A 57,671-nucleotide genomic window follows, 5' to 3' on the forward strand; every position below is an offset into this window, starting at 1 on the left:
TTAGAAGATGAAATTAAGCTATTAAAAAGTAAAATTTTACAGTTAGAACAGCAATTAACAGAGTCATCAGCTCAAGTAAATGAAGTTGCTCCTCAAGATGTTTTTGCATTTGAATATCAAATTCAAGCATTTCAGGATGGCAATTTTAAAGAGCTGAAACGACAAAGACAAATGACTTGGTCGCAGTTGTTAAGTATATTGGCAAAGCAGTTTGAAACAGCGACACCAGAAGAGAATTTTGGGACATGTTTAAATGAATATTTAAATCAGGCTGGCCTAGAAGATGCTCGTCAGGAGTTACCTCGTGCTCATGCGGTCGCCTGCGCTCAGATTAACCATAAGGCATTGTTTCGGATAAAAAAGCAAATGCAGTCACAGGGCTGGATTGTTCCAACTCAGACTGAACAATCCTATAGCTTATGGAAAGTCACAGCTAAAGCTCAAAAGTTATTACTTAGCTATAAATGGAGCCATCGGGGCATTCGATTAAAAGCTTAGAGCGATTCAATTTATATATGACAATAAAAGCTGTTACATTAGTGACATAAGATGAATTGAAAGGCATTTACACATGTCGTTTGAACAAAAACCGAAAGTTACTGTCATTTTAGCGAATTTAGGTACACCGGATGAGGCCACTGTTCCTGCGGTTCGCCGTTTTCTAAAGCAGTTTTTATCTGATTCACGTGTAATTGAAATACCGAAATTCATTTGGTGGATTATTTTAAATCTGTTTGTTTTACCTTTTCGCCCAAAAAGGGTAGCACATGCCTATGCTTCGGTATGGTCAAAAGATTCGCCCATGCGTGAAATTGTGTTTGAGCAAACTCAACGTATTCAGGCTTATTTGCAGCGAGAAAATAATCAGTTTGATTTAACCGTGATACCGGCGATGACCTACGGTAATCCAGGTATTGACGCAGTTTTAGAAAAACTGGCCGCTAACCCGCAAGAGCATGTCATTTTATTGCCTTTATTTCCTCAATATTCAGCCACCTCTACAGCACCGTTATATGATGCTTTTGCCAAATGGATTCCAGCCCAGCGAAACTTGCCGGGTCTAACGATTATTAAAGACTACTATCAGCATCCAATGTTTATTCAGGCATTGGCAGAAAGTATTCTAGTTTACCAAGAGCAGCATGGTAAGCCTGAAAAACTGTTGATGTCATTTCATGGTATTCCACAGCCTTATGCAGACAAAGGCGATCCTTATGCAGACCGTTGTCGCATTACTGCAAAGTTAGTCGCTGAAGCCTTACATTTGAAAGATGATGAATGGGCGATTAGCTTCCAGTCACGTTTTGGGAAACAAGAGTGGGTTAAACCTTATACAGACCAACTTTTGCAAGATTGGGCGAAGCAAGGCGTTAACTCAGTACAGGTATTAAGCCCAGCTTTTTCTGCTGACTGTTTAGAGACACTTGAAGAATTAGCCATCCAAAATGCTGAGTTGTTTCAAGAGGCGGGTGGTGGTAGCTATGCTTATATTCCTGCTTTAAATAGCGATCAAGCTCATATTGATTTGCTTGCAGGGTTAGTTCAGGCTAATCTTGATGCCCTTACTTATACCTTAGCCCACCGTTAATTGCGTTTTAGCCAGAGGTTCTTATGCTGCAAGTCAAAATTGTTCCAGTTACTGCATTTGCCCAAAATTGTTCTCTTGTTTGGGACAGTGAAACCAAAGAAGCAGTTTTGATTGATGCGGGTGGTGACGCTTCGGTTTTGAAAAAAGAAGTAGAAGCCTTAGGTTTAAAAGTGAAAGCTCTTTGGCTCACTCACGGACATTTAGACCATGCTGGAGCGGTGGGTGAACTTGCCAAAGAATGGAGCGTTCCAGTTATTGGTCCCCATAAAGAAGATCAGTTCTGGCTAGATATGATTCAGGAAGTTTCAGCACGTTATGGCTTTCCAATTCCACAGCCTGTTAAAGTTGATCAATGGCTTGAAGGCGGTGAAGTGCTAAAACTGGGTGAAGATGAGTTTGAGGTACGTTTTGCCCCAGGCCATACACCAGGGCATGTTATTTTCTATAATAAAAATCATGGCTTGCTTTGGACTGGTGATGTCTTGTTTAAAGGCTCGATTGGCAGAACAGACTTCCCGCGTGGAAACCATGATCAGTTGATTGAATCGATTAAACGAGAGTGTTTTAGTTTGCCAGATGATACTCAGTTTATTTCTGGGCATGGTCCAATGAGTACCATTGGCTATGAAAAACAATTTAACCCGTTTGTTGCAGGTAAAGCAGGTTAATCCTCGTAATCATCTTCATTTTGACTACCCTTGTTATGCTGAGGCGCATCTTGGGTAGGCAGTCTATATTCATCATTTGCCCAAGCACCTAAATCAATTAATTTACAGCGTTCAGAGCAAAATGGACGAAATTCATTACCTTCCCAAACACTTGGTTCACCACAACGTGGGCAGGGGAATGTACGTGGCATAAAGCGATATCCTCAAAGTGAAGAGAAATAGATTAGGCAAAAGTCAGGTGACTTGTTAGACTTATGCCGATTTTTATTTAGTTTGATGTGATTATGCAGATTCGTCAATTTCAAGCACAACGTATGCAAGCGCCTCGCGATTTTACCCCAATTGAAAATACCCCGATTTGTGTAGAAATTGGAGCGGGCAAGGGTAAACATGCTTTGCTTTTTAGCGGGCAACAGCCGCAGCACACATTGTATGCAATTGAACGAACCCGAGAAAAATTCTTGGCAATGCAAAAACAGCATGGTCTGGAACCAAGAGATAATTTAATTCCTGTACATGCAGATGCTTTACCGTGGGTGGTACATGCACTACATCCTGCTCAAGTTGAACATTTCTTTATTCTCTATCCAAACCCAGAACCCCATAATCCAGCACAGCGCTGGTTGAATATGCCATTTTTTGAGTTCTTAATCTCTCGTCTGCAAACAGGTGGAACCATTACTTTGGCAAGTAATATTCCTGAATATATTGAAGAAGCTGAACAACAATTAATTAATGTCTGGAAGCTGCCTTACCAAAAAGAAAAAATTGCTCAAACATCTGCACGTACTCATTTTGAAATTAAGTATTTAGAACGTGGAGAACTTTGCCAACAGCTTGTGATCACTAAACCTGAAGGTTACAGCACACGTTTTGATGAGTTTGCCCCATTACAAGGTCATGTGCATGGCGAATAAGCGGGTTGCCATTATTGGTGCGGGTCCGGCTGGTTTAATGGCAGCTGATGTACTGAGCCAGTATGCTTATGAAATTGATTTGTATGAGCAGAAACCTTCAGCTGCGCGTAAGTTTTTGATGGCAGGTAAAACAGGGTTAAATATCTCGCATGCTGAACCTTTAGTGCAGTTTATTGAGCGCTATGACCGTGTAGAATGGCTCAAACCGTGGGTGGAAAAATGGGATGCAATCTGGATTCAAAATTGGATGAAAAGCCTGGGAATAGAATCCTACGTTGGCACCTCAGGTCGCATTTTTCCTGTCGAAATGAAAGCGGCCCCTCTGTTACGTGCTTGGCTAAAACGCTTAGCAGAACAGCAAGTTAAATTCTTTTATCGTCATCGTTGTATTAATTTGCAAGGCACAACGGTAACTTTAGAAAATCAAAATAATCAAAAATTTGAAATTTTTACCCAGCAATACGATGCGGTAATATTGGCTTGTGGTGCTGTGTCTTGGTCACAATTGGGCAGTGATGGTGCTTGGCAGCAATGGGTTGATCAATCCAATATTGAACCTTTTCAAGCGAGTAATGCAGGCGTATTGCACGCTTGGTCAGGTTTTATGGAAAGCTGTTTTGGTGAACCTTTAAAACGTATCAATGCATGGGTTGATCCTAGCCAGATTACTCATGGCGATATTGTGATTACTCACTATGGTTTAGAAAGTGGTGTTATTTATAAACTTGGACGAGCTTTAAGAGAACAACAAAAACAAGGGCAAAGCTTAAATTTGTTTTTAGATTTATTGCCTGATGTAGAGTTGTCACAGTTAGTTAAAAAATTACAGGCTAGCAAAAAACAATCGCTCACCAATATCTGGCGTAAAGCAGGCTTAGACACAGCAAAGATTAACTTAATTCGAGAAGTGGTTGATAAAGCACTATGGAACCAACCAGAGGCTATGGCTCAGCGAATCAAAGCGCTTCAAATTAAGCTAGAAGGGTTTAGACCCATTGAAGAAGCGATTAGCTGTGCTGGTGGCGTTAAGCAGAATGCACTAACTGAAAGCTTAGAGCTTAAACAAACTTCAGGTGTATTCTGTTGTGGTGAAATGCTGGATTGGGATGCTCCTACAGGTGGATATTTACTTACAGCATGCTTTGCTACAGGACGAGCGGCTGGTGAAGGCGCGCATTCATTCTTAGAGAAATAACAGGATAATTTGGTGCTATGCTTGATATGTGAAAAGTGTTATTTTTGAGCGATCAATAATAATAGGATTTACGAGAGCATGTCTCAAGCATCACCAGTTTATCAAGGAAGTTGTTTATGTCAGGGTATTCGCTATGAAATTAAGGGCGATATCGGAGATATTATTCAATGTCACTGTCAACGCTGCCGAAAAGCCAATGGAACAGCATTTGCCACGAATGCTCCTGTTAAAAGTACAGATTTTAAAATTACCCAAGGTGAAGACCTTGTCAAAAAATTTGCTGTGAACGGGGTATATCGTTGGTTTTGTAGCGAATGTGGTTCACCTTTGATTAGTTCTCGTGATGCGCAGCCTGAATTATATCGCTTAAGAATTGGGACACTTGATACACCACTAGACCAAAAGCCGACAATGCATATTTTTGCTGCTTCTAAGGCGGAATGGGAATGTATTCAGGATGATTTACCACAATTTGCTGAACGTCCATGATTTTAAAAAGTATGTTTAAATCAAATTCAAGATGATCTAATATACTTAAAACAGGGAGATGGCATTCCTCCCTTGAAAAACCGCCGTATTGGCTAATGATGCCTACGTTACCCTCATGTATTTATATCGCTGGGTACGTAGGTTATTGCGTACTCTGCTTATTTTTGGAGTACGCTGTGTCATATTTCCCTTCATTATTTTTTGCTCTTTTAGCGTCTATCTAAAGGGGTGGTCCTATGTATTACTCTCTACTTTCAATTGCTTTAGGCTCAGTTCTAGGGGCATGGCTGCGTTGGTTTTTAGGCCTAAAACTCAACCCGATTTACCCGCAGATTCCACTTGGTACTGTCACTGTTAATTTGGTCGGTGGTTTTATTATTGGTTTTGCAATTGCCTATTTTGCTCAAAGTGATTTAAGTCCGAACTATAAGCTTTTTGTGATTACTGGTTTTTGTGGTGCTTTAACTACCTTTTCAACGTTCTCGATTGAGATCGTCACTTTATTACAAAGTGGTAAGTTGGGAATGGCGATGTTGGGGATTTCCATCCATTTAATTGGATCGTTAATTTTTACGTGTTTGGGTTTGGCGGCTTATCATTGGGTAGCGGGGCATTGAGTTTTTATATTTAAGAATTGACCATGATTTCAAGTTGTGAGAGCTCATCGAAGTTGAGTGTTGGGTAGAATTTTCACGACGGAGTCTTATCGTTGAGTTATCTAATGGAAGCAGCTAATTAAGTTACTTTGGTTGTGCCCAAAGTAACCAAAGGCATCTGTCATTCGCAGAACCTGTTCACTGAATCCATTTATCTTATGCTTTGCAAAAACGATCTTTTATTGACACCACGCAGGCTGCGAATGACGTTATCGCGTATCGAATGTAAGAGGCTAATAAAATAATTATGAAAAATAAGGCATTTACTATCGTGACAGACGGCATGGATGCCGTCGTTTCGCTGTGCTACATGGACTTAGCATCAGCGTAACAAAGGATTTTTGTTACTTTTCATCCTTGAAAAGTAAGCTTAGCCTATACAATCCATCATTTGGATATCACTTCCATTTAAGGCAATGCTCATAATAAAAATTAAGTCGTTTCTATTATTTATTTAAATCTATTACTTTTCAGTTAAAGCTTGACCTTCAAACTTCACACCATCCCAACCATTTTGCATAAACTGACGAATATTTTGATGATCAGTTCCTTCTGGTGTAGCCAATACAGATGCGTAGTGTTCTGCAAATAAACTTAAAGTTTGTGCTTGGTCTAACCCTTGTAACTTGGCAAAAGAGAAAACTTTTGCACTGCCTTGATTTTCAGTAGCAGCGTTTTGCTGTGCACCATTTTGAAAAGCTGTTGGAGTATGTTGGTAACGTGCTTCAATATGAGCTAAAACGTCTGAAAATTTTGCTGTGTCTGCTTGTAATTGGGCAAGTAACTCTTGTGCCATTATCTTAAACTTCCTAACAAATGAGGGCTTAAGCATAGCATCGAATAGGCGCTTTGGAAGCTTGGCAATTATAAAAATTGAGGGGTTATTGAAAAAAAACAGAAGAGTTTTTAGACAACTTGTGGATAAGTTTTCTTTTATACACAGTTTAGAAATGATGAAAAAATACACATAAAAAAAGAAGCCTAAGTGGAGGAGATAGTCTTAGGCTTCCAATGTTTTAAGTGTATTGGTCAAATCTTAACGCAAGATTAACTCTTACGATTAAAGCGAGCGAAACGTTTATTGAAGCTTGCTACACGGCCTTCGTTACTTGCTTGACGTACTTCACCTGTGTAGAAAGGGTGTGAGGCACTTGAAATATCAAGAGTGACATAAGGGTAGACTTTCCCTTGATATTCTTTGGTTTGTTTAGACTGAAGAGTACTACCAATTAAGAAGTACACGTCTGCATTGGTGTCATGAAATAACACTTGTTGATAAGCAGGATGAATATCTTTACGCATGAGAGATTGTCCTAAATTATTTTTGAATAAAGAAATGTTATAACATAACAATTAAAAAGTCAATGTACCCCATAAAGGGCTACATTGATCAGTAAATTAAGTTAGTTAGAAGGCGGTACAAGCTCTTCAAATAGATCGTTTAGATTGTCATGAACTTTTAAGTGAATCAGGTTCCAGTAATGCCCTGAAATGGTTCTGTTGACCATTAAAGTATCTGGTGATGGTTTAAAGACATCCCAATACTTCAAAGATTTTTTCACAAGTAACATGCCATCATGATGTGATGAGTTCTCTGCAAAATTATAAGTGGTGGTAAGCGGACGTAATAATACTTCAATCCAGAGTTTATATAGATCACTCGGGAATTTGCCTTTTTCAGCAAGTGAATGTAGTTCAAATAATTCTGTTTCGATTAGCTCAATATTTTCATGGCGAGCTGCATTTACTAAGCATTTAAAGTGCTGCACGATTTCATTTGAGAGCGTTTTAACACTGCCATAGTCATAAATAATGACACTGCCATCTTGGCGAAAAGCAAAGTTACCCGGATGAGGGTCACAGTGAAAACGTTTTAAAAAGAACATTTCCTGACCTAAAGCACGAATCAAGCGGCGTCCAATGGTATTTCGAATTTCGATAGGCCAAGCGCTGGCAGTTTCAATGCTGTCACCTTGTTCGAGACTCAAGGTTAAAATACGTCTTGAAGAGTAATCTTTATAAACGGTCGGGATGATAATTTTGTCATCTAACTTACTATGAAAAGTTTTAAAGACCTCAAGGTTTTGAGCCTCGATTTCGTAGTTAAGTTCTGCTGATAGACTATCTTGAATCTCTGCAAAAAGCTGATCTTGTAGCTTTTTATCAATTTTAAGTACGCCCATTAAACGAAGTGCCAAACGTACTTGTTTTAAGTCACTTTCACAGGCTTCATCAACACCCGGATATTGCACCTTAACCACGACTTGTTCACCACTTGGCAAGACAGCTTTGTGAACTTGTCCAATTGAAGCAGCTGCAAAAGGTTCTTGATCAAAAGATTTAAAGGCAACATTCAGCGGCTTTCCAAGCTCACGTTCAACTTGTTGCTGAATAGAAGCAAAGGGCATAGGGGGAGCTTGGCGTTGTAACTTAGAAATTGCTTTAGCGACCTCGGGTGGGAAGATATCTTTATATTGTGATGCAATTTGGCCAACCTTCATGACGGCACCTTTCATTTCGCCTAAGGTGTCGGCAATTTGCAAACCAATATCCTGAAATAGCTTAGTTTTTGAAGCTAGCTTTTGCTCTTCATCTGCGGTCAAGTTTCGAATCGAGTTAGAAACGGTTTTCGTTGCAATGCTCGCGGTCATTCCTGCAAGTTTCATAAATCGTTTGCCGGGTGAACTTGCATTCTTTGCCATATCTTCGATACCTCATTGACTACAACATAATATTGCCTAGTTTTGATCATAGGTGACAAAGCTTAAAAAGCCTATATGAAATTGTTTATCTCATGTAAGAAATTTTTCGAAAAACAAAATGTTATTTTTATAGTAAAAAATATGAAAAGCTTGTGAAAATCCATTTCATAAACAAAGCTTTAATATCTATAAAGTGCCTGTTTTTTTGGTGGTAATGTGAATGGCAGGTTAAATAAAAATAGAGATAACAAAAGTTATGACAAGTTTAAGTTCGGCCCATGGGCGGTCTCAGGCGGTTCCTTTATCTGTGTTTGAGCAGACAAAAGATGCGCATATTATTCGTTCTGATGAAGAAGCAATTGAGCTTGCCAAACAACTTGCTCAAGAGTTTGCACAAGAAGCATCTGAGCGAGACAGAGAGCGCCGTTTACCTCTAAACGAAATTCAACAGTTCTCACAAAGTGGCTTATGGGCTATTACGGTTCCCAAGCAATTTGGTGGTGCCCAAGTTAAATATCGAACCTTGGCTGAGGTCATCAAAACAATTGCGAGTGTTGATCCATCTCTTGCACAGCTTCCTCAAAACCATTTAGCTTTTATTGAACATTTACGCCTTGATGCAGGCCCAGAACAACAACAGTTTTTCTTTAACTTAGTGTTGAGGGGAATTCGTTTTGGCAATGCCTTTTCAGAAAAGCATAGCAAAACGGTGGCTGACCTCACTACCACATTACGAAAGACCGAGCACGGTTATGAAATTAATGGCAAGAAGTTTTTTGCAACTGGTGCATTGCTTGCGCATTGGGTTCCAATTGTTGCTGTAAATGAACAGGGGCAGCCTTATGCGGCGCTAGTTCCTCGGGAAACTTCAGGAGTTAATATTATTAATGACTGGTCTGGCTTTGGACAACGAACTACGGCCAGTGGAACTGTTGAACTTAATCAGGTTCCAGTACGTGAAGAATATCTAATTCCGATTTATCAGGCTTTCGAACGTCCTACTCCAGCAGGTGCAATTTCACAATTTATTCAAGCTGCTGTCGATGCCGGTATTGCACGCGGCGCAATTGAAGAAACAATTCACTATGTCAAAAATTATAGTCGCGCATGGGTCGACTCAGGTTTGGAAAAAGCCAGCGATGACCCTTACACAATTGCAAATATTGGTGATTTAAAAATTAAGCTGCGTGCAGCAGAAGCGGTATTAGATGTAGCAGGAGATGCGATCGATCAGGCGATTGCCGACACGACAGAAGAGCATGTAAACCAAGCGACATTACTGGTTGCTGAAGCAAAAGTACTCACTACAGAAGTTGCGATTTTAGCAGCGAATAAGCTTTTTGAGTTGTCTGGAACACGGTCAACCTTGTCAGAGCTTAATTTGGACCGCCATTGGCGTAATGCTCGCACTCATACCTTGCATGATCCAGTGCGTTGGAAATATCACATTGTCGGTAATTACTACCTCAATGGCATCCATCCACCTCGTCATGCATGGAGCTAAAGTGAAGAAAAAATAAGATTAGGAGAATAAAGATGACGATTACCCAAATTGAATTAGAAGAACTGTCTGTAGGCGCCGATTATGAAAAGGTCGCAAGTAGATTTCGCCCAGTTTTTGAAAAAATTGCCCAAGGTGCAATTCAGCGAGAAAAAGAACGAATCTTGCCTTTTGAACCGATTCAGTGGTTAAAAGAACTCAAGTTAGGTGCGGTACGTGTTCCGGTTAAATATGGTGGAGATGGGGTGTCATTACCGCAACTTTTCCAGCTTTTAGCAGAGTTAGCACAAGCAGACTCGAATATTGTGCAAGCTTTGCGTGGACACTTCGCTTTTGTCGAAGACCGCTTAGTTGCCCATAAAGAGCACTCACAAGAGGTCTGGTTTCAGCGTTTTGTGCAGGGTGATTTAGTCGGGAATGCATGGACCGAAGTTGGAAATGTACAGATTGGTGATGTCGTTACACGAGTAACCAAAGATGCTTCGGGTAACTTGGTGGTAAATGGAGAAAAGTACTATTCAACGGGAAGTATCTTTGCTGACTGGATCGATTTATTTGCTTATGATGAAGTAAATGACCGCCATGTGATTGCTGCTATTTATCGCCATGAAACAGGCGTGAGTGTGATTGATGATTGGGATGGCTTTGGTCAAAAGACGACGGGTAGCGGTACTTTAAAAGTACATCAGGTTCACTTGCCGGCTTCGCACCTTATTCCATTTGACCAGCGTTTTAAATATCAAACTGCTTTTTATCAAGTCGTCCATCTTGCAACTTTAACGGGTATTGCACATGCGGCAGTAGAAACTTTTAGTCAGGAGATTCGTGAGAGAAAACGTATTTTTAGTCATGGTAATGGAGACATTGTTCGTCATGACCCACAAGTTTTACAGGTGGTGGGTAAAGCCTCTGCTCAAGCTTACGGAAGTCTAGCAATTACGATTAAAACAGCTGAAGCATTGCAGAAGGCTTATGAAAGTCACTTTAGTGAGTTAGAGGTGAAAGAACATCAGTTTAATGTAGATGCAGAGCTTGAGTCGGCGCAAGGACAGGTGGTGATTTCTAATTTGGTACTCGATTTAACCAGCCAATTATTTAATGCTTTGGGCGCGTCAGCAAGTAGTCAGGTCAAACAACTCGACCGTTTCTGGCGTAATGCTCGAACGGTGTCTTCACATAATCCGCTCATCTATAAAGAAAAGGTGATTGGAGATTGGGAAGTAAACCGTACCGATTTGCCCTTTGTCTGGCAAATTGGAGCAAGCCCGCGAGCCAAGTCTGCATAAAATAAAAAAGCCGATGAATAATCGGCTTTTTTATTAGGTTTTGCTTAAACGTTTGGTATTTAAATAAAGCCTTGAAAGTAATAAAACACAAGCAATGCTTAAACCAATAATTAAGCCTAACCATACGCCAGCTACACCCCAATGGGTATAACGTGCTAAATAAAGTCCGATAGGAAAAGCAATCACCCAATATGCCATGAGTGTAATCCACATCGGTGCTTGCGTATCTTGCATCCCTCTTAAACAGCCTGCGGCACTCACTTGCAATGCATCCATCAGCTGATAACCCATTGCAAACCAGAGTAAATACATGGCAACAGGAACTACATCTATATCTTGAGTATAAACCGAGACAATTTGTTCACGACCTAGAGCAATAAAAGACATGGTCAATAAGGCAAAAAATATTGCCGTGCTTAGACCAATCTTTTGGACTTGGTACATCGAAGCCCAGTTCTTTTCACCATAATAGGTTCCCACACGAATGGTCAGGGCAATCGCAAGTGAAAGCGGGATCATAAACAGCACAGAGGTAACTGAAATTGCAACTTGATGCGCTGCAATAAAGACTTCACCTAGTGGGCTAAGTACCAATGCACCTGTACTAAAAATACTGACTTCAAAGAACACGGCTAAACCGATGGGTAGGCCAAGCTGTAAGATTCTTTTTACCCAAGTCAGGTTAATTTTATCGAATCTGCTAAAAATAGACGTGTTACGGTAAGCCGAAGCTTTATAAATATAGCCAGCTAAAGTAATTAGCATGAGCCACTGTAAAATTGAGGTTGCAAAACCACAGCCTGCGCTACCTAATGCAGGTATTGGCCCTAATCCATGCATAAAAATCATGTTTAAAGGGATTAAAACCACTAAGGCCAGTAAGCTAATGACCGTTACAGGACGTGGATGGCCTAAAGCCTCAGAATAACCGCGTAGGGCTGCGTACATGGTCACAGCTGGCATGCCTAAACCAATCGCATGTAAAAATAAACTTGCTTTAGGCTGTAAGCTTTTTGGTACGCCAAACACATGTAAGAAAAACGGCATAAGCTGCAAAATGAGCATAGCCATTACGCCTAAAATGATGGCGACCCATAAGGATTGACGAACAATGACAGGAATTTGTTCTGTATTTCTTGCGCCCTTTGCTTCAGCGACCAAAGGTGTAGTTGCAATCATAATGCCACTGAACAGGAGCATGACTGGGATCCATAAGCCCACACCTACCGCAATTGCTGCTAAATCGGTTGCAGATAAATGCCCAGCCATAATAGTGTCAATTAACCCAAATCCCGCTTGAGCAAACTGGGTAATTAAAATCGGTAGCATTAAGTGGAAGAGTTGTTTTAATTCAGACCGAAAAGATGTGACATTCGACACAAAAGGTACTCTTTTTAAATATAAAAATGAAGCTAACGTTGCAAAGTGAGTAACACACCGACAAAGATGATCACGCCACCCAGAAACCGTTGCCATGTAACAGGTGTCTTTTCTGTACCTAACCAACCAAAATGGTCAAGCAACATTGAAATGAGCAATTGCCCAAAAACGACTAGCCCTGTAAAGGTTAAAAAACCAAGTTTAGGTGCAGTATAAATGCTCATGCTAATTGCATAAACCCCAAGGAATCCTCCTGTCCAAAGAAGCCATGGAATATTTGATATTTCACTTAAAGAGGGCTTTTCGGCACTTTGGAAAAAAACCATAACGGCTAAAACAATAGTACCTATGAAAAATGATAATAAAGCTGCTTGCAACGGTGAGTGTAGTTGCTCGCGCAGTTGAGCATTGATTGCAGTCTGAAAAGCCATGGCAACACCGATTCCCATAGCTAGAGGTAAGACCAGGAAAAGTTGACTAGAGAATTTCATCATTTTTATCAATATTTAAGTATGTTTAAAAACAGTCTAAAGCAATTAAGGTATGTTTTCATAAGCCCATTGATGCAGTCATGTTAAAATAGAAATATTGTGTAAATTGGACCTGCTCCTTGGCCGTATTAAATCCTGCTTCTGTTCCTTTATCTTTATATATCCATATGCCTTGGTGCGTGCGTAAATGTCCATATTGTGACTTTAACTCGCATGCCGTACCAGATGGAGCGCTTTCGGCAGAACTCGAGCAAACCTATTTAAAGGCGTTGGTGGCCGACTTTGAAACTCAAGTTGAGATGGCTCAGGGACGTTCAATTCATAGTGTATTTATTGGTGGTGGAACGCCTTCACTTATTTCTGCTAAAGGCTATGCGTGGCTGTTTGAACAGCTTAAGTCATTGCTCAAATTTGAAGATGGCTGTGAAATCACCCTAGAGGCAAATCCCGGAACACTAGAACATGATCCGTTTGCAGGCTATTTAGAAGCAGGTATTAACCGTTTATCGATTGGTGTGCAGACTTTTAATACAGAGCACTTGCAAAAGCTTGGGCGTATTCATTCAGTCAACAATGCTATGGATGCAATTGAGCAGGCACGACAAGCAGGCTTTAAGCGAGTTAATGTCGATTTAATGCATGGCCTACCTGAGCAAACGCTAGAGCAAGCACTTTATGATTTAAAGATGGCTGTAGAGCATGGCGCGACACATATCAGTTGGTATCAACTGACTATTGAGCCAAACACCGTATTCTTCCGTACGCAGCCCGTTTTACCTCAAGATGAGGTGTTAGAAGATATTCAAGAGCAGGGTGAAGCTTATCTAAAAGCCAATGGTTTTATAAATTATGAAGTGTCGGCTTGGCGTAAAGAGCAGCCTTCAGCTCATAATTTAAATTATTGGGAATTTGGTGATTACCTTGCGATTGGTGCAGGGGCACATGGCAAAGTAACCCGACCAGATGGTGTATATCGTTTCCAAAAGACTCGTTTGCCAAAAGACTATTTGGCTAAGGTTCCAGCCGAACATTTGCAAATGAAAAAGATTGAGGCAGAAGAGCTACCTTTTGAGTTTATGATGAATGCTTTACGTCTAAATGATGGTGTAAAAGCTGAGTTATATGAGCAGCGTACAGGTTTAAGCCTGGGTCACTTAAATGAAGTACTCACTTCTCTACGAGCTAGAAAACTACTGGTAGATGATGTTTCCCGTTTAGCCTGTACGGAGCAAGGCCATATTTTCTTAAACTCAGTGCTTGAAGAGTTTTTATAATTAAACAAACTAAAAGCCGCGTCATCAGATGCGGCTTTTTTTATTTTAGCGAGTGGTATAGCCGCCGTTTGCAAAAATAGTCTGTCCTGTAATCCACCAACCATCAGTTACCAAAAAGCGAACTAGAGGTTCAATATCTTCAATTTTGGTGAGTCCACCTAAAGCTGAAGCTGATTTATGGTAAGCCACTGCTTCGGCAGATTCCTGACCATAAAAGAAAGGTGTATCCATAGGCCCAGGTGCAACAGCAGTCACAGAAATCTGACGATCACCAAATTCTTTTGATGCAGCACGTGTGTAATGCTCAACAGGTGCTTTTAAACCTTCATAGGTTGAATAGAGTCCAGTGTAGGCTGCAAGAAGAGAAGTCACGATTGAACAAATCTTGCCGCCGTCATTTAAATGACGACCTGCCGATTGAATAAAGAAATAGGCAATTTTTGAGTTGATATCGCTCATGCTATCAAACTCTTGTTCTGTGGTATCTAAAAAAGATTTCTTTAAAACCTTTCCAACTGTATTAATGGCAATATCAATTCCGCCAAAATGCTGCTTAGTGTCTAAGAATAGCTTTTCGATATTATCAATATCCGTTAGGTCTGCCTGAATTAAAACGGCATCTACACCGAATGCTGTTACATCTGCAAGTGTCTGTTCTGCATCTGCTTGAGTTTCAGCGCTATTGTAGTGAATTGCAATTTTTGCGCCTTGTTCTGCAAACCTGCGGCTAATCAGTCCACCTAAGTTTTTTGCACCGCCCGTAATCAGTACAACTTTATCTTTCAGAGTATGAGTTGTCATGATGGTTGTTCCTATGATGACTTGTTTTAATGTGTTTTTAGTCTAGATTGGCGGTAATTTTTGATCAATTATGCTAGTTTGGTTTAACTATTCAAAAAATACGAACAATTAAATGGATCGGTTGCAGCAATTTTTTATTTTTACAGAAGTCGCTAAACGACAAAGCTTTAGTGAAGTGGCAAATCAGCTTGATTTACCTCGCTCGACAGTAACGAGTGCTATTCAACAGTTAGAAACTCACTATGGGGTACGCTTATTTCATCGAACTACGCGTAAAGTTAGCCTTACCCAAGATGGACAACGAATATTACCTGAGTGTCAAAATCTGTTATTTGATTATGAACAGCTCGAACAGCTTATACAGGCACAAAAGCAGCATTATCGTGGCACGCTAAAAATTTCAATGCCCAGCCGAATCGTGCATCAAGTGATTATTCCTGAACTGCCCGATTTTTATAGCCGCTATCCAGATATCCATTTACAACTTCATAGCTCAGATGACATTACTGATTTAATCGAGAAAGGAATTGATTGTGTTGTTCGGGTAGGGCATTTAGAGAGTAGTAGTTTAATTGCGAAATTTGTTGGCAACTTGATTATGGTGAACTGTGCAAGTGCTGACTATTTAGAACAGTACGGTATTCCTGAACAATTAGAAGATCTATCTCAACACAAACTTATTAACTATGGAGGGGCTGTAGGAGAGAAACAGGGCGTATTCTTATATCAAGATGGAGCTGTGATGATGGATAGTGCTTTAAGCGTAAATAATACGGAAGCCTATATTGCAGCGGCTATTGCAGGTTTGGGAATTATTCAACTTCCATACTACGATGTTCAGGATAAAATTGAGCAGGGAACTTTAGTTGAAGTACTAAGTGCCTATACCGCTCAATCACTTCCACTTAATATTTTATATCCGAATAGAAGTTATATTCCTAAACGTTTAGAAATCTTTATGGAATGGACTAGGGATGTTCTATATAAGAAGTGCATCGTCATCTTTTAGTCATAAAACTAAAATACATTAACAATAAAAAAAAGCCTCTCGCAGTGAGAGGCTTTTTAGAATTTGGTGGGTCGTCCGCGACTCGAACGCGGGACCAACGGATTAAAAGTCCGCTGCTCTACCAACTGAGCTAACGACCCAAATAGGTTCAAAACAGATAAGTGGTGGGTCGTCCGCGACTCGAACGCGGGACCAACGGATTAAAAGTCCGCTGCTCTACCAACTGAGCTAACGACCCTGAACAAACATTCAAATATTATTTGAATGTGAAGTGCAAGATAACTAAAAGTTTTCTAACACCACCTTTGTTTTGATGTCGCGTATTTTAGCAAGTTATTCAACTAACACAAGAGGAAATTTAAAAACATTTGCATGATTGCCTATAAAAAGCACGATTTCCTCTTGTTTAGCTAAAAAATGAACTAAAAACGGTATTTATATGCCTGAATGTTGTCAAAAATTTCAGTTGTGATGTCACAGTAACTGCTTGCACCAGGCAATAAAGCGAGTAAACGTTCAGAAGTTTTGCTTGGATTAAACGCATCTTCCTTCAATTTATTCTTTTGGTACTTAAAAGTACCTGTAGTTTCAACTTTAGCTTGTATACGTAAAAACACTGGTACCGCATAAGCAGGTAAGCATTTTTTAAATACAGTCACCATTTCTGTTAAATCAGCGTCATTTAACTCGGCACCATCAGCAAGTGTGATTGCTGCCATACCTGCACGACCATTGGTATTTGGAATTTCTACACCATAAACGACAGCTTCAGCGATCTTGTCATATTCACACACCATGTTTTCAACTTCGGTGGTAGATACATTTTCGCCTTTCCAGCGGAAGGTATCGCCTAAGCGGTCAACAAACTGGGCATGACGGAAACCAATATTGCGGACAAGATCACCTGTGTTGAAATATGAGTCACCTTTTTTGAAGACATCTTGCATAATCACAGATTTATTCTTTTCTGGGTCGGTATAGCCATCAAATGGAGAGCGACTGGTAATTTTGCCTACCAGTAAACCGACTTCACCTGCTTTAACTTTTTTGCACCAACCATTTTTATCGCGTACAGGCTCATTCTTTTCTTTATCAAATTGAATGACTGCATACGGCATAGGGGAGAAGCCTACCGTATTGTCAAAGTTGAAAATATTACTAAAGCCAACGTTACCTTCACTTGAGGCATAAAGCTCAAGAACTTCTTGAACACCAAAACGTTGTTTGAATTTATCCCAGATGTTTGGACGCATGCCGTTACCAATCATTTTGGTTACACGGTGAGCACGGTCAAGCTCTGTAGTCGGAGCATCCATCAAGTAGCGGCAAAGTTCACCTACATAACCGATTGCAGAGGCATTAAACTTCTGTACATCTTTCCAGAAAGCACTGGTTGAATATTTACGTCGAATGGCAAGGGTAGAGCTTCCTGCAATCACACCACACCAGCAAACAACCACGCCTGTTGCATGATACAGCGGCAAAGTTACATACATCACATCATCTGGACCAAGGTTTAAAATGTGGCCATAAGTGCCATATGCGAGTGTCCAGCGACTATGTTTAAAAATAACTGCTTTTGGTAATCCTGTTGTTCCCGAAGTATAAATATAAAACAGACCATCATTACCATGAACAGAGTGTGTGGTCGATGGATTGAATTTCGGGAATTGATCAATTTCTATTGCAAGATTGGCATAACCTTGAGGTGCTGTTCCGGCATTTTGACGAGTAGCCTGATCTGCAAACCAATGGAAACGGTCTTTAGGAACATCTAAGTCTTGACGAATTTCATCGATTGCAGCACGGACTTCTTCGCCCGCAATGACTGCAATTGGTTTTACAAGGTTGACACTATGAGCGAGAACTTTACCGACTTGAGATGTATTTACAAGCGCAATAGTTACCCCAATTTTAGCTAAGCCTACAATAGTGGCAATAAGCTCAGAACGGTTCTCAACCATTACGGCAATCACATCACCTTTACGTGCGCCGAGAGATAAATAATAGTGAGAAATCTGGTTAGCCCATTCATTTAAAGCTTCGTATGAGTAACTTTGATCTTCAAATAATAAAGCAATACCTTTCGGATTTCGCTTAACAGCTTTCTCAAAAGCTACACCTAAACCAGTTGGTGTATTTGCTGTTCTTAAATAAGCCTGTTTAAGACCATTCAGGATATGGGGTACTTTGGGAATGAAGCTAGGAAGTCTGGTGGCAACATCCCCAAGCGTAATGATATCGGTCTGTGTTGTCTGGCTCATATCAATCCTATTTATTTTTCGATCAATCCAAAAAGGTTGTGTTGGCAAAAGTACAGTATTTTCATGGTTCACCATGCTTTTAAAACGTTTCTTCTAGTGCAATCAACCTAATTGGCTAAAAATAACAAAAAAAACCTAGTCATCGAAATGACTAGGTTTGTTTAAATTAGCTGCAATTGAGCAAATGATTTACTCAGCTACAGGATTTGCTTTCTTTGGTGGACGACCGCGAGGGCGACGAGGACGACTTGGTTTGTCCTTATCAGCTTTAGAATCTTCTGATTCACTCTCGGCAGGAGCTTCAGTTGGCTCTACAGCTTGTTCTGTAGCTGCTTTGGCTTTTGCAGCTGCTTTTGGCTGTTTTGCAACTGGAGCTTCAACTACAGTTTCAGTTGGTGTTTCTACGCTAGCTGCTACTTCAGTTTCCTGATCAAGCTCAAGCGGTTGCTGTTTTGATTCAGCAGGTACTTGTGCTTCAGCAGTAGGAACAACAACAGTTTGTTCTACAGACTCAGCTACAGGTGCAGCTTCTTCTGTTGCAGAATGTTGTTGTTTGACTTGCTCAAAAGCTTGTTCAGCAGCAAGTTTCGCTAGACGACGACGTTCACGTGGGTCATTAGCAACACGTGGTGTCGCTTCTTTTGGTGGCGTCAACGCAAGTACTGGTGCAGGTTCTGCTTCTTGTGAAGGCTTGTTGCTTGGAAGCTCAGCATCACGAGTAACAGGCTTTTTGTCTTCAGCTTCCGCTGGAACTTCAGTTACTAGAGTACTTGCATATTGCTCTGCAAATTTCTGCAATGCACGATTGAATGTTGGAACTAAACCAAACTGTTCAATCAGTACTGTGCAGTCTTCACCGTAAACATGACGGATCAAGCTACCAATTGTATATTGCGCCAACGTTGGAATTTGCGATGGGGCAATTGATGGTGCAGCAGCTTTAGCACGTTTTGCATTGCGTTGTTCACGGCGACGCATACGAGGATCATTACTTGCACGTTGAACTTGCGGTTGAGTTTTCTCAGCCTTTGGTTGAGGAGCTTCTGCTTCAGGAGTTACCGTCTCTTCCACTGCCACAACTGGTGCTGGAGCTGATTCTTGAGTAGCTTCAACAACAGGTGCTTTTTCAGTGCGTTCAACAGGTTGCTCAGGCGTTAAAGCAATAATTTCGCTTTGTGCTTGATCAACATTGATGACTAAGGCTGTATTCATGACTTCATGCTGTGGAGCATCAATCAAATCAACCTTAATTTGTTTTTCATCAACAACTGCTGGTGCTGGCGTATTTTGATTTTCATTTAATACGCTTGGATCGCGGTGGCGATTCGGGCGGTTTGGACGTTGTTGATTATTACGGTCACGACGCGGTACAGCATGTTCAGCTTGTTGCCCATCATTTTGATGTTGCGCATGCGGCTGATCTTGCTGTTGACGCTTTTGTTGACGTTTTAATTCACGTTGCTCTTGGCGTGATAACTGTACAACTTCTTCATGAACCTGTTGTTGCTGTGGTTCTTGATTGTGGTGATGTTGATGTTGTTCACGTTGCTCTTTGTGCTTACGTTTTTTGTTGTTTGGACGCTGCTGTTGTACTTTATCGTCTTTTTCAACATTCTCACGTGCTTCCTGCTTAACAGGAGATTGAGAAATATAAGCATTGTTAGATGGAGCCGAAGTAACTTCAGCAACTGCTGGTGCTACAACTTGTCCAAACTGCCCACGGCTAACAGCGCCAGTATTCACCATTTGTTCAATTGCGGCAGCAGCATTTTGTGCTGAGCGAGATTGATCAACTGTTTGAGCTTGTTTTTGAACAAAAAGGTTTTCTAACCATGCACATGGGCTTGCTGCTTTTTGAGCGCTTGCCTGAGCAGCAGGTTGAGCCGCTTGATTTGCTTTCTTTTGGTTGGCTGCGTTATTGGCAGCAGGGGCTGCATGAGTATGGCCATGATCGGCTTCTTCTAAATGCCATTCAGAAGATTCATAACCTAACTCTTTTTCACTTGAACGAGTTGCTTCAGTACGTTCGTAGCTAGATGGTGCAAATCCATCTGGATTGTACTGAATTTCGTAGTGAGGGGTTTCTAAGTGCGGGTGAGGTAAAACAGTCACACGAACACTAGAAGTTTGTTCTAAATAAACAAGACTATGACGTTTTTCATTGAGTAAGAATGCTGCAATTTCAACAGGTACTTCTACTTGTACTTCACCATGACGTTCACGAAGCGCGATCTCTTCTACTTTACGCATAATAGAAAGCGAAAGTGAGCGTAAGTCACGAACCATGCCTGTACCATGACAGCGAGGGCACACATAACCTGTTGCTTCTTCAAGAGATGGACGTAAGCGTTGACGGCTCATTTCCATTAAGCCAAAACGAGAAAGTTGGCCAAACTGAATACGTGCGCGATCGCTTTGTGTTGCTTCACGAAGTTTTGCTTCAACCATACGTTGGTTGCGCTCTTTAGTCATATCGATGAAGTCGATTACAACTAAACCACCAATGTCACGAAGACGAAGTTGGCGAGCAATTTCTTCTGCTGCTTCTAAGTTAGTATTCAGCGCAGTTTCTTCAACGTCATGTCCACGAGTCGATTTCGCAGAGTTAATATCGATTGAAACTAAAGCTTCAGTCTGGTCAATCACAATTGAACCGCCAGAAGGAAGTTTTACTTCACGTTCATAAGCAGTTTGAATTTGGCTTTCAATACCAAAATGAGCAAATAATGGCTCATTTAAAGTATAAGTTTTAAGTTTGTCTAATTGACGAGGCATCACTGCTTTAACAAAGTTATAAGCTTCGTTATAAGCCTGTTCGCTATCAATTAAGATTTCTGCAACATCATCACGTAAATAATCGCGGATAGCACGAGTAACAACACCAGCTTCTTGATGAACTAGCATTGGAGAAGGACCAGAGCTCGCTGTACCTTGGATTTGAGTCCAAAGATCAAGCAAATGCTGTAAGTCTAACTGTAATTCTTCTTGGGTACGGCCAATACCAGCGGTACGTACAATAACGCTCATACCACGTGGTAAATTTAAAGAAGCTAGAATTTCTTTTAATTCTTCACGTACAGAACCTGAAATTTGACGGCTAATACCGCCGCCTTTCGGGTTGTTTGGCATAAGAACCAAATAACGTCCTGCAAGTGAAATAAAGGTAGAAAGGGCTGCACCTTTATTGCCACGTTCTTCTTTTTCGACTTGAACAAGTAATTCAGTACCTTCAGTGATAAGTTCACGAATGTTTGAAGTTTGTCGTGGGTCTGCTTGGAAATAACTATTAGCAATTTCGCGCATAGACAAGAAGCCTTGACGGCCTGCGCCGTATTCAACAAAAACAGCTTCTAAAGATGGTTCTACGCGGGTTACATGGCCTTTATAGATATTGGATTTTTTCTGTTCTCGGGTACGATTCTCTAAATCAAAATCGTAAAGACGATTACCAGTGATAAGTGCAACGCGGACTTCTTCTGCGTGAGTTGCATTAATCAACATACGTTTCATGGGTGTGACACCTAATAGTGACCCACACAAACATATCGCACAAACTTAAAGGTTCTGAACGAACATCGAACATGACGGATCATTTCCCAGATCTCAAAATATTTGTGGTCTGAGTCATCTGTTACCGGCTACATTTAGCCTTAGCTTCGATTCTCGTCTGTGATGTAGGCAATACTGCTTCAACCTTTAAATCGGACTTCCTTAGTGCTTCACTGGCGGGTGAGCGGTGCATTGGTTAATGACTTTCACTGTCATTGGGCGCGAAGTGACTTCTTTTTGGAAGTTTGATACGGAATGCTCATCGTATCGGTGCTTTCGGCAGTTCCAATGCATCAACGCTTTAGCCTGAAGGCAACATTAAGGAGCGATTTGTCTGATGTGTATCAGTTTACGTTCCATAACCAACTAGAGTTGGTAACATATTTTTTTGAACAAACTGAATTAAACGCAACAGTTTGTCATTTTGCCGATATAATAAGCCTTCGGCGTCGGCATAATTCTTTAGGACCAATCCGAGCTGGTGATGAAAGCATCATTTTGATTGAGGTTTCAATCAGGGAAATTCCCTATTAGATGTTCACTTACGGCGGTATCCGTGCGCTGACTATATCAAACCTTGCAGCATCTGCCTATGGGCTAAGCTTAGATTTCTTGTGAAAAAACTAAGCTAATCGGTCATTTATTAATCAAATTTAGCAAAATTTCAGGTTTAAATATTAGTATGAATTCTACACAGCAATGGCAAAGTGTCACTTGGTTTGAGGTGGATGAACATCAAGCAGGACAGCGAATTGATAATTTCCTGTTTTCGCGTTTAAAGGGTGTACCTAAGAGTCGTATTTATCGTTTGATTCGTGAAGGTCAGGTTCGAGTAAACAAAAAACGTATTAAAGCTGAGACCAAATTAGAGATTGGAGATCAGATTCGTGTTGCACCTATTCGCTATGAACAAAAGGATGAAACCGCTGCTCCTGTGAGTGATAGTGTAGCACAGAGTCTACTCAGCCGTGTGGTTTATGAAGATGAAGGTCTGTTAGTCATCAATAAACCGTCAGGTATTGCTGTACATGGTGGTAGTGGTGTGGCATATGGTTTGATTGAGGCTTTACGCGCAGCGACAGGTAAAAAATATTTAGAACTAATTCACCGCATCGACCGTGACACCTCTGGGCTGGTCATGATTAGCAAGAAACGTAGTACTTTAAAGCTGCTACAAGATATGTTGCGTGAGCACAAAATTCGTAAGACTTATGCGGCAATTGTAAAAGGTCAGGTGAGTCTCGATAAACAACTCATTGATGCTCCTCTATTTCGTTACGAGTTAGCCAATGGCGAGCGTCGTGTACGTGTGTCCAAAGAAGGTAAGCCAAGTAAAACCGAATGGGTTGTTGCAGAGCGTTTTAAAAATGCCACTTTGGTTCATGCATCGCCGTTATCAGGTCGTACCCATCAAATTCGTGTCCATGGCTTAAGTATTGGACATCCGTTGTTGGGTGATGATAAATATGGACACTCCACTGAGTACTCAGGTCCGCAGGCACGACGTTTATGTTTACACGCGATGCGTTTAGATATTCCGGGTTATCCACCGATTGAAGCGCCGTTACCAGAAGACATGACCCAGTTATTAAAGGCTTTGAGAGTAGCAAAATGAGTCTGAAAACCGAATTAGTTATTTTTGACTGGGATGGAACTTTATATAACTCTGTTGGCCAGATTGTTGCCAGCTTACAACATGCAGCAGAGCAACATGAACTGCCTCTAAGCGATGAAGCCGCAAAAAGTATTATCGGTTTAGGCTTGCCTGAGGTGATGCAGACCTTATTTCCAGAAGCGCCAGAATTGCATGACTCGATCTTAAAGGTATATGGTGATCACTATATCGCGAACTCGACTAGTGATGCATGGTTTGAGGGTATTTCTGAACTACTCCATGATTTAAAAGCCCAAGGTTTAAAACTTGCTGTAGCGACAGGTAAGAACCGCCGTGGGTTAGACCGTGTAATCGCAAAAACACAAAGTACTCATCTTTTTGATGTGACTCGGGCAGCCAACGAAACACGTTCAAAACCAGATCCGCTCATGCTGCAAGAAATTTTAACAGTCACTGGAGTGAGTGTTGAGCAAGCAGTCATGATTGGTGACAGCAGCTATGATCTTGAGATGGCACAGCGTTTAGGGATGCCGCGTATCGGAGTAGGCTATGGCGTACATTCGGTTGAAGTTCTGCAAAAGTTTCAACCTTTAACGATTGCTAAAGATGTACAAGAGCTTCACAGCTTTTTGAGAGGGTATACTCAGTTACCTACTGTAGATGTCGCTTAAATTGAAATAGTATTAAAGAGGGAATACGTTCCCTCTTTTTTTAAGCTGAATAACAAAACAATAAGAAGAGAAAAATGAGCCGTTCAATTCGTCTATTAAATCTTTTACAACAGCTCCGTGAAGCCCGTTACCCAATCACAGCACAAGTCTTGGCTGAACGCATGGGAATTAGTGTTCGAAGTGTCTATCGAGATATTGATAGCTTACGTGAGCAAGGTGTAAGAATTGATGCCTCAGCAGGCTTGGGTTTTCAGCTTAAAGAAGACATCTTATTACCACCAGTTACTTTTAATGAGAATGAAGCCGAAGCTCTATTTTTAGCTTTAGAGTGGTTGAAAGACGTTCCAGATCAGGCAATGAAATCGGCAGCCGTTTCAATCTATTCTAAACTTTATGCAGTTCTACCTGAGCACCGGAAATATTTGATCGATGACATGACGCTAGGCGTTACACATTACTGGCATCCGGTTGATGAAGCTTTAGTAGAACAAGTACGTTTAGCGATTCGTAAACAAGTAAAAATAAAAGTCGATTATTGCGATGAGCAAAAACGGTTAAGTGAACGTTCACTTTGGCCTTTTGCTTTAGGGTATTTACATGACAAAGTTGTACTTGCTGCTTGGTGTGAATTACGGCAGGCATTTCGCCATTTTCGGATAGATCGTATCCATGACTTGCAAATGAGTGAGGAAATATATCCTGAATTTAAAAAACATCTGTTTCAAAGATGGTGGAAACAAGAAATGCAAAGGACTACTGACAAAAACTGACAAAAGTTATTTGTAAACTAGGAACTACGATAAACAAGGAGCAATAAGAATGAGCCTTAAACTTTATACTAACAAAGAGTCACGTGGTGTAGTTATTGACTGGCTTTTGGTCGAGTTAGGTGTTGAATGTGAACGAATTGAAGTCGCATATAAGACCGAGATGAAATCGCCTGAATATCTAAAACTTAATCCTTTTGGAAAAGTACCGGTATTGGTAGATGGCGATGTCGTGATTTATGAGTTGGGTGCAATCTGTGCTTATTTGGCTGATAAGTTTAGTGATAAAGGTTTGGCTCCTGCTTTAGATGATCCGAAACGTGGTTTGTACTATCGTTGGTTATTTGTGATGGCGGGCCCTTGGGAAGCTGCGGGTGTTGATAAAGCTTTAGGAATAGAAATATCACCTGAGCAAAAAATGTTTGTTGGCTATGGCGATTACAACGATGCTTATCAAGCTTTAGTTCAAGGATTGAGTGAAGCGAATCCGTATGTATGTGGTGAGCAATTTACCGCAGCAGATATAAGTGTGGGAGCAATGCTTTTATGGCAGTTAAAAATGAATGCGATTGAATCACATCCTGCTATTACCCGTTATGTTGAAACAATCAAACAGCGTGAAGGCTTAAAACAAAGTACTATGGGGCAACTGCTGTAAACCTAATATTCTTAAAAGTCACCCAAAGGGGTGGCTTTTTTGTTTTCAAATAAAGGTTTTAATTGGTAAGAAAGCCAGCAGCAACGTTAATACAAATCGCTAAAATGGTGGTATTAAATCCAAAAGACAACACAGCGTGAAATAAGTTTAAAAGACGCATGTGCTTGGTGGTAATTGACACATCCGCAGTTTGAGCAGAAGTACCAATAATATAACTAAAATATAGAAAATCAGGATAAGTTGGCTGTTTTGTACCAGGGAAATCTAACCCTCCATTTTCCTCATTTCTAGATAAAGCCATATAAAAATCATGGGCATAATGTAGAGCAAAAACGGTATGCATAAAAAGCCATGCAGACACAATGGTGAGTAAAGCTAAAGCCACATGACCTAACTTTGCAGAACTGTCGGAAGGGAGTTGTGACAGTTGAATTAGAATAGCAACCAAACACATGATTAATGCTAATAAAACAATCAGCATAATGACCCATTTGCTTTCATCTTGTTTTTTAGCTTGCTGTTGCATTTGTGAATGGTCGGCACTTTTCATGAGTTGCCAAACATGTAGTAAATATATGCTAACGGAAGCATTCCAGCTGACTAATAAAATAGTTGACCACTTCCATGATGTTAACCATGTCAAAATACCGGCTGTGACAATACCTATGAATAAAGCAATAAAGAAATGTGGGCGGTTTTGTACACTACGTCCTAGATGTTGAAATACGCCAACCATTTTCCTAGTCTCCTTTATTACACGGGAAATATATTATTTTTTATTAAATGGTGAAAATAATATATGGTTTTATATGGATTTTATTTCAATTCTTTTCATTTATATTCATGAGATATTTAATTTTACCTATTAGGTAAAATAGGACATTACCGTGGATTAAACTGTTTATAAAAAGTATAAAATAAATAAAAGGAATATTTATTTATACTTTTTTATAAAGATGATCTTATTAATCATGCGCTTAATAATAAAATTATTCGTAATAATTAAGCGTGGTTTAAGTTTTTATCTAAATGAAATACTTTAGTGAGCTGGTCAATGAATTTTTGAACGCCTAAAGACTGTGAGTTTTTACGATAGTTTACGAATAAATCAAGTGTTGGTAAGTCGACATCAAGTGGACGAACTATCGTGTTTTTGATGCCTAAAGGCGCAACATAGGCAGGTAAAATTGTACAGCCTAATCCAGAACCAAGAGAGTTAATGTTGAACAATATGCTGTCTGCTTTTTGAACAATATTCAGTTCGATGTTATGAGTTTTAGCGAAATCTAAAATGGTGTTATGTAAGGTTTGTGATTGTTCGGCTGCCGGAATGATAAAGTCAATACCTTGTAAAGCATGGACTGGGATTCGATCATATTGAGCAAGTGGATGATTTTTAGGAAGTAAGAAAATCAGGGGTTCAGTTAAAACAAATTGGCTTTGTATTTCATCACTATCTGTATTTTCACGGGTAAACGTAATGTCCAGCTCTCCTTTTTTTAAGGCTTTAAGCTGTTCAGTATTGTTTAAATTAGATAGTTCAATAGTAAGGTCGGGGTGTTGTAGTCGAAGATTAGGAAGTACATAAGGGAAAATTTTCATTTCTGCGATGGGAACGAAACCGATACGTAACAATTGCTGTTTAGCCTTAGAAACTTGTCGTGCCATAGCGACCGCTTTTTCAGCCTGAGCGAGGGTGAGTCGAGCATGTTCTAAAAATACTTCGCCTTCTTCTGTTAACTCAACTTTGCGTTTTGTGCGGTTTAAAAGTCGTACACCAACGTCTTCTTCTAAATCTTTAATTTGTTGGCTAAGAGAGGGCTGTGCGGTAAAAAGTTTAAGAGCGGCTTTACTAAAATTTAATTCTTCAGCAACGGTAATGAAATATCGGAGATGGCGTAGTTCCATAAGACTAATCCAAAAAATGTCTTACTATGATTTAAGTGAAGTATAAAGCATAAATAGATATAGCGTGAAGGTGATTTAGGTATTTATAAAATAAATGGAATTTTAATTTTCATTAAAGATTTAATATGGGAATATAAGCTCAAATAATTCATAAAATATATTAATAATTAAATAATAAATACATTATTTATAATTAATCAAAGAATTTTCTAAAGGATTTAAATATTCATTTAAGAAATTCTCATATTATGCAAAAACTAGAATAATAAAATAAATTTATAACCTATAGGTCGCTAACATCTACTCAAATCTAATTGTTACTAAATATATTGTTTTCATTGCACACAAGAATCTTAAGTTAAAAATTACGGGCGACAAAGATGAAATAGACAGGTTCTATAGCGGCTTTCGGCATCTTCTAATTGTTATGTTATACAAGAAGTCTTAGTAAGAATGGTAATTACTGACGCATAAACTCAACACATCTAAGTGCTTTTTATGGCACTCTAATTTAACTTAGGTTGGCTATGACCACGATAAAATGGATATTTATATGATAAATAAGTGTAAGTGCCATAGCTTAATTTGTTTTAATCGTTAAGATAGAAACCTGATCACATCCATTCTGCTGATGCTAAAACATAGAAAAGCCCATGAAAGACAAGCCGACATTAACATATCAATTGCCGACTCAGTCCTGTTGGACGCATACATGGATAAAACCTCCTTTTTGTCATCCCGAGTCTGGGCATGAAACGGATACACGTTTTTATAATCAACAGCCTAAGTCACCTGCTCGTGGCTCAAAAGAGTTATTGCGTTGGTTAGTTACGCGTGAGTCTTTTACATGGAAAGTGGATATTCAAAATGAATATGAAACTCGTGTAAATACGGCTGTAGCTTTGCCGCAAAATCGACCTCAGGCAGATCTGGATGATTGGCAAGTCTGGTTCGTTGGGCATGCAACGGTATTGGTTCAGATTGGTCCTTATAACTTTATTACCGACCCAGTGTGGTGTGATTATGCAAGTCCTTCACAAGGGCGTGGCCCACGCCGTGTATGCCCAGCAGGTTTTGCACTAGAACAATTACCGACGATTCATGGAGTTTTGCTCAGTCATAATCATTATGACCATATGGACTTGGCAACACTTGAATGGCTACATAAAAAATTCGCAATGCCAATTTACACTGGACTCGGGAATGGTTTTTATCTACCTAAAGAGTTCCATGTCATTGAGATGGATTGGTGGCAAGAAATTCCTTATCACGAATTAAGAATAATCTATACACCTGCACAGCATGGTTCAGGTCGTGGTTTGCGCGACCAGAATAAGGCACTTTGGGGCGGCTTTTCGGTCGTGGCTAAAACAGGTCATTGTTTCTTTGCGGGTGATACCGGTTATGCGGGTCATTTTAAGCAAATACATGCTCGTTATGGCGCACCACGAGTTGCCTTACTTCCAATAGGTGCGTATGAGCCACGTGAATTGATGAGCTATGTTCATATGAACCCGCAAGATGCGCTACATGCGCACTTTGATTTACAGGCTCATCGTTCTATTGCGATTCACTATCGAACTTTCCAGTTGACTGATGAAGACCGAGAAGACCCAGAGCATGCTCTAGCGCAGGCAATTAAAGCTTCATCAAAGCTTGCTAATCCCTTTTACTGCATTCGGGAAGGACACAAACTGACTGTTTAAAAAACGATGCTTGATATTAAAAAAGCCAGCTCAAAGTGAACTGGCTTTTTACTATTTTGACTTAAATTAAGCTAAGTCAAAACGGTCAAGATTCATGACTTTAGTCCATGCAGCAACAAAGTCTTGAACAAATTTTTCTTTACCATCTGCCTGAGCATAAACTTCGGCTAATGCACGTAAGATTGAGTTTGAACCGAAAACTAAATCATTACGTGTTGCGGTAAATTTTACTGCGCCTGTTTTACGATCTTTGCCTTCAAAGACTTCGCTTGTTGAGTCAACAGGTGCCCATGCAGTAGACATGTCGAGTAAATTCGTAAAGAAGTCTGTGCTGAGTACACCAACTTGCTGAGTGAATACACCATGTTGTGAGCCATCCCAGTTGGTGCCCAGTACACGTAAGCCACCAATCAATGCAGTTAACTCTGGTGCAGTCAAAGTCAGTTGTTGTGCTTTATCAATTAATAATGCCTCAGTTGTTGCACTGACACCCTCTTTTTTCCAGTTTCTAAAACCATCGGCAAGGCCGAGCAATAATTGGAAAGATTCGACATCAGTTTGACTTTGTATTGCATCAACACGACCAGGGGCAAATGGAACGCTAATGTTGAAACCTGCCGCTTGAGCAGCTTGTTCTACACCAACATTACCTGCAAGCACGATTAAATCAGCTAATGATAATTGAGTAGAAGCTTTGAGTTCTTCAATTTTAGTTAAAGTCTCAACTGCTTTTTTATTTACGTCCCATTCACGTTGTGGCGATAAAGCAATACGTGCACCATTTGCACCGCCACGCTTGTCTCCACCACGGAACGTGGATGCCGAAGCCCAACCAAGGGAAACTAGCTCACCAGCAGATAATCCTAATGCAACAATTTTTGCTTTTGCATCATCTATGCTAGCAGCAGATGGTATAGCGCTGGCAGCAGGTAATGGGTCTTGCCAGATTAAGTCTTCAGCCGGAACTTCAGGACCTAAATAACGTGCTTTTGGCCCCATATCACGGTGAGTTAATTTGAACCAAGCGCGAGCAAAAGCATTGGCAAATGCTTGTGGATCGTTAAGGAAACGACGAGAGATCTTTTCAAACTCAGGATCAAAACGTAAGGTCAAATCTGTAGTAAGCATTGTTGGCTTACGTTTAACTGATGGGTCGAATGGATCTGGAATGATTGCCTCAGCATCTGCTGCTACCCATTGAATTGCACCAGCAGGTGAGCGCTCTTGTACCCACTCGTATTTGAATAGGTTTTCAAAGAAGTAATTGCTCCATTGTGTTGGTGTTTGTGACCAAATCACTTCTAAACCTGAGGTGATTGCATCTTTACCCACACCAGTGCCAAAACTGTTTGACCAGCCAAAGCCCATTTGTTCAATTGATGCTCCCTCAGGATCAGCCTGAACATGGTCAGCAGAGGCAGCGCCGTGAGTTTTACCTAAAGTATGACCGCCTGCGATTAAGGCAACAATTTCTTCATCATCCATTGCCATATTACCGAAAGTCGCGCGAATAAATGGTGCAGCTGATTTAGGGTCACCGCTGGCTTGTGGGCCTTCAGGGTTTACATAAATTAGACCCATTTCGGTTGCAGCTAGATTGCTGCCTTCCAATGCTTCAGAGTTGCGATGAGCTAACCATTCTTTTTCATCGCCCCAGTTTACATCGTTGTCTGGTTCCCAAACATCTTCACGACCTGCACCAAAACCGAAGGTGCGGAAACCTGAAGATTCAAGTGCGATGTTTCCAGCAAGAATAAATAAATCTGCCCACGATATTTTTTGACCGTATTTTTGTTTAACTGGCCATAATAAGCGGCGTGCTTTATCTAAGCTTGCATTGTCAGGCCAACTATTTAATGGCGCAAAACGTTGTTGACCACGACCAGCACCACCACGACCATCGCCCATGCGATATGTACCGGCAGCATGCCATGCTAATCGAATAAATAAGCCTGTATAATTTCCCCAATCGGCTGGCCACCAATCTTGAGAATCGGTTAATACATTTTTGATATCAGCTTTGAGGGTGTAGTAGTCGAGTTTTTTAAATTCTTGACGGTAATTAAATTCTTTACCGAGTGGATTAGAGCGTTCTGAATGTTGGTTGAGTAGGTCGACGCGTAGTTGTTTTGGCCACCAGTGTAAACTAGGCGTGCCACCACCGACCGTTACCTCTGATTTTGATTTATGGCCTGAAAAAGGGCATTTTGATTCGTCTGACATGGTTATATTCTCTCTGGGTAATAATTATTGAGCTCTTCGTAAAATGTTAGGGCTCATTTTCCTGGACTTCTGGTTTAAAAACTCATGTTTACTAAATAAAGAAATGGGAGAACAAATGGTGAGAGAAACCGTTTAAAAGTCTTTTCACTGAGATGTCGGCCATTATTTTTTATTTAATAATGCATCAGATTCCTTTACTTGTTATTCCTCCAATTTACTGCATGAAGGTTAAAAAACAAGAGGAAAAATAAGATGAAACTTGTAAATAACGATGCATAGAATTACCTCTTCAATTGTTGGAACAACGTAAGATCTTTTAATAACGCTCTGTAAATATACTAGGAGTAGGAGTCTTATTTTTCAAATGGATTAAACTGTCAATATTGATTTAAAAAACCGATTATATGTTTATTTAATAGATTAAGATGGCGGCAATAGTGAGATGAAATTTTTTATATTGAGTTGTAGTAGAAGCGATCTCAAATGAATAAAGGAGAGCATTGCTCTCCTTTATTGTTTATATATTAAACATTTACGATTCGATTCGATTTCACCATATCAGCTAAACCGTGAGTTTTAAAATAGTACTCAAGCCAACTTTTCACGATGAGTGGATTATTCATTTTCATGACATCATCCAGCAATTTTTGTGCATCTGTCATAGGGACATGACAAATTGCTTTTCTTACTCGCAAAATGTTACTCGAACTCATCGAAAGGGTATTGAAGCCCATCGCCATGAGCAGAATTGCTGATAATGGATCACCTGCCATCTCACCACAAATACTGATAGGTTTTTTGTATTCATGACATTCTTTAACTAAGCGGGTTAGCGCACGTAGAATGGATGGGTGAAAGTGTGAGTAAACGTTTGCCACATGTGGATTATTACGGTCAACTGCAAGTAAATACTGGGTTAAGTCATTTGAACCGACCGAGAAGAAATCGACGAGTTCGGCAAACTCATCAATTTGTAGCAGTACGCTCGGCACCTCAACCATAATTCCAATTTTTGGTTTGGTAATTTTAACTTGCTCTTCTTCTTGCACTGCAATCCAGTCACGCTCAAGTAAATAAAGTACTTCTTCTACTTCACTGACTGTAGTGACCATTGGCAATAAAATATGCAAATTATTTAAACCAATACTGGCTTTGAGCATGGCGCGAATTTGTGACGAGAAAATCTCAGGATGATCAAGCGTGAAACGAATACCGCGCCAGCCTAATGCCGAGTTTTCTTCTTCAATACTGAAATACGGCAAGTCTTTATCAGCACCAATATCCAGAGTTCGCATCACCACAGGTTTGTTGGCGAAATGGCTCAATTGTTGACGGTAGATTGCGCGTTGTTCTTCTTCACCTGGGAAACGTTCCCGTAACATGAATGGAATTTCACTTCGGTATAGACCTACGCCTTGAGCACCACGTTGTACTCCGCGTACTACGTCAATCATGAGGCCCGTGTTCACATAGAGCTGAACAGACACACCATCTGGAGTAATCGCTTCTTTGGTCTCGTATTGTTTGAGATCTTTTGCGATTTGTTCATCTTCTTTCTGAATTTCTTTATAGCGTTGACGTAAACGACGTGGAGGGTTTACAAAAACACGGCCCTGATAGGCATCCACAATCATTTCTGCATCATCAAGTGTGTTCACTGGCAGTTCAGTTACACCAACTACGGTTGGAATACCTAATGCACGAGCAACAATCACCATATGTGAGTTGGCTGCACCTTCGGATGTCACAATCGCTGCAATATTGTCTACTGGCAACTCAACGAGAGCAGCAGTACTAATTTCTTCACCAATTAAAATACTGTCCGGACTCAGGTCACGATGGCTAGAGTCTTCTTCTTGCAAAGAAGCTAAAATACGTCGCCCTAAATCTTTAAGATCAGAAACTCGCTCACGAAGATAGTCGTCTTCCATTTGTGCAAAAAGGGCAGTGTGTTTTTCAATGACACGACGTACTGCACCTTGTGCCCAATGTCCATCACGGATAAGTTCTTTAATTTCTGCTGGTAATGCATTTTCATCTAGCATTCTTAAGAAAACACTAAATAAAGCGCGCTCTTCGGCCATGAGTGAATCATGCATTTTTTCATCCAGAGAACGAATCTCTGAACGTACTGATGAAATGGCTTGATCTAAAATTCGAAGTTCATCACTAATATCTTCTGCTTCACGATCAGGCACAGAACCCAAATCGGCAGGCGGATATAAAATAATAGCACGACCTAAAGCAACGCCACCTGCACCTGAAGCACCCTGGAAGGTTTTATAGGCAGGGCCATTACTCGGCTTACGAAATACGTCAATATTACCTACTGCATGAGCATGAGCAATAACGCCAGAAAGCTGAGCACACAGCGTAACTAAAAAGGACTCGGCAGCTTCACTAAAATCTTGAGGAAGTTTGTTTTGGACAACCAAAACACCCATAACCTTACGACGATACATAACTGGTACGCCAAGGAATGAGTTATAAATTTCTTCGCCTGTTTCTGGTAGATACAAGAAACGCTCATGTTTTGGCGCATTGTCAAGGTTAACAATTTCTTCACGCTGCCCGACCAGACCAACCAAGCCTTCACCGAGTTGCAAAGAAACATGACCTACAGATTCTGGATTTAAGCCTTTAGAGGCCATTAATACATAACGCTGATTGCGTTCATCGAGTAAATAAATAGAACAAACATCCACTTTCATGGCCTCAGCAACCTGATTAACCATGATGTCTAATGATTCATGCAAACTGACGGACGCATTAACCTCTTGGACAATGCGCCGTAGAGTGTCGAGTTGCATGTTTGACATGGATGTATACTCCAGTATTTTTTTAGACTATGAATGTATTTATAACAGCACTTTTAATAAAAATCATTTGCTAGATAAATGATTTTTAGGGTAATTGTTGCATCGGCAACTGTGTACACAACTCCACCATGGCTTTACGATAAACATCACGCTTGAAGTTCACCACTTGTCCAAGAGGATACCAATAGCTAACCCACTGCCATTCATCGAATTCGGGCGGGTCGGAGAGGTTTAACTGAATATTTTTTGCAGGCGCAGTTAACTTCAGTAAAAACCATTTTTGTTTCTGTCCGATACATACGGGGTCAGAGTCTGACCGAATGTACCGATGTGGCAAACGATAACGCAGCCATCCTTTGGTTTGCGCAATAATCTGGACATGTTCGGGCAATAAGCCGATTTCTTCTCTCAGTTCTCGAAAAAGTGCCTGTTCAGGGGTTTCTCCAAACTGGATGCCTCCTTGTGGAAATTGCCAAGCATTGTGACCAATGCGCTTTGCCCATAAAACCTGTCCATCATCGTTTGCCAAAATGATCCCGACATTCGGTCGGAAACCTTCTGAGTCGATCATTTGGCTACCTAAATATTGTCTATATCGTTGACTTTAATCACGGGGACAAACACTTTTTTATGTCCAGCTCGAAAAGATCAAAGTAAAATGTTTAAATTGCTACGATCTTAACGAATTTCTATCGACTAGCGGAGATAGATTTACATTTTTTTTCTTAAATTTCAGTTTAAACGAGAATTTTCATGAAACTGGCGTTGTTTGATTTAGACCATACCTTGTTAAATACCGATTCAGACCATTCTTGGGGTGAATTTTTAGTCAATGAAGGTTTGGTTGATCCGGTTCATCATCGTCAGATGAATGATAAATTTTATGAAGATTACAAAGCAGGCCAACTTGACCCATATGCTTATAATGAATTTGTTTTCGGATTTTTAACGCAGCATGACAACGACTACTTAACTGAGCTCCACCAATTGTTCATGCAAAAAGTCATTCGTCCGCAAATGCGTCCAAAAGGTTTTGACGCAATCAAAAAACATCAAGATTTAGGCCATACCATTGTGGGTATTACTGCAACAAGTGATTTTATTACTGCGCCGATTTTCCGTGAATTTGGGATTACTGAAATTTTAGCAACCAATGCTGAAGTGGCTGACGGAAAATATACGGGTAAAGTTGCTGGTTTAGCGTGTTATCAAAAAGGCAAACTTGCACGTCTAGATGCATGGTTGGAAGGCCGTAACGTGTCTGAGTCTTGGGCGTATTCCGATTCAATTAATGACCGTTTTTTACTTGAATATGCAACGCATGCAATTGCAGTAAACCCTGATGATCGTCTTGAAAAACTGGCCCAAGAACATAACTGGGAAATTCAGGACTGGTCGATTTAAGATTATGGAGTTGGAAGAACAGTTTGAAAAGTTTTGAGGTCTTCCAACTCTTAACTATATTTAAAGTCATTTTTTAATATCTCTTATAAATCTTAGCTAAAAACAGATATTGCTATGATTAATAAAATAAATTCTATCTTGGCAAAGATTTCAGAATATAAAAAAATTTAATTTAAAAATGAGGAAATAATGTCAAAAACAGCACAAATTAAATTACCAAAACAACTTTGGAATGATGAAAGTATTGATTTAACACGTCATAGCTATCAGGGGAAATTACTTAATAAAAGCGAAGGCTTTAAATTAGGTAAGGCTCAACGTAAAAAAGTTCCACGTGAACAGCTATCAAAACTTTCTGAACGACCAAAAGGTACAACTGCCTTAACGATCTATGATTGGAGTAACCAAGGTCGTTTAGAAAAACTCAAACCGATTCGTGCAAAACGGATGAGTGTTTCTCCATTCACATTTTATCGTGGCATGCCTTCTTTGATGCTATTTGATCAAGCGTGGGAGCCGGTAAACTCAGGCTTATTTCAACAGATTTGTGGGGATTGTCATTTAAGTAATTTTGGCGGTTTTGCAAGTCCCGAACGTAACCTGTTATTTGGAATTAATGATTTTGATGAAACTTTAGTTGCCCCATTTGAATGGGATGTAAAGCGCTTAGCAACCAGTTTTGTAATCGCGGCACGTGATATTCATCTTGCAGAGAAAGTCGGGTTAAAAGCAATTAAAATAATGCTGAATAGTTATCGTCAGCACTTATTAGAAATTACAGAACTTTCACCACTCCAAGTTTGGTATGAAAAAGTTGATGCCAGTACGTTATTAGAAAATACTGAGTGTCGAAAACTAAGAAAGAAACGCGAGAAGCACCTTGATTCAGCACAGAAAAGAACGGCGTACTCTGTTTTGCCGAAGCTTACGCAGCAAGATCAAGATACAGGATTTTGTCATTTTGTAGATGATGCGCCGTTATTATGGCATCCAGATGTAGATGAGCCATTTGGTAAAGATGTTGATGTATTTTTTCAACAATACCGTGATTCTTTAAAATATGATCGCCAAGTACTTTTTGATCGTTATCAACGTACAGATGTAGCTTTGAAAGTGGTGGGTGTTGGAAGTGTTGGTACACGATCCGCGATTGCATTATTTCAAGATGCAGATCGGGAACCGTTAATTTTACAAATGAAAGAAGCGAATCCATCAATTCTCAACCCGTTATTTGTAGACAAGGTAAATCACGAAGGTGAGCGTGTAGTGCATGGTCAGCAGCTCATGCAGGCCGCAAGTGATATATTTCTTGGGTTCTCTTCCATATCAAATCAACATTTTCATGTACGTCAGTTACGTGATATGAAAATCTCGGTTGATCTTAGTGACATGGATGATGAGTATTTCTATGAGTATGCTGAAAGTTGCGGTTTAGCCTTGGCTCATGCCCACGCTAAATCTGGAAATGCAGATGTACTTATGGGATATCTTGGCGAAGGTAATACGATAGTAGAAGTATTACAAACGTATGCAGAAGAATATGCAGAACGTAATCTAAATGACTATGACCAATTTATGAATGAAGTTGCAGATGGTAAGATTCAGCTGGCTGGAGATGATGCACTTTAATAATAAGTATGCTGCTACAGATGACAGGAAATAATTCGAAAGGTTAGAGAAAAAATGTTTAGTAAAATTATGTCTGGTTTGGGTCTTCAAGGTGTGACGGTAGAAACTGTTTTACAGAACCCAAGCTTGCAAGCAGGCAGCACATTGCATGGAGAAATTAGCTTTAAAGGTGGATCATCTGATAAAGAGATTAATGGTCTTTATTTGCAATTGGTAACGATGGCAGAAGTCGAATCTGGTGATCATGAGTTTAACCAACCTTTAGTTTTACAAGAGTGGTTAGTGAACTCTCGATTCCTCTTGCCGGCACATCAAGCACATTCTTTCCCTTTTAGTATTCAACTACCATTTGAGACACCAATTACTGAGGTTGCTTGTCGAAGAAATGGTGCACGTGTTTGGATTCAAACCCATATGGATGTTGATTGGGGATTAGATGCAACTGATCGTGATTATCTAAAGGTTCTGCCAACTCCAGCCATGCAAATATTTCTACAGGCTATGCAGCGATGTGGCTTTGTTTTATCGACAGTAGATGTAGAAAAAGGGCAGCTTACTGCGCGAAATTTTAGATCAACGATTGGTTGTTACCAAGAGCTTGAATTTGTCTCTTCACATATGTTTAGCGGATTTAATGAGGTTGAAGTTTCTTTCGTTGCTGAACCTAACCAAACTCACGTTATGCTTGAAGTAGACCGCCATTTTCGATCAGATCAGCTATTAACGATGACGATTCCACATCATATGCTTGATGAAAACCAAATGGTGCAACAAATTCGAAGCCTCTTAAAGCTTGGATAAATTAAATTCGAGTAGATGCTTAGATGGGAGTCTTTTATGCATCCTGCATCATTTTAATCAACTCCTGCATGGCTCTAGATTGAGTGCGTGCAGGATGCCAAACCATACCTAATTGACGATTCATCTCAACATTTAAATCAAGCTGCTGCATATCCTGATTCAACAGAGTTTTTGGTAAAACTGACCAACCCAAACCAATCGACACCAACATACGAATAGACTCAAGAGGGTTATTGCTCATGGTAATTTTGGGTTTAAGGCCTTGTTTTTCAAACTCAGCCAAAGTGATTTGAGCAGTATAAGTTTGTGCAGCGGGTAATAAGCTTGGATATTCAATTAAATCTTGTAAGGTAAGATTCTTCTTTTGTGCCAGCGGATGAAAAGGGGCAGCAACAAAAACTAAAGGATCATTCCAAATTGTAATGTAGTTAAGACGCTCATCTCCTGAAGGAGGAAGCGTTAAAAATGCTAGTTCTAGATCACCAGCTAATACTTGTTCATGGGCTTGCTCTGAGTCAACAAAATGCACATCTAGAGTGACTTGAGGAAATTGCTGAACAAAATGCTTAAGTGGTGCGGGTAAATGGTGCAAACCAATATGGTGACTCGTACCGACTTTTAAGCGGCCTTGTACCTGAGTTTGTTCATGGCTCAGCGTATGGTGAATATCACCCAGCTCATTTAACCAGTTTTTAACTTTAGGAAGTAATGAATGTGCGGCATGAGTTGCCTGAACACCTCGGCCTGCAGATTCAAATAGTTTTACGCCAAAATATTCTTCTAAGCTGTGAATTCTTTTGGTAACAGCAGGTTGAGTAATAAATAACTGATCTGCTGCCACAGAGATAGACCCTGTTTCCATGACTTTTACAAAAGCTTCAAAGGCTGCAAGATTCATAATACAACTCAACTTGGAATAAAAAAATCGAGGGGCTAAAGTTGCCGAGCCAAAATCGTATCATGCTTGCAGCAAAACGAGTGAGAAAGTTGTGAATTACCGCACTAATCTTAGCCTAAGCCGTTGTTTCTTTTTCAGCTAAGGCTGATACGCGGCGATCTTTAGCAGCCCAAACTTTTTCATGGAAGAAAAAAGCAAAAGCTTGTACGGTTGGTTCAAGCATACTTAATGTTAAAGCCATCCAGATATTACCTGTTACAAAGTATGCAACTAGCATTGCTACAGTAATATGCATAATGTAATAGCTTAAGGTTTTCTTTAAGGTACGTTGATTATTTATAACGAATTTTTGGATATTAGCCATGATCATTCTCTTTAGCCACTTTAGATATTTTTAGTATAGGCATTAGAGTGTAAGATTAAAAATTGATTATGCAAATGATAATCATTAACAAAAACGATTTATTAAATTTGATGTACCTTGCGGAAATCATAATTTATTCCAAAAAGTTTTCTAATTTATAAAAATGATAAATTAGATTTATGTGAAACTCTGGCTATAATCGAATAAAGATCAGAATTACCCAGTCCAATGGAGCAAGACGACATGGCAGGCAAAACTTTATATGACAAATTGTGGGATGACCACGTTGTTTCACAGCGTGATGATGGCTCATGTTTACTATACATTGACCGTCATTTATTGCATGAAGTGACAAGTCCACAAGCATTTGAAGGATTGCAACTTGCGGATCGTCAACCATGGCGTTTAAGTGCAAACGTTGCTACACCGGACCACAACGTTCCAACGTCTAAAAAGGAACGTGACCAAGGCATCGCTGGTATTGAAGATGATACGTCTCGTATTCAAGTTCAAACCTTAGATGACAATTGTAAAGCCTTTAATATTGTTGAATTTAGTATTAATGATATTCGTCAGGGGATTGTGCATGTAGTTGGGCCTGAACAGGGCTTAACTTTGCCGGGCATGACGGTGGTATGTGGCGATTCACATACAGCGACTCACGGTGCTTTTGGTTGCTTGGCGCATGGTATTGGGACATCTGAAGTTGAACATGTGTTAGCAACACAATGCTTGATTCAGAAAAAATCTAAAAATATGTTAGTTCGTGTAGATGGCGTATTGGGTAAAGGCGTAACACCAAAAGATGTGGTGTTGGCGATTATCGGTAAGATCGGTACTGCTGGCGGTACGGGTTATGCAATCGAATTCGGTGGCCAGGTTTTCCGTGATATGTCGATTGAAGGGCGTATGACGGTATGTAACATGGCGATTGAAGCCGGTGCTCGTGTCGGTATGGTGGCTGTTGATGACAAAACCATTGAATACGTAAAAGGCCGTAGCTATGCACCAAAAGGCGAGCAATGGGAACAAGCAGTTGCTTACTGGAACACATTGCATTCAGATGAAGATGCTGTGTTTGATGCAGTCGTTGAGTTAAATGGCGCAGAGATCGAGCCACAAGTGTCTTGGGGAACTTCACCTGAGATGGTTATTCCTGTCACAGAAGCTGTACCAACTTTAGAACAAGCGAAAGATGACGTTCAACGTAATGACTGGACGCGTGCTTATCAATATATGGGTTTAAATGCAGGCCAAGCATTAGCTGATATTCAACTTGATCGTGTCTTTATCGGTTCTTGCACTAATTCTCGTATTGAAGACATCCGTGCTGCGGCTGAGGTAGTTAAGGGCCGTAAAGTGGCGTCTACGATTAAGCAAGCTATGATTGTTCCAGGTTCTGGTTTAGTCAAACAACAAGCTGAAAAAGAAGGCTTGGATAAAATCTTCTTGGAAGCTGGCTTTGAATGGCGTGAGCCGGGTTGTTCAATGTGTTTAGCAATGAATGCAGATAAGTTACAACCAGGTGAACACTGTGCATCGACATCTAATCGTAACTTTGAAGGCCGTCAAGGCAATGGTGGTCGTACTCACTTGGTGAGCCCAGCAATGGCAGCAGCGGCTGCAATCGCTGGTCACTTTGTTGATGTTCGTTCATTTTAATTCGGTCTGGAGCAAACCATGAAAGCTTATACAGTTGAACAAGGTATCGTTGCACCATTAGATCGTGCCAATGTTGATACAGATTTAATTATTCCAAAACAGTTTTTAAAGTCGATTAAGCGCACTGGTTTTGGCGACAACTTATTTGATGAACTTCGTTATTTAGATGAAGGTTATCCAGGACAAGACAATTCAGTACGTCCAAAAAATCCGGATTTCGTTTTAAACCAGCCTCGTTATCAAGGAGCAACTGTTTTAATTGCTCGTACTAACTTTGGTTGTGGTTCAAGTCGTGAGCATGCACCTTGGGCATTAAATGAATATGGATTCCGTACCGTTATTGCACCAAGCTTTGCTGATATTTTCTTTAATAACTGTTTCAAAAATGGCATGTTACCTGTCATTTTGCCAGAAGAAACAGTTGAGCAGTTATTTAAAGAATGTGCTGCTAATGAGGGATATCAATTAACAATTGATTTAGCAGCTCAAGAAGTACGTACTCCAACAGGTGAAGCATTTAAATTTGAAGTTGATCCGTTTCGTAAGCACTGCTTGTTAAATGGATTGGATGATATTGGTTTAACTCTTCAAAATGCGGACGCAATTCGCGCTTATGAAGAAAAAACTAAACAAGTTCGTCCTTGGGTATTCCAAGAGTTGAATTAACCTTTCGGTACATTTTAAACATAGCCATGGCGTAGCGTTCAAACTCTTGCTAACATGCTAAAGCATAAAAACACCTTAGAATTATGCACTAGATGAGGATTGGGCTTGAACAATGAAGAGGAACGTTACTCATAGCTTTTTGTTGAGCCTGTGCGCAATAACACTCAGTGCTTGTCAAAGCACTTACAATGTAGTGGATACTGTCCGCATTAAGCAGGCTGAACAAGAAAATTTGGGGCAGAATGCAGCAATATATTGTTCGGGCGCGAAGAGTTGTGAATTTGAACGACTAAATGATATTACTGTAGTGGATGCGCAAACACGAAGAATTAGTAATCAGGCAATTCATCAAGGGATTGTGAGATTACAAGGTTCAGTGCTTAGCCAAACTAACAGCTTATATTTATCAGTGCCTGCTAAACAATATGAAGTGGTGATTCGTTTCTATCCGATCTCTCCGGATCGTGCAGAAACATTTCATGTGATTCACCAGTTTAATGCTAACCATCGCTATACATTTAAAATGTACCGAGACAAATCTAACCGTTCGGGTAGTTTGCTGAATGTTTCTGTACCAGATCCATTATGTGTCGATTTAGAACAAGATGGGCATGTCATTCGCCGTTTTTGTCGACCATTTGATGTTACAACAGGACTAGGTGAATTCCTTGAGCAGAAAAAATTAACACCGCGGTAGTTGTAGCACTGCTTGTCTTTGGAAAATGGAAAAAGTTCATGTCTAAACAGATTTTAATTTTAGCTGGTGATGGTATTGGTCCTGAAATTGTTGGGGCGGCAGAAAAAGTATTAAATACAGTAAATGAAAAATTTAATTTATCGTTAACTTGGGAACATGGCTTATTAGGCGGCGCGGCAATTGATGCGCATGGTGAACCGTACCCAGCAGTAACAAGTGAACAAGCAAAAAAAGCTGATGCAATTTTATTAGGTGCGGTAGGCGGACCAAAATGGGACACCATTGAGCGTTCTATTCGCCCTGAACGTGGTCTTTTAAAAATTCGTAGTGAACTTAACTTGTTTGCTAACTTGCGCCCAGCGATTTTATATCCGCAATTAGCAGATGCTTCGAGCTTAAAGCCTGAAATTGTTGCTGGCTTAGATATTTTAATTGTTCGTGAATTGACTGGCGGTATCTATTTCGGTCAGCCACGTGGTATCCGTGAACTCGAAAACGGTGAAAAGCAAGGTTATAACACCGACGTTTATTCTGAAAGCGAAATTAAGCGTATTGCAAAAGTAGCTTTTGAACTTGCAGGCTTACGTGGTGGAAAGGTTTGTTCTGTAGATAAAGCTAACGTTTTGGAAGTTACAGAGCTTTGGAAGCAAACAGTTACTGATTTACAGCAAGCAAATTATTCAAATATTCAGCTTTCACATATGTATGTTGATAACGCTGCAATGCAACTTGTACGTGCACCGAAACAGTTTGACGTGATCGTAACGGGTAACTTGTTTGGCGACATCTTATCTGATGAAGCAGCAATGCTTACAGGCTCAATCGGTATGTTGCCATCGGCTTCGTTAGATGAAAATGGCAAAGGTATGTATGAGCCTTGCCATGGTTCTGCACCTGATATCGCGGGTCAAAATGTGGCAAACCCATTAGCAACTATTCTTTCAGTTGCAATGATGCTTCGCTACACATTCCGTGAAGAAGCTGCTGCAAAAGCAATTGAAGATGCAGTAGGTCAAGTGCTTGATCAAGGTTTGCGTACAGCAGATATTATGTCTGAAGGTATGACAAAAGTAGGTACGGCTGAAATGGGTGAGGCTGTTGTAGCTGCTCTTGCTTAAAAGCTTATTATAAAAAAACGCAGCGTTGAGCTGCGTTTTTTTGTGCCGATGTCTTAGCAGGCTTTACCCTCATATTGAATTGATTCAGCAACATCATTTTTAAGCTGGAAAATCACTTTGCAATTGAAATTAATATCATAAGAATTGCCGCTCAGATTTCCTGATTGGACAGGAATAGAGCTTCCTCTCATATCAACATTACTCACCATTGGAATAGGAATGCTTAAAGGACGCAAAATCGTATAGATGAGCTGATTGGGTGTTCTTTGCGGAGAGTTGGCGACTTGAAAACCAAGGCTACGTAGATTGATATCTTGTTGAATGGTCGCCGAGGATTTACCTAAAAAGCCTTTTAAATATTCCTGTAAATCTACGGATTGACGTGGGTGGCTAGCACAACCGTTAAGACAAATAATGATGAAAGATAATAAGCCAATTTGGCAGCGGGTATATATGTTCATTTTTCTCACTATATGAAATTATATTTATTATTAAAGAACAATAGGTTGTATTTACAAGCTTGTAAAGCAAAAAAGGAGGATTAAGATAAATGGAGAATAAGTTTATTTAGAGATTCATACTAATATTCAAAAGGCTTTATAATTATTTTGTAAAAAACTTAAGGAAAACATGATGAAAAAAATATTTTTTGCATTTCTATGCAGCTTTGGCGTGACTTCAGTCTATGCAGATAACTGTGATAGTGCCCGCAATACTTACGATGATATTTACTGTACAAATAAAATTTATGCGAGTGCTGATGCAGATCTAAACAAGAACTATCAAGCACTGCGAGTAAAGTTAAACACCGCGCAGAAAAATATTCTTAAGAAGTCTCAGCTTGCATGGATACGTCAACGTGATGCTGAGTGTACAGATTCAAATAGGAATAGTGTAGACGTGCAATGTCGTTTACAGACAACGCAAGAAAGAAACCATTGGCTGCAAGAAAGATTGCGTGAATGCCAAACGGTGGGATGTAAAACCAGTCGCCTAAGTGAATAAATAACGCAATAAAAAAGCCACATCATAAAGTGGCTTTTTTGCATTCACTAATTAGCGAGCACGGTACGTAATACGACCTTTAGTTAAGTCATATGGAGTCATTTCGACTTTTACACTGTCGCCAGTAAGAATACGAATATAGTGTTTACGCATTTTACCAGAAATGTGTGCAATAACTTCGTGACCGTTTTCAAGACGTACACGGAACATCGTATTAGGAAGCGTTTCGGTGACAACGCCTTCGAACTCAATGAGTTCCTCTTTATTGGCCATAGCCTACCTGATGATCAAATTGGAAAGGCGCAAATTATAGTCAATTTTTTTAAAAAAAACAAGATAGACACACTTCTGCTAAAGCATCTGGTTAAAGTATGACTAATAAAAAAAGATTTAATTTTTTTCACAAAAGAAGTGTAATTCTGTTGTCAGTTTGGTCAATCAACGCTAATCTAAAATCATAGTTATTAGGGACTGTTAATTGCATAAAGGTCAACAGCCCTAAATATCAATGAAGTATCTACATGGAAGGGCACTGCGTGGGTCAGCTAACAGATGCATCAGTTGTATTACGCTTTGGCTACCAAGCGATTCGTCGTGCGGGTTTGCCAACAGAAGAAATATTAACCAAAGCGGGAGTTGCTTTAAATCAGGTCGATACCAATGCACGTACACCGTTAAGTGCACAGTACGCCTTTTGGACTGCCGCTCAGGAAGTCAGTAAAGATCCAGACATCGGTCTGCATTTAGGTGAACATTTGCCTTTGTATCGAGGGCAGGTGATTGAACATCTATTTATTAGTAGTGAAACCTTTGGTGAAGGCTTAAAACGAGCCTTAGCTTATCAACGACTGATTAGTGATGCATTTGATGCAAAACTAGTCGTTGAAGAAGGACGTTGTTATTTAACTAATGGTGAACAGATTGGTGCTGACAATCTCGTCAATCGTCATTTCTCTGAATGTGCGATTTCGGGCGTGCTTAGATTTTTTAAGTTCATTACTGAAGGACAATTTCATCCTATCTTCATCGATTTTAATTTTAGCGAAGGAGCTTCTGAGGATGAATATTTCCGTGTATTTGGCTGCCCAGTTAGCTTAGGTCAGAAAGAGACACGTTTATATTTTGACCCAGCTATTTTAGATTTTCAGCTTTGGCAGGCAGAGCCTGAGTTACTTCAATTGCATGAACAATTAGCGATTGAAAAGTTACAAGAACTCGCCCGTTATGATTTAGTGGGTGAGGTTCGTCGTGCGATTGGTTCGACACTTGAAAGTGGAGAAACAACTTTAGAGACGGTTGCTGCTCAGTTGAATATTACGCCGCGTCGTCTACGTACTCAGCTCAGTGAGGCAAATACCAGTTTTCAACAAATACTTTCTGACTATCGTTGTCGTTTGGCTAAAAAGCTTCTGGCAAATACCAATGAGAGTGTTGAACGTATTGTGTATTTAACTGGTTTCTCTGAACCAAGTACGTTCTATCGTGCATTTAAGCGTTGGACGAATGAAACACCTGTTGAATACCGTAAGCGTAAACAACACCGTTAGATAAGTATATGTTGAATTGGCTAAGCTTACTCAGGTAAGTTTAGCCAATGTGGCCCAAGTGGTGGCTGCGGTAAATCAAACTGCTCAGGATAATTACACTGAATAAAATAAAGGCCATCGGGTGGGGCAGTTACCCCAGCTGCCTTACGATCCTGTGCCGCAAACATTGCATCGATATGATCTATCTCATACATACCTTGACCAATTTCGAGTAAGCACCCGACAATATTACGCACCATATGGTGTAAAAAACCATCTGCTTGAATATCTAAAACTAAATAGCGTCCATGTTCAAATAAACGGCAATGTTTTACATGTCGAACAGGCTGGTTTGACTGGCATGCTGCTGCACGGAAAGTTTCAAAGTTATGCGTTCCTTCAAATTTACTGGCAGCTTCAATCATCTTTTGCACATCTAGTTTTTGGTAAATGTGCGTAACTTGCTTATGTAATAGTGCTGGGCGATGCGGTGCGTTATAGATGATATAGCGGTAACGTCGGGCAGTAGCTTTAAAGCGGGCATGAAAACTTTCATCCATCAGTTTAATCCACTGAATGGAAATATCTTTAGGCAGTTGGCTGTTTGCCCCTCTTAACCATCCTGTTTCTGGACGAATAGCGTTCGTATCAAAGTGTGCCACCATATTTGTTGCATGTACTCCAGCGTCAGTACGACCCGCGCCGTGAAGTGCAATAGGCTCATCTGCAATTTTACTCAGTACACGCTCGATCGTTTCCTGAACGCTGGCAACGCCTGGCTGTTGTGTTTGCCAACCTCGGTATTGAACTCCGCTAAATTCAATACCGACTGCATAACGTTGCATAGCTTCACCTCTATTTAATGCTAATTATCATTCCAATGACTGAGCCATTGTTCTGGGGTTGGGTATTTTAAATAGATTTGAAGTGCTTTTGCATAGAGATCTGCATGGCTATGTGCATCACTGATGACAATTTTTGCAGTTTTGGTCCATGCACTAATCGCATAACGTTGATCAATACCACCGAATGTCACCTGAGTGGTAAGAATTGGAACACAGCCACGTGCGTAAAGCTCATCTAATGTTGCAAGTAATTCTTGGTTTACTGCAATATTGCCAGTACCAAAACCTTGTAACACTAAAAAGTGTGGTGGGGCTGAAAGTAAGTGACGTAATTGTTGTACTAAGTGCTGTGTTGCAATGGGTTGCATCATCCAGTTTAAAATCTGGAAGGAAGCAGCTCGTTCAATTTGGGCATCTTGTACGATCAATTCATTTTGCTGAGGCGTAAACTCAGCTTCACTACTTAACCCTGAAAATGCATCGAGTTCAGTCGTATGCGTTTTTAATGCAGTCTGCGCGTGGAATACTTGATGGTGGAATGCGAGATAAGCACCCACAGGTAAAGCAATCACTTGTTCTAATGCAAGATATAAGTTTTCAATTGCATCAGTAAATTCACGGGTGTTATCGCCCTGAATATTGAGTAGCGGATATTGGCTACCGGTAATCACAATATGACAGCTTTGGCCTAAAAAGCGGGCTAGGGTTGCAGCCGCGTAACTGAGCGTGTCTGTACCATGAATAACAACGAAATGCTGATAACCTTCAAGTTGTAGTTGTTGTATGCGTTGAATCAGGCGTAACCAGTCAGGTGCCGTACATGCACTGCTATCAACAATATTGGGTGCAGCAAAGCAGTCAACTGTTAAGTGTGGGGGAATCACTTTTTCAAGTTGAGGTAAGAATTGCTCATAAGGCATAGGAGCTAGAGGTTCACCAATGCAACCAAAAGTACCACCCATATAAAATAAGGCTATTTTTTTCATATTTTTGCAGGCATAAAAAAGCAGTCATCTCTGACTGCTTATGGTAAATCGAACAGTTCTAAGAAGCTATGCGATTAAGTAAGTTTTTCGCGCGTTGTTGTTGTTCTGTGTTGAATTTTTGCTCATTGCTTGCCAATAAGGCTTGAGCTGCTGGGTAAGCTCCTAGCTTGATGTATTGCTCAGCTAGTTTTAGATCAAGTTCATTTTTATCTAACTGTTTTAATTCTGGAAAAGCTTCTACAAGGGGATCTTTAGTTTGATCTGGGGTAGTTTCTTCGCCTACTAGGTCTACAAGGTTTTGAGTTTCAATCTCTGGTGCTGTAACTAATGCAGGCTCGTCTAGCGAAAACTCAAAAGGTGCTATTGAATTCGAGTCTAATGGAACTTGTTCTAAGAGTTGAAGCTCATCTAATGATGAGATCTGTTCATTAGGTTTTACTTCTGGATTTTCATGGGTTAATTCAAGATTAAAATCCAAAGCATTGGTGTTCTCTTGAGCTGCTGGTGCCGCTACTGTCTGGTTTTTTTCCTCAGATTCATGCAGAGGTGCCAAGTCAAAAGAAAACTCTAGGTCAGCTAGCTCATTTGTTTCTTGAGATGGCGATAACTCTGATTTCTGTGTTGGTTGGCTGGTACTTTCGGTAGTCGTGGTTTGCTCAAATGAAAAGTTAAACTCTAAAGGTTCAACTTCAACAGCAGGTTCTTGCTTTACAGGCGTATAGTCTTGCTGCAATTCATCAAAAGAAGTTTCAGAAGAACTTGTTGTTAATTGGTCAAACTGAGCTGTTGCATCAGATGTATTTTTTGGCTCTTGGTATGTTTGAGCTTGAGGAAAATCGATCGCATCTGGTTGTCTTGATGACTCATATTCTTTTTGTCTGGCTTCTGCTTGAATGGCTATTTCATTGAGCGCTAAGCTACGAATATGGCTAATCAGTTGAGTTATTGCAAACTCATCTTTTTGTGCAATATGAATCTCAAGTAGCAATAAATAAAGTTCATGTTGCGTATTATCTTTCTTTAGCGCCTGATTGACTTGAGCTTCAGCGGCTGAGAATTGTCTTTCTTGAATAAGTAGCTGAATCTTCTGACGAACAGCGTCTGGAACAGGACTGCTTTGTGGGGTAGAGGGAATAGATTCTTCAACTACATTTACTTTAGTTTTTTCACGCGAGTTTTTACTTGATTTAGAGTTCGCTTTTTTATTGGTTTTTCTATTTATTGTTTTAGGGGAATTCGACTCTTGCTTTTGGCTATTTTCGCGTTTTTTTAAAATGACAGCGACCACGAGCAATATGATGAATGGAATCACATATAACATTACTTTCCCCTTAAAAAAATAAATATTTGCAATATAAAGCGAGCTGACTCTGGTTTTAACTTAATGCTTTTGCTTATGAGTCTGTTGCTGTGCTTGTAACTGCTGTTGTAACTCTGCCAAACGTGCATTCAGAAGTTGAATACGTTGGTCTTTTAAACGTAAAGTTTGATTTAGTTTGGTTACATTCCTTTGTAATGTAACGGTTTTTTCTCTTGTTGTCATAACTTTTACTGCTAACTCAGTATTGTTTTGACTTTGTTGTGTGCTCTTTTTAGCACTTCCATGTGTAGAATTTTGACTGTTTTCAGCCACAATACTCATTTCGGCTTGTTGTAAACGGTATTTTGCTTTGCCAGAAGTTGATTTTGCAGTATGTGCGATATCTGTTTTTGACTTGTTTTGATGAGGTTTAGCTGCAGGAGAGTGAGCTAGGTTAAGTGCGATTCCCTGACGCAAACGATTTACATCACCTTGAATAAAAGCATGTCGGTTTTGTGTTTGAATATCATGCATGACTTTCGCAACAGGTTGTTTTGTTTTCGCGGCAATACGATTAGCAATGCTCCATAAAGACTCATTTCGCTGTACCACATATTTACCTGATGATGCTGGTCCTTTGTAGGAACTTAACGATTGTTTCTTCGCAGGATTTTGGTTAAGCGCTTTTTGAGATACAGATTTCTTTTGCGCTGTTAGATTTTTGACCGGAGTTTTTGGTGAATTATTTGTAGCTGTCTTAGCGCTGGTTGGTTTAATTTCTGTCTGATCTGGAGTAGTAGCTGTTGTAACTTGTTGAGCAACCTGAGTAGAAGGATTTGCACTAAGTGTATTGGATGAATTTGTGTTTATTGCTGGAGCAGTTCCAACGTTAATACTAAGACTGTGTTCATCATTTGAATTATTTGTAGTTGAGGCCGAAGTTGGTGATGCATATCTAGTACTTTCTGGCAGATTTAGAGCAATGTCTTTTTCATTGACAATAAACTGAGGTGACAAAGTACTTTCGTTATTTTCAGTCTTTTTTATAGAAGAAGGCTTAATTACGGTTTTGATATGCTGCAAACGTGTGGCAGAACCTTCACTAATTTTTACTACAATATTTAGTTCAGGATCAATCACAGGGCGAGATGAGGTAATTACAATAACCCCTGAGCCTTGACCGTTTTGGCGTGTATAAAAATTAAGATTTCCGGGCGGCTGATGAGTTACGCCTAACGCGCTTAAATCTTCAGGAGTCGCTAGACTGACTTGTAGATTAGCGTTGGGGTCAGCTTGTTGAAAATTCATTTCGGCATATAACAAATCGCCAGGTGCGGACTGAATTTGTATAGGGTCTAATGTAATCGCATAAATAGAAGGCGAAGACATAATGGTGAAAATGGCAATTTTTAATTTGTTATAAACAGTCATCTCAATCCATGACCTAATAAGTCGTAAAGTCATTCAAAATTATACAATAATGAAATGTAAATAAATTGTAAAATTTTCACAAACCAGTTACGAAAAAGCCGATCTAATGTGATCGGCTTTTTATTTTGACTGAATAATTCAAATCAAATTATGAGCTTTTGTATTCAACTAAAATACGTAACATACGACGTAAAGGCTCAGCAGCACCCCAGAGTAACTGGTCACCCACTGTAAATGCACCTAGATATTCTTTACCCATGTTGAGTTTACGTAGACGACCTACAGGCACAGTTAAGGTACCAGTTACAGCAACAGGTGTAAGGTCAGTCATAGACGCTTCACGAGTGTTTGGTACAACTTTCGCCCATTGGCTTGAAGTACAAATCATATCTTCGATTTCATCAAGCGGCACATCTTTTTTCAACTTGATAGTAAGCGCTTGAGAGTGGCAACGCATCGCACCAATACGGACACAGTGGCCGTCGATAGGAACAATTTGTGAGTTACCCAAGATCTTGTTGGTTTCAACCTGACCTTTCCACTCTTCTTTTGATTGACCGTTTTCAAGTTGCTTATCAATGTAAGGAATTAATGAACCCGCTAATGGCACACCAAAGTTAGCAGATGGGAAACCTTCACCACGTTGTAACTCAGCAACTTGACGATCAATATCCAAAATTGCAGATTTAGGATCATCTAACAATGTTTTAGTATTGTTATATAAGTAGCCCATACCAGTAATTAGCTCACGCATGTTTTGTGCGCCAGCACCTGATGCTGCTTGATAAGTCATAGCAGTCATCCACTCCACCAAATTATTTTGGAAAAGTGAACCTACACCCATCAACATAAGCGATACTGTACAGTTACCACCTACGAAAGTTTTGGTGCCGTTAACCAAGCCGTCTTTAATAACGTTAAGGTTTACTGGGTCAAGAACGATGATCGCATCATCTGACATACGTAAAGTTGAAGCTGCGTCAATCCAGTAGCCATCCCAACCAGTCGCTTTTAACTGTGGGAAAACTTCAGACGTATAGTCACCACCTTGACAGGTAATAATGACATCCATTTGCTTCAGACTATTAATGTCTGTAGCTTCCATAAGTGCTGGGGCAGTCTTACCACCAAATGAAGGAGCTTCACCACCTGCATTACTGGTAGAGAAATAAAATGGCTCAATATGAGCAAAATCATTCTCTTCAACCATACGTTGCATAAGGACGGAACCGACCATCCCGCGCCAACCGACCAGACCTACTTTCATGTCATTTTGCCTCGGTGCGTTAAAATTGTTAGGGGGAGTTGAGTGTATCAAAAGTGTCCACAACTGCAAGCGTTACAGAAACAAAACACCATCTTTATTGAGTAGAATATCTTGTTTATGTTACATACAAAATTGATAAAGATGACAAAAACTTTAAAAAACAAATCATCTTAAAAGAGAAAATTCAATGATTTATATCGAAGTTCTAGCTGGTCTGGTGATTTGGTTAAGTTTCTGGTCACTTATTCCTCGTGATGAGTGGTGGTTTCGTGGTGCCGATTTTCCTAGGTTGCAGATTCTATTTGTTGGTCTTTTAGCTTTTATAGGAATGCTGTTTTGGCCAACCGAATGGAATCTCTGGCGTGAAGTCGTGCTGGCTGCGCTCATTGCTGCCATTGCCTATCAGCTTAAAATGATTTTGCCCTATACCTTGTTTTGGAAAAAACAGGTTAAACAGGTGAAGACGTCTCAATTAGATCCACAAAAGCAGATTTCATTAATCGTATCGAATGTCCTTACTCCTAATGATAAGTATCATTTATTGCTTGAACAGATCAGGACATTAAAACCAGATTTACTACTTACATTGGAAAGCGATACGACATGGGAAAATGCTTTAAGAGAGATTGAAAGTGACTATCCTTATCGCGTTCCTGTACCCTTAGATAACCTCTACGGCATGCATTTATATAGCCGTCTACCTTTATCAAATACTGAAGTTAAATTTATTCTCAGTGATGAAATTCCCTCTATTCATACCACTGTGACTTTACGATCTGGTATGCCAGTTCAACTCTATTGTTTGCATCCTAAGCCACCTAGTCCAACTGAGGCGAAGGATTCAACTCTACGCGATGCTGAACTTTTAATTGTGGGCGACCAAATTAAAGATCTAGATGAAAGCTGTATTGTGATGGGAGATTTAAACGATGTAGCTTGGTCACGTACTACACGGTTATTTCAACGGATTAGTGGATTGCTTGACCCGCGTGTTGGGCGACATTTTATTAATACTTTTCATGCGGACTATCCTTTATTGCGCTGGTCTTTAGACCATATTTTCCATAGTACAGACTTCGGTTTAGTGAAGATGCAGCGTTTACCTCATATTGGATCTGATCATTTTCCTGTCTATGTGGTTTTGCAGACTGGTCGAATATTTGAGCATATTCAAGAGGAACTGGAACAAACTCAAGATGATGAAGAAGAGGCGCAAAGAGCCATCCAAGAAGGAATTGCAAAGGCTGAAGCTGAAGAAAAAGTAGTAACTGATAAAATTGCACAGCCTTATAAATAAAAAGAATATAAAAAGTGATGTAAGCAATATCGTACAAAGATTTGAGTCTAGGGCGAATAGGCAGAGGGTTATAAAAACCTTATTCTACATTCATCGGCACACGGAACCGGGAATGGATAATCCCACGTAAGGATACATAACGCTGATATGGAATAGCATCACGGATCAGATGTTGGAACGGAAACGATAAAAATAATTATTAACCTGAAAGCACAACCTCATTTACCCGAGTTTTGCAGGACGCAGAACTCGGGTTGATATTTTTATATACCTTATTAAATTTATTGCAAATCACATAAATATTTCCAAGTTTATCTTATTTTTAAAATCTATTTAATTCGCGTTAAGCCTCCATATGTTTTCATATACATCTGCGCAATTTTTAGTGAAAAAAGATATAAAATTTTTTTTATCTAAGTTTTTGTTTTTATAGTTTATTAAGGAATAAATATAGGCTTTGATTTATTTAAAGATAAATTGGGGTTGTTTAATTAATAAATCTCAATAGAATGTGCCGATCGTTGACATGTTGGATCGTCAACAGGCATTGTTTTTTACTTCGCCGGATCGGCGGGTTGTGATTTGTTTGTACATTTAAATTTCTGTTTGGGAATTAGTGTGCATGTTGAGGTTTCACTCTTAGTTAGTGGTCTTCTCCCTCTCATATTTGATACTTTGCGGTGCATAAGGATTGTCTTATGAAGAATTTTAAATTTAGCCTTGCTTGGCAAATTTTAATTGCTTTAATCCTAGGGATAGTTGTCGGGGCTGTTTTACATAACCAGCCTGAAATCAAAGACAGTATTGTGAATAATGTTCTTACCCCACTTGGTAAGATATTTATTAGCCTGATTAAAATGATTGTTATTCCAATCGTTTTCTCTACCTTGATTTTAGGTATTGCAGGTGTTGGCAGTACGAAAAGTTTAGGGCGACTTGGTTTTAAAACCATTCTCTATTTTGAAATTATTACGACTATTGCTATTTTGGTTGGTTTGGTTGCGGCAAATATTTTCCAACCAGGTGCTGGTGTAGATAAAGCGATGTTAGTGACGACTGATATTTCGCAATATCAGCATACAGCTCAAGAAGTTGGTTCTCAGTCACATGGATTGGTACAGACAATTTTGTCCATGATTCCAACCAATATTGTTAACTCTATGGCACACGGTGAAATGTTGCCTGTGATTTTCTTTGCTGTGTTGTTTGGTATTGGTCTGTCTTCATTGCCAGCAACTACTAAAGACCCATTGTTAAATGTGTTTCATGCAGTTTCAGAAACGATGTTCCGTGTAACGCACATCATCATGAAATATGCACCTGTGGGTGTGTTTGGTTTAATCGCAGTAACTGTTGCTAACTTCGGTTTTACTTCACTCATTCCATTAGCTAAATTGGTAGTGTTGGTTTATGCCGCTATCTTTTTCTTTGCTTTTGTGGTTTTGGGTATTACCGCAAAAATGTTTGGAATCAACATCTTTATCTTGTTTAAGATTTTAAAAGATGAATTGATTTTAGCATTCTCAACAGCAAGCTCGGAAACAGTTTTACCACGTATTATGCAAAAAATGGAAGCTTACGGTGCGCCAAAAGCAATTTCCAGTTTTGTGATCCCAACAGGTTATTCATTTAACCTCGACGGTTCTACACTTTACCAAAGTATCGCAGCAATCTTTATTGCACAGCTTTATGGTATAGATATGTCAATCGGTCAACAGGTAATCTTGGTTATTACTTTGATGATTACTTCTAAAGGTATTGCTGGTGTTCCTGGCGTATCATTTGTTGTCCTATTAGCAACTTTACATACTGTTGGTATCCCGCTTGAAGGCTTAGCATTTATTGCTGGTGTTGACCGTATTATGGATATGGCTCGTACTGCTTTGAACGTTGTTGGTAACGCACTTGCTGTACTTGTAATCAGTAAATGGGAAAAACAATACGACTCTGAAAAAGCTGCCGCTTATGAAGCAACATTTAAATAAGATAGCTTTCTTTTAGTTGTAAAAAAACCCGCGAATATCGCGGGTTTTTTATTGGGTTATTTCAAAACGTGTTGATAAAGTTCTAGTGTTTGATCACACATATCTTTTAAGCTAAACATAGTGACAGGAGCAACGATTTGAGGTTGTTCAATATGCTTTTTCACAGTCTCGATTAATGCTTTTTCATTTTCTGCTTCAACAAGACCTTGGGAGTATACATTCGATAAAATCTCGGCAACACCGCCACGGTTCCAGCCAACCACTGGCGAACCCACTGAAAGTGCTTCTAAGGCTGTTCTACCGAATGTTTCGGCTTGATTGGATAGAGAGAGCACAATATCGCTAAAAGCGAGCCATTCCCGAATATCTGAGCGATGACCTACGAAGGTAATTTTATCTGCGAGCCCTTTACTTTGAATAGTACTTTGCAATTCACTTAAGTAAGCTTGCTTTTTGGCATCAGCACCACCGACAACAACCGCATGTAGCTGAGGATATTGCGACTGAAGTTGTTGCATCAGTTCAATTAAACTTTCATGCCCCTTTAAGCGTGTAATACGACCAGGTAAGCAAAGTAAAAACTTATTTTCAAGCTCAGGAAAGTCATTAAAAACTTGGTTAAACCACTGTGCTGAGGGCTGGTAATTATGTGGAAAAGCGGCAGGGTCAATGCCTCGATAAATGCGCACAATATCTTGCGGTGGACAGTTTTTATAATGGTCAGTGATGTATTTAACCACGCTGTCAGAAACAGCAATCACTTTTTCAGCTTGAGTCATAATGGCACTATAACGATTAACCGAATAGAAACCATGTACAGTGCTAATGAGGTGAGGGCGTTTGTTTGCAGGTATTTTTCTTAAGGCAAAGTGAGTAAGCCAAGCTGGTACACGAGAGCGCACATGAACAATATCAGGTTGATGCTGTTCAATCAGCCGACGTAAAGAACGAATTTGCCACAAGCTTGAAAGTGATTTTTTATGAATTGGTAGCGTTAAGTGAATAGAACCTTCAGCTTCAAGTTGAGACACTAATCGTCCGCCATTAGACACAACCAGAGATTGATGGCCTTGTGCAACCAGTGCACGTGCAATTTCTAGTGTGCCGCGTTCTACGCCACCGCTATTGAGTTCTGGGAGAAGTTGCATCACTTTCATTGTTTTTTGCCTTATACATTTATAAAAGATGTACCATCTATAGATACATCATTTCAAACTAAATCATTATCCGGAATTTACTATCGCGCTAGCGACATGGATGTCGCTGTTTCGCTGTGTTACAAGGAAGTAACATCAGCGGAACAAAGGATTTTTGCTTACTTTTTATCCTTGAAAAGTAAGGTCTGCCTATTCGATAGTATTTGAATTTCACTTTAAATTAAGGCTGTGTCTGTCATCAATTTAAAATTATTACAGCGTTATCTTAATAAATCTCTTCATATCCCTCAGGACGTGTCTTAAAACGACGGTGGAACCACATATATTGAGTCGGTGCGATACGAAGCTGATTTTCAATAATTTTATTAACTCGAGTTGCATCATCGACTTCATCTTCACTTGGCATATTGTCTACCGCAGATTCAATCAAAATATGATATTTAGGGTCCTGTACATCACCGTGACGATAAAAATATAAAGGAACGGCAACTGCCTTAGAGATTTTTAGTAAACGACGATGAGCAGTTACTGTGGCCGCTGGCACACCAAAGAAGGGTGCCATCACCCCTTGCTTGAGTCCAAAGTCTTGATCGGGGCTATACCAAATGGCATCGCCATCTTTAAGGTGACGAATTAAACCACGCATATCATCATGATCGATTTGTGCTTTATAAATGGTGCCACGGCAACGATAAATCAGCATATCGAGCAATGGATTATTTTGAGGGCGGTACACAACATCTGGTTCGAAATATTGAGCACAAACATAGCCACCCGCATCAAGAAGCGTACTATGAGTACCCAATAATAAAACGCCTTTGCCCTGAGCTTGAGCATTGGTAATGTGTTCTAAGCCTTCAATAGTGACACGGTTTTTAAACCAGTAAGGCTTATACCATGCGTTTAATGTCTCAAACACACCAAGCATCATATCTACAAAAACTTGCTTAGCTTGTTGTTGTACTTTTTCGGCTGACCATTCGGGAAAGCAGACTTCTAAATTACGAATAGTTGTTTTTCGGCGAGATTTTAAATATTTCCAAGCCAGATTTGCTAAGCCATGAGCTAGACGCCATTGGATTGCCCACGGCAAAATAGCCAAAAGCATTAAAAAAACAATGGCAATCCAAATACCCCAATATTTAGGCAATAAAAAGGACCATTGAAATTCACCGGGCGTATAAGTCTGCTTTTGGCTCATAACGATATAAAGAATTCAAAATTAAAACTGGCAAAAGTGTATCACGAACTGAATTTATCGTCGTAATACACTGTTGAATTGAGCGGTTAAGATGAGGAAGTGAAACGCGGTTATCGGCGATTTTCTAAAAGAATACGAACAGCAAGCCCAGCTAGCACCGTTCCCATAAGCCAACGTTGTATATTTGCCCAAAGAGGTTTTTGTTGAAGAAAAAGGGCAATGCTACCCGCAGAAAGCACAATCAGCGCATTTACCAAGACGCTAACAAAAATTTGAATAGTACCGAGCTGAATGG

At 39.9% G+C, this 57,671-nt stretch carries 53 protein-coding genes, 2 tRNA genes and 1 riboswitch (2 of these 56 cut by a window edge); of the genes, 27 read left to right on the forward strand and 28 right to left on the reverse strand.

Annotated elements, in window-relative coordinates:
• From J536_RS10750 to J536_RS10760, 3 genes are all read left to right on the forward strand, one after another.
• On the forward strand, positions 1-498 hold the end of the coding sequence (locus J536_RS10750; RefSeq protein ID WP_032062886.1) for a DUF4062 domain-containing protein. 507 nt of this gene lie to the left of the window's left edge; only the last 498 of its 1,005 coding nucleotides appear in the window; its start codon lies off the left edge, out of view; the stop codon is at positions 496-498.
• Between the two features lie 73 nt (positions 499-571).
• Positions 572-1,588: a ferrochelatase gene (gene hemH / locus J536_RS10755; protein WP_032062888.1), complete on the forward strand. Its 1,017-nt coding sequence runs from the start codon at positions 572-574 to the stop codon at positions 1,586-1,588.
• Positions 1,589-1,611: 23 nt separating this feature from the next.
• Positions 1,612-2,256, forward strand: a complete 645-nt coding sequence (locus J536_RS10760) for an MBL fold metallo-hydrolase (protein ID WP_017385667.1) — start codon at positions 1,612-1,614, stop codon at positions 2,254-2,256.
• On the opposite strand, the gene J536_RS10765 is transcribed toward J536_RS10760, so the two are convergent.
• Entirely contained in the window at positions 2,253-2,447 is a 195-nt protein-coding gene (locus tag J536_RS10765; RefSeq protein WP_002114956.1) for a DNA gyrase inhibitor YacG, read from the reverse strand. The two genes, J536_RS10760 and J536_RS10765, sit on opposite strands and share 4 nt — an antisense overlap.
• An 87-nt stretch (positions 2,448-2,534) precedes the next feature.
• Here J536_RS10765 and J536_RS10770 point away from each other — a divergent pair, with 87 nt between their 5' ends.
• From J536_RS10770 to crcB, 4 genes are all read left to right on the forward strand, one after another.
• On the forward strand, positions 2,535-3,173 hold the full coding sequence (locus tag J536_RS10770) for an SAM-dependent methyltransferase (protein WP_081404116.1): 639 nt from the start codon (positions 2,535-2,537) through the stop codon (positions 3,171-3,173).
• Entirely contained in the window at positions 3,163-4,368 is a 1,206-nt protein-coding gene (locus tag J536_RS10775; RefSeq protein WP_032062891.1) for a TIGR03862 family flavoprotein, read from the forward strand. Before J536_RS10770 ends, J536_RS10775 begins: the two co-directional genes overlap by 11 nt.
• A 78-nt stretch (positions 4,369-4,446) precedes the next feature.
• Complete coding sequence (locus J536_RS10780; RefSeq protein WP_032062892.1) at positions 4,447-4,857, forward strand: GFA family protein; 411 nt, start codon at positions 4,447-4,449, stop codon at positions 4,855-4,857.
• A 45-nt stretch (positions 4,858-4,902) separates the two neighbouring features.
• A riboswitch (Fluoride riboswitch) is annotated at positions 4,903-4,969 on the forward strand.
• Between the two features lie 124 nt (positions 4,970-5,093).
• Positions 5,094-5,474, forward strand: a complete 381-nt coding sequence (crcB, locus tag J536_RS10785; RefSeq protein ID WP_032056270.1) for a fluoride efflux transporter CrcB — start codon at positions 5,094-5,096, stop codon at positions 5,472-5,474.
• 502 nt (positions 5,475-5,976) lie between these two features.
• On the opposite strand, the gene J536_RS10790 is transcribed toward crcB, so the two are convergent.
• From J536_RS10790 to J536_RS10800, 3 genes are all read right to left on the reverse strand, one after another.
• Positions 5,977-6,309: a HopJ type III effector protein gene (locus J536_RS10790; RefSeq protein ID WP_032062893.1), complete on the reverse strand. Its 333-nt coding sequence runs from the start codon at positions 6,307-6,309 to the stop codon at positions 5,977-5,979.
• Between the two features lie 251 nt (positions 6,310-6,560).
• Positions 6,561-6,815 (reverse strand): type B 50S ribosomal protein L31, encoded by a 255-nt coding sequence (locus J536_RS10795; protein WP_002114896.1) that lies wholly within the window; start codon positions 6,813-6,815, stop codon positions 6,561-6,563.
• A gap of 101 nt (positions 6,816-6,916) precedes the next feature.
• On the reverse strand, positions 6,917-8,215 hold the full coding sequence (locus J536_RS10800; RefSeq protein ID WP_032062894.1) for an ABC1 kinase family protein: 1,299 nt from the start codon (positions 8,213-8,215) through the stop codon (positions 6,917-6,919).
• Positions 8,216-8,471: 256 nt separating this feature from the next.
• Here J536_RS10800 and J536_RS10805 point away from each other — a divergent pair, with 256 nt between their 5' ends.
• Both J536_RS10805 and J536_RS10810 read left to right on the forward strand, forming a co-directional pair.
• Entirely contained in the window at positions 8,472-9,719 is a 1,248-nt protein-coding gene (locus J536_RS10805; RefSeq protein ID WP_032062895.1) for an SfnB family sulfur acquisition oxidoreductase, read from the forward strand.
• Between the two features lie 32 nt (positions 9,720-9,751).
• Complete coding sequence (locus tag J536_RS10810; RefSeq protein ID WP_002115020.1) at positions 9,752-11,002, forward strand: acyl-CoA dehydrogenase family protein; 1,251 nt, start codon at positions 9,752-9,754, stop codon at positions 11,000-11,002.
• A 33-nt stretch (positions 11,003-11,035) separates the two neighbouring features.
• Here J536_RS10810 and abeM read toward each other — a convergent pair whose 3' ends face one another.
• The gene (abeM, locus tag J536_RS10815; RefSeq protein ID WP_005079254.1) at positions 11,036-12,382 is read right to left on the reverse strand and encodes a multidrug efflux MATE transporter AbeM; all 1,347 of its coding nucleotides are present in this window, start codon (positions 12,380-12,382) and stop codon (positions 11,036-11,038) included.
• Positions 12,383-12,414: 32 nt separating this feature from the next.
• Positions 12,415-12,876, reverse strand: coding sequence for a DMT family transporter (locus J536_RS10820; RefSeq protein WP_032062896.1), 462 nt, complete (start codon positions 12,874-12,876; stop codon positions 12,415-12,417).
• 116 nt (positions 12,877-12,992) lie between these two features.
• Between J536_RS10820 and hemW the strand changes: the two genes are divergently transcribed.
• Positions 12,993-14,147 (forward strand): radical SAM family heme chaperone HemW, encoded by a 1,155-nt coding sequence (gene hemW / locus J536_RS10825; RefSeq protein ID WP_032062898.1) that lies wholly within the window; start codon positions 12,993-12,995, stop codon positions 14,145-14,147.
• A gap of 45 nt (positions 14,148-14,192) precedes the next feature.
• Here the strand turns inward: hemW and J536_RS10830 are convergent, their stop codons facing one another.
• Positions 14,193-14,948: an SDR family oxidoreductase gene (locus J536_RS10830; RefSeq protein ID WP_005079248.1), complete on the reverse strand. Its 756-nt coding sequence runs from the start codon at positions 14,946-14,948 to the stop codon at positions 14,193-14,195.
• A gap of 112 nt (positions 14,949-15,060) precedes the next feature.
• On the opposite strand from J536_RS10830, the gene J536_RS10835 reads away from it, so the two are divergent.
• Positions 15,061-15,957 carry a LysR family transcriptional regulator gene (locus J536_RS10835; RefSeq protein ID WP_032062899.1) on the forward strand — a complete coding sequence of 299 codons (897 nt, stop codon included), beginning with the start codon at positions 15,061-15,063 and terminating at the stop codon, positions 15,955-15,957.
• 64 nt (positions 15,958-16,021) lie between these two features.
• On the opposite strand, the gene J536_RS10840 is transcribed toward J536_RS10835, so the two are convergent.
• The 4 genes from J536_RS10840 to J536_RS10855 form a co-directional block, all read right to left on the reverse strand.
• A tRNA-Lys gene (locus J536_RS10840) sits at positions 16,022-16,097 on the reverse strand.
• A 22-nt stretch (positions 16,098-16,119) separates the two neighbouring features.
• Positions 16,120-16,195 (reverse strand) — tRNA-Lys (locus tag J536_RS10845).
• 184 nt (positions 16,196-16,379) lie between these two features.
• Positions 16,380-18,221, reverse strand: coding sequence for a long-chain-acyl-CoA synthetase (locus J536_RS10850; RefSeq protein ID WP_032062900.1), 1,842 nt, complete (start codon positions 18,219-18,221; stop codon positions 16,380-16,382).
• Between the two features lie 189 nt (positions 18,222-18,410).
• On the reverse strand, positions 18,411-21,731 hold the full coding sequence (locus J536_RS10855; RefSeq protein WP_032062901.1) for an Rne/Rng family ribonuclease: 3,321 nt from the start codon (positions 21,729-21,731) through the stop codon (positions 18,411-18,413).
• Positions 21,732-22,452: 721 nt separating this feature from the next.
• On the opposite strand from J536_RS10855, the gene J536_RS10860 reads away from it, so the two are divergent.
• From J536_RS10860 to J536_RS10875, 4 genes are all read left to right on the forward strand, one after another.
• On the forward strand, positions 22,453-23,385 hold the full coding sequence (locus J536_RS10860) for an RluA family pseudouridine synthase (RefSeq protein WP_032062903.1): 933 nt from the start codon (positions 22,453-22,455) through the stop codon (positions 23,383-23,385).
• Positions 23,382-24,056, forward strand: coding sequence for an HAD-IA family hydrolase (locus tag J536_RS10865; RefSeq protein ID WP_002115122.1), 675 nt, complete (start codon positions 23,382-23,384; stop codon positions 24,054-24,056). The genes J536_RS10860 and J536_RS10865 overlap by 4 nt, the downstream gene beginning before the upstream one ends.
• A 74-nt stretch (positions 24,057-24,130) precedes the next feature.
• Positions 24,131-24,826 carry a helix-turn-helix transcriptional regulator gene (locus J536_RS10870; RefSeq protein WP_032062904.1) on the forward strand — a complete coding sequence of 232 codons (696 nt, stop codon included), beginning with the start codon at positions 24,131-24,133 and terminating at the stop codon, positions 24,824-24,826.
• A gap of 49 nt (positions 24,827-24,875) precedes the next feature.
• Positions 24,876-25,481 (forward strand): glutathione S-transferase family protein, encoded by a 606-nt coding sequence (locus J536_RS10875; RefSeq protein WP_002114900.1) that lies wholly within the window; start codon positions 24,876-24,878, stop codon positions 25,479-25,481.
• A gap of 58 nt (positions 25,482-25,539) precedes the next feature.
• Here the strand turns inward: J536_RS10875 and J536_RS10880 are convergent, their stop codons facing one another.
• Entirely contained in the window at positions 25,540-26,217 is a 678-nt protein-coding gene (locus J536_RS10880; RefSeq protein WP_002115060.1) for a DUF1345 domain-containing protein, read from the reverse strand.
• Positions 26,218-26,483: 266 nt separating this feature from the next.
• Complete coding sequence (gene hcaR / locus J536_RS10885) at positions 26,484-27,389, reverse strand: DNA-binding transcriptional regulator HcaR (RefSeq protein WP_005066014.1); 906 nt, start codon at positions 27,387-27,389, stop codon at positions 26,484-26,486.
• A 653-nt stretch (positions 27,390-28,042) separates the two neighbouring features.
• Between hcaR and J536_RS10890 the strand changes: the two genes are divergently transcribed.
• Complete coding sequence (locus J536_RS10890; RefSeq protein WP_005066015.1) at positions 28,043-29,095, forward strand: MBL fold metallo-hydrolase; 1,053 nt, start codon at positions 28,043-28,045, stop codon at positions 29,093-29,095.
• A gap of 66 nt (positions 29,096-29,161) precedes the next feature.
• On the opposite strand, the gene katG is transcribed toward J536_RS10890, so the two are convergent.
• The 3 genes from katG to J536_RS10905 all read right to left on the reverse strand — a co-directional run bounded on the left by katG (position 29,162) and on the right by J536_RS10905 (position 34,708).
• A complete protein-coding gene (gene katG, locus J536_RS10895) occupies positions 29,162-31,318 on the reverse strand; it encodes a catalase/peroxidase HPI (protein ID WP_032056260.1) in 2,157 nt (718 codons plus the stop codon).
• A gap of 524 nt (positions 31,319-31,842) precedes the next feature.
• Entirely contained in the window at positions 31,843-34,137 is a 2,295-nt protein-coding gene (gene ptsP, locus J536_RS10900; RefSeq protein ID WP_005066019.1) for a phosphoenolpyruvate--protein phosphotransferase, read from the reverse strand.
• An 85-nt stretch (positions 34,138-34,222) separates the two neighbouring features.
• A complete protein-coding gene (locus J536_RS10905; protein WP_000567255.1) occupies positions 34,223-34,708 on the reverse strand; it encodes an RNA pyrophosphohydrolase in 486 nt (161 codons plus the stop codon).
• Between the two features lie 182 nt (positions 34,709-34,890).
• On the opposite strand from J536_RS10905, the gene J536_RS10910 reads away from it, so the two are divergent.
• From J536_RS10910 to J536_RS10920, 3 genes are all read left to right on the forward strand, one after another.
• Complete coding sequence (locus J536_RS10910; protein ID WP_032062905.1) at positions 34,891-35,541, forward strand: HAD family hydrolase; 651 nt, start codon at positions 34,891-34,893, stop codon at positions 35,539-35,541.
• Positions 35,542-35,730: 189 nt separating this feature from the next.
• A complete protein-coding gene (locus J536_RS10915; RefSeq protein ID WP_032062906.1) occupies positions 35,731-37,170 on the forward strand; it encodes a DUF2252 domain-containing protein in 1,440 nt (479 codons plus the stop codon).
• 54 nt (positions 37,171-37,224) lie between these two features.
• A complete protein-coding gene (locus J536_RS10920; RefSeq protein ID WP_017385688.1) occupies positions 37,225-37,971 on the forward strand; it encodes a sporulation protein in 747 nt (248 codons plus the stop codon).
• Between the two features lie 34 nt (positions 37,972-38,005).
• On the opposite strand, the gene J536_RS10925 is transcribed toward J536_RS10920, so the two are convergent.
• Both J536_RS10925 and J536_RS10930 read right to left on the reverse strand, forming a co-directional pair.
• Entirely contained in the window at positions 38,006-38,869 is an 864-nt protein-coding gene (locus tag J536_RS10925) for a LysR family transcriptional regulator (protein WP_005066023.1), read from the reverse strand.
• Between the two features lie 115 nt (positions 38,870-38,984).
• Positions 38,985-39,239 carry a DUF2061 domain-containing protein gene (locus J536_RS10930; protein WP_017482004.1) on the reverse strand — a complete coding sequence of 85 codons (255 nt, stop codon included), beginning with the start codon at positions 39,237-39,239 and terminating at the stop codon, positions 38,985-38,987.
• Positions 39,240-39,476: 237 nt separating this feature from the next.
• On the opposite strand from J536_RS10930, the gene leuC reads away from it, so the two are divergent.
• The 4 genes from leuC (at position 39,477) to leuB (ending at position 43,376) form a co-directional block, all read left to right on the forward strand.
• Positions 39,477-40,895 (forward strand): 3-isopropylmalate dehydratase large subunit, encoded by a 1,419-nt coding sequence (leuC, locus tag J536_RS10935; RefSeq protein ID WP_002115007.1) that lies wholly within the window; start codon positions 39,477-39,479, stop codon positions 40,893-40,895.
• Between the two features lie 18 nt (positions 40,896-40,913).
• Entirely contained in the window at positions 40,914-41,561 is a 648-nt protein-coding gene (gene leuD, locus J536_RS10940; protein ID WP_002114814.1) for a 3-isopropylmalate dehydratase small subunit, read from the forward strand.
• A gap of 112 nt (positions 41,562-41,673) precedes the next feature.
• A complete protein-coding gene (locus J536_RS10945; protein ID WP_005066026.1) occupies positions 41,674-42,258 on the forward strand; it encodes a hypothetical protein in 585 nt (194 codons plus the stop codon).
• Positions 42,259-42,296: 38 nt separating this feature from the next.
• The gene (leuB, locus tag J536_RS10950) at positions 42,297-43,376 is read left to right on the forward strand and encodes a 3-isopropylmalate dehydrogenase (protein WP_002114882.1); all 1,080 of its coding nucleotides are present in this window, start codon (positions 42,297-42,299) and stop codon (positions 43,374-43,376) included.
• A 53-nt stretch (positions 43,377-43,429) separates the two neighbouring features.
• Here leuB and J536_RS10955 read toward each other — a convergent pair whose 3' ends face one another.
• Positions 43,430-43,837 (reverse strand): hypothetical protein, encoded by a 408-nt coding sequence (locus tag J536_RS10955; protein ID WP_032062907.1) that lies wholly within the window; start codon positions 43,835-43,837, stop codon positions 43,430-43,432.
• A 169-nt stretch (positions 43,838-44,006) separates the two neighbouring features.
• Between J536_RS10955 and J536_RS10960 the strand changes: the two genes are divergently transcribed.
• On the forward strand, positions 44,007-44,381 hold the full coding sequence (locus J536_RS10960; RefSeq protein ID WP_002114916.1) for a lysozyme inhibitor LprI family protein: 375 nt from the start codon (positions 44,007-44,009) through the stop codon (positions 44,379-44,381).
• A gap of 51 nt (positions 44,382-44,432) precedes the next feature.
• Here the strand turns inward: J536_RS10960 and infA are convergent, their stop codons facing one another.
• Positions 44,433-44,654: a translation initiation factor IF-1 gene (gene infA, locus J536_RS10965; protein ID WP_001284370.1), complete on the reverse strand. Its 222-nt coding sequence runs from the start codon at positions 44,652-44,654 to the stop codon at positions 44,433-44,435.
• Positions 44,655-44,917: 263 nt separating this feature from the next.
• Here infA and J536_RS10970 point away from each other — a divergent pair, with 263 nt between their 5' ends.
• On the forward strand, positions 44,918-45,928 hold the full coding sequence (locus J536_RS10970; RefSeq protein ID WP_005066032.1) for an AraC family transcriptional regulator: 1,011 nt from the start codon (positions 44,918-44,920) through the stop codon (positions 45,926-45,928).
• 26 nt (positions 45,929-45,954) lie between these two features.
• On the opposite strand, the gene truA is transcribed toward J536_RS10970, so the two are convergent.
• From truA to asd, 5 genes are all read right to left on the reverse strand, one after another.
• Positions 45,955-46,752: a tRNA pseudouridine(38-40) synthase TruA gene (gene truA / locus J536_RS10975; RefSeq protein WP_032062908.1), complete on the reverse strand. Its 798-nt coding sequence runs from the start codon at positions 46,750-46,752 to the stop codon at positions 45,955-45,957.
• A 20-nt stretch (positions 46,753-46,772) separates the two neighbouring features.
• Positions 46,773-47,738, reverse strand: coding sequence for an asparaginase (locus J536_RS10980; RefSeq protein WP_032062910.1), 966 nt, complete (start codon positions 47,736-47,738; stop codon positions 46,773-46,775).
• 58 nt (positions 47,739-47,796) lie between these two features.
• A complete protein-coding gene (locus J536_RS10985; RefSeq protein WP_032062911.1) occupies positions 47,797-49,059 on the reverse strand; it encodes a hypothetical protein in 1,263 nt (420 codons plus the stop codon).
• Positions 49,060-49,119: 60 nt separating this feature from the next.
• The gene (locus J536_RS10990; RefSeq protein WP_005079196.1) at positions 49,120-50,469 is read right to left on the reverse strand and encodes a FimV family protein; all 1,350 of its coding nucleotides are present in this window, start codon (positions 50,467-50,469) and stop codon (positions 49,120-49,122) included.
• Between the two features lie 148 nt (positions 50,470-50,617).
• Complete coding sequence (asd, locus tag J536_RS10995) at positions 50,618-51,736, reverse strand: aspartate-semialdehyde dehydrogenase (RefSeq protein ID WP_005079195.1); 1,119 nt, start codon at positions 51,734-51,736, stop codon at positions 50,618-50,620.
• A 187-nt stretch (positions 51,737-51,923) separates the two neighbouring features.
• Here asd and J536_RS11000 point away from each other — a divergent pair, with 187 nt between their 5' ends.
• Both J536_RS11000 and gltP read left to right on the forward strand, forming a co-directional pair.
• The gene (locus tag J536_RS11000) at positions 51,924-53,033 is read left to right on the forward strand and encodes an endonuclease/exonuclease/phosphatase family protein (protein ID WP_005079194.1); all 1,110 of its coding nucleotides are present in this window, start codon (positions 51,924-51,926) and stop codon (positions 53,031-53,033) included.
• A gap of 698 nt (positions 53,034-53,731) precedes the next feature.
• Positions 53,732-55,018 (forward strand): glutamate/aspartate:proton symporter GltP, encoded by a 1,287-nt coding sequence (gltP, locus tag J536_RS11005; RefSeq protein ID WP_002114864.1) that lies wholly within the window; start codon positions 53,732-53,734, stop codon positions 55,016-55,018.
• 56 nt (positions 55,019-55,074) lie between these two features.
• On the opposite strand, the gene J536_RS11010 is transcribed toward gltP, so the two are convergent.
• From J536_RS11010 to J536_RS11020, 3 genes are all read right to left on the reverse strand, one after another.
• Positions 55,075-56,175, reverse strand: coding sequence for a glycosyltransferase family 4 protein (locus J536_RS11010; protein WP_032056254.1), 1,101 nt, complete (start codon positions 56,173-56,175; stop codon positions 55,075-55,077).
• A 265-nt stretch (positions 56,176-56,440) separates the two neighbouring features.
• Entirely contained in the window at positions 56,441-57,376 is a 936-nt protein-coding gene (locus J536_RS11015) for a lauroyl acyltransferase (protein ID WP_032056253.1), read from the reverse strand.
• 110 nt (positions 57,377-57,486) lie between these two features.
• A protein-coding gene (locus J536_RS11020) for a LysE family translocator (RefSeq protein ID WP_032056252.1) crosses the window boundary here: on the reverse strand, positions 57,487-57,671 show its 3' portion. It continues 448 nt past the right edge of the window; the window shows 185 of its 633 coding nt (coding positions 449-633); its start codon lies beyond the right edge, outside the window — the gene reads right to left on this strand; its stop codon occupies positions 57,487-57,489.

Source organism: Acinetobacter sp. 809848 (assembly GCF_000581275.1).
Taxonomy (GTDB): domain Bacteria; phylum Pseudomonadota; class Gammaproteobacteria; order Pseudomonadales; family Moraxellaceae; genus Acinetobacter; species Acinetobacter pittii.

What these genes read in the sequence shown, in the direction of transcription:
- J536_RS10910 (WP_032062905.1), top strand. Translation starts at nt 34,891, where the DNA reads ATGAAACTGGCGTTGTTTGATTTAGACCATACCTTGTTAAATACCGAT.
- J536_RS10835 (WP_032062899.1), top strand. Translation starts at nt 15,061, where the DNA reads ATGGATCGGTTGCAGCAATTTTTTATTTTTACAGAAGTCGCTAAACGA.
- J536_RS10805 (WP_032062895.1), top strand. Translation starts at nt 8,472, where the DNA reads ATGACAAGTTTAAGTTCGGCCCATGGGCGGTCTCAGGCGGTTCCTTTA.
- J536_RS10945 (WP_005066026.1), top strand. Translation starts at nt 41,674, where the DNA reads ATGAAGAGGAACGTTACTCATAGCTTTTTGTTGAGCCTGTGCGCAATA.
- gltP (WP_002114864.1), top strand. Translation starts at nt 53,732, where the DNA reads ATGAAGAATTTTAAATTTAGCCTTGCTTGGCAAATTTTAATTGCTTTA.
- J536_RS10980 (WP_032062910.1), bottom strand. Translation starts at nt 47,738, where the DNA reads ATGAAAAAAATAGCCTTATTTTATATGGGTGGTACTTTTGGTTGCATT.
- J536_RS10920 (WP_017385688.1), top strand. Translation starts at nt 37,225, where the DNA reads ATGTTTAGTAAAATTATGTCTGGTTTGGGTCTTCAAGGTGTGACGGTA.
- J536_RS10790 (WP_032062893.1), bottom strand. Translation starts at nt 6,309, where the DNA reads ATGGCACAAGAGTTACTTGCCCAATTACAAGCAGACACAGCAAAATTT.
- J536_RS10855 (WP_032062901.1), bottom strand. Translation starts at nt 21,731, where the DNA reads ATGAAACGTATGTTGATTAATGCAACTCACGCAGAAGAAGTCCGCGTT.
- J536_RS11015 (WP_032056253.1), bottom strand. Translation starts at nt 57,376, where the DNA reads ATGAGCCAAAAGCAGACTTATACGCCCGGTGAATTTCAATGGTCCTTT.
- J536_RS10820 (WP_032062896.1), bottom strand. Translation starts at nt 12,876, where the DNA reads ATGATGAAATTCTCTAGTCAACTTTTCCTGGTCTTACCTCTAGCTATG.
- katG (WP_032056260.1), bottom strand. Translation starts at nt 31,318, where the DNA reads ATGTCAGACGAATCAAAATGCCCTTTTTCAGGCCATAAATCAAAATCA.
- J536_RS10760 (WP_017385667.1), top strand. Translation starts at nt 1,612, where the DNA reads ATGCTGCAAGTCAAAATTGTTCCAGTTACTGCATTTGCCCAAAATTGT.
- truA (WP_032062908.1), bottom strand. Translation starts at nt 46,752, where the DNA reads ATGCAACGTTATGCAGTCGGTATTGAATTTAGCGGAGTTCAATACCGA.
- J536_RS10990 (WP_005079196.1), bottom strand. Translation starts at nt 50,469, where the DNA reads ATGACTGTTTATAACAAATTAAAAATTGCCATTTTCACCATTATGTCT.
- crcB (WP_032056270.1), top strand. Translation starts at nt 5,094, where the DNA reads ATGTATTACTCTCTACTTTCAATTGCTTTAGGCTCAGTTCTAGGGGCA.
- J536_RS10870 (WP_032062904.1), top strand. Translation starts at nt 24,131, where the DNA reads ATGAGCCGTTCAATTCGTCTATTAAATCTTTTACAACAGCTCCGTGAA.
- J536_RS10765 (WP_002114956.1), bottom strand. Translation starts at nt 2,447, where the DNA reads ATGCCACGTACATTCCCCTGCCCACGTTGTGGTGAACCAAGTGTTTGG.
- J536_RS10780 (WP_032062892.1), top strand. Translation starts at nt 4,447, where the DNA reads ATGTCTCAAGCATCACCAGTTTATCAAGGAAGTTGTTTATGTCAGGGT.
- leuB (WP_002114882.1), top strand. Translation starts at nt 42,297, where the DNA reads ATGTCTAAACAGATTTTAATTTTAGCTGGTGATGGTATTGGTCCTGAA.
- J536_RS10905 (WP_000567255.1), bottom strand. Translation starts at nt 34,708, where the DNA reads ATGATCGACTCAGAAGGTTTCCGACCGAATGTCGGGATCATTTTGGCA.
- J536_RS11000 (WP_005079194.1), top strand. Translation starts at nt 51,924, where the DNA reads ATGATTTATATCGAAGTTCTAGCTGGTCTGGTGATTTGGTTAAGTTTC.
- J536_RS10795 (WP_002114896.1), bottom strand. Translation starts at nt 6,815, where the DNA reads ATGCGTAAAGATATTCATCCTGCTTATCAACAAGTGTTATTTCATGAC.
- J536_RS10915 (WP_032062906.1), top strand. Translation starts at nt 35,731, where the DNA reads ATGTCAAAAACAGCACAAATTAAATTACCAAAACAACTTTGGAATGAT.
- J536_RS10930 (WP_017482004.1), bottom strand. Translation starts at nt 39,239, where the DNA reads ATGATCATGGCTAATATCCAAAAATTCGTTATAAATAATCAACGTACC.
- J536_RS10880 (WP_002115060.1), bottom strand. Translation starts at nt 26,217, where the DNA reads ATGGTTGGCGTATTTCAACATCTAGGACGTAGTGTACAAAACCGCCCA.
- J536_RS10960 (WP_002114916.1), top strand. Translation starts at nt 44,007, where the DNA reads ATGATGAAAAAAATATTTTTTGCATTTCTATGCAGCTTTGGCGTGACT.
- J536_RS10865 (WP_002115122.1), top strand. Translation starts at nt 23,382, where the DNA reads ATGAGTCTGAAAACCGAATTAGTTATTTTTGACTGGGATGGAACTTTA.
- J536_RS11010 (WP_032056254.1), bottom strand. Translation starts at nt 56,175, where the DNA reads ATGAAAGTGATGCAACTTCTCCCAGAACTCAATAGCGGTGGCGTAGAA.
- leuC (WP_002115007.1), top strand. Translation starts at nt 39,477, where the DNA reads ATGGCAGGCAAAACTTTATATGACAAATTGTGGGATGACCACGTTGTT.
- J536_RS10925 (WP_005066023.1), bottom strand. Translation starts at nt 38,869, where the DNA reads ATGAATCTTGCAGCCTTTGAAGCTTTTGTAAAAGTCATGGAAACAGGG.
- J536_RS10810 (WP_002115020.1), top strand. Translation starts at nt 9,752, where the DNA reads ATGACGATTACCCAAATTGAATTAGAAGAACTGTCTGTAGGCGCCGAT.
- J536_RS10800 (WP_032062894.1), bottom strand. Translation starts at nt 8,215, where the DNA reads ATGGCAAAGAATGCAAGTTCACCCGGCAAACGATTTATGAAACTTGCA.
- infA (WP_001284370.1), bottom strand. Translation starts at nt 44,654, where the DNA reads ATGGCCAATAAAGAGGAACTCATTGAGTTCGAAGGCGTTGTCACCGAA.
- hcaR (WP_005066014.1), bottom strand. Translation starts at nt 27,389, where the DNA reads ATGGAACTACGCCATCTCCGATATTTCATTACCGTTGCTGAAGAATTA.
- J536_RS10985 (WP_032062911.1), bottom strand. Translation starts at nt 49,059, where the DNA reads ATGTTATATGTGATTCCATTCATCATATTGCTCGTGGTCGCTGTCATT.
- J536_RS10775 (WP_032062891.1), top strand. Translation starts at nt 3,163, where the DNA reads ATGGCGAATAAGCGGGTTGCCATTATTGGTGCGGGTCCGGCTGGTTTA.
- J536_RS10830 (WP_005079248.1), bottom strand. Translation starts at nt 14,948, where the DNA reads ATGACAACTCATACTCTGAAAGATAAAGTTGTACTGATTACGGGCGGT.
- J536_RS10875 (WP_002114900.1), top strand. Translation starts at nt 24,876, where the DNA reads ATGAGCCTTAAACTTTATACTAACAAAGAGTCACGTGGTGTAGTTATT.
- J536_RS10890 (WP_005066015.1), top strand. Translation starts at nt 28,043, where the DNA reads ATGAAAGACAAGCCGACATTAACATATCAATTGCCGACTCAGTCCTGT.
- J536_RS10850 (WP_032062900.1), bottom strand. Translation starts at nt 18,221, where the DNA reads ATGAGCCAGACAACACAGACCGATATCATTACGCTTGGGGATGTTGCC.
- hemH (WP_032062888.1), top strand. Translation starts at nt 572, where the DNA reads ATGTCGTTTGAACAAAAACCGAAAGTTACTGTCATTTTAGCGAATTTA.
- asd (WP_005079195.1), bottom strand. Translation starts at nt 51,736, where the DNA reads ATGAAAGTAGGTCTGGTCGGTTGGCGCGGGATGGTCGGTTCCGTCCTT.
- J536_RS10955 (WP_032062907.1), bottom strand. Translation starts at nt 43,837, where the DNA reads ATGAACATATATACCCGCTGCCAAATTGGCTTATTATCTTTCATCATT.
- ptsP (WP_005066019.1), bottom strand. Translation starts at nt 34,137, where the DNA reads ATGTCAAACATGCAACTCGACACTCTACGGCGCATTGTCCAAGAGGTT.
- leuD (WP_002114814.1), top strand. Translation starts at nt 40,914, where the DNA reads ATGAAAGCTTATACAGTTGAACAAGGTATCGTTGCACCATTAGATCGT.
- J536_RS10860 (WP_032062903.1), top strand. Translation starts at nt 22,453, where the DNA reads ATGAATTCTACACAGCAATGGCAAAGTGTCACTTGGTTTGAGGTGGAT.